This window comes from Plantactinospora sp. CNZ320 (assembly GCF_002846275.1).
This window is the reverse complement of sequence record NZ_PJMP01000001.1, coordinates 5,583,358-5,638,268: the sequence shown is the minus strand read 5'-3', so window position 1 is coordinate 5,638,268 and position 54,911 is coordinate 5,583,358. Positions and strand designations below refer to the sequence as shown.

Annotated in this window: 60 protein-coding genes and 1 tRNA gene (2 of these 61 only partly in view); 27 read left to right on the top strand and 34 right to left on the bottom strand. The window is 71.0% G+C overall.

Features of this window, described 5'->3' with window-relative positions; translation table 11 throughout:
- Window positions 1-1,890 carry the 3' portion of an AAA family ATPase gene (locus CLT71_RS25195; protein WP_101371759.1) on the top strand. The gene continues 405 nt to the left of window position 1, outside the view, so the window shows 1,890 of its 2,295 coding nt (coding positions 406-2,295); the start codon falls outside the window, past its left edge; the stop codon is at window positions 1,888-1,890.
- A 129-nt stretch (window positions 1,891-2,019) separates the two neighbouring features.
- On the opposite strand, the gene CLT71_RS25190 is transcribed toward CLT71_RS25195, so the two are convergent.
- Entirely contained in the window at window positions 2,020-2,427 is a 408-nt protein-coding gene (locus CLT71_RS25190; RefSeq protein WP_101369291.1) for a nuclear transport factor 2 family protein, read from the bottom strand.
- Window positions 2,428-2,516: 89 nt separating this feature from the next.
- Here CLT71_RS25190 and CLT71_RS25185 point away from each other — a divergent pair, with 89 nt between their 5' ends.
- Window positions 2,517-3,101: a TetR/AcrR family transcriptional regulator gene (locus CLT71_RS25185; protein ID WP_101369290.1), complete on the top strand. Its 585-nt coding sequence runs from the start codon at window positions 2,517-2,519 to the stop codon at window positions 3,099-3,101.
- 180 nt (window positions 3,102-3,281) lie between these two features.
- On the opposite strand, the gene CLT71_RS25180 is transcribed toward CLT71_RS25185, so the two are convergent.
- The 4 genes from CLT71_RS25180 to CLT71_RS25165 form a co-directional block, all read right to left on the bottom strand.
- The gene (locus CLT71_RS25180; RefSeq protein ID WP_101369289.1) at window positions 3,282-3,902 is read right to left on the bottom strand and encodes a TIR domain-containing protein; all 621 of its coding nucleotides are present in this window, start codon (window positions 3,900-3,902) and stop codon (window positions 3,282-3,284) included.
- A gap of 414 nt (window positions 3,903-4,316) precedes the next feature.
- A complete protein-coding gene (locus CLT71_RS25175; RefSeq protein WP_101369288.1) occupies window positions 4,317-4,835 on the bottom strand; it encodes a GNAT family N-acetyltransferase in 519 nt (172 codons plus the stop codon).
- Between the two features lie 190 nt (window positions 4,836-5,025).
- The gene (locus CLT71_RS25170; RefSeq protein ID WP_486483439.1) at window positions 5,026-5,298 is read right to left on the bottom strand and encodes a DUF4291 family protein; all 273 of its coding nucleotides are present in this window, start codon (window positions 5,296-5,298) and stop codon (window positions 5,026-5,028) included.
- A 48-nt stretch (window positions 5,299-5,346) separates the two neighbouring features.
- Window positions 5,347-6,195, bottom strand: a complete 849-nt coding sequence (locus tag CLT71_RS25165) for a hypothetical protein (RefSeq protein ID WP_486483438.1) — start codon at window positions 6,193-6,195, stop codon at window positions 5,347-5,349.
- Between the two features lie 189 nt (window positions 6,196-6,384).
- Between CLT71_RS25165 and CLT71_RS25160 the strand changes: the two genes are divergently transcribed.
- The gene (locus tag CLT71_RS25160; RefSeq protein ID WP_101369286.1) at window positions 6,385-6,597 is read left to right on the top strand and encodes a hypothetical protein; all 213 of its coding nucleotides are present in this window, start codon (window positions 6,385-6,387) and stop codon (window positions 6,595-6,597) included.
- Between the two features lie 14 nt (window positions 6,598-6,611).
- Here CLT71_RS25160 and CLT71_RS25155 read toward each other — a convergent pair whose 3' ends face one another.
- The 4 genes from CLT71_RS25155 to CLT71_RS25140 all read right to left on the bottom strand — a co-directional run bounded on the left by CLT71_RS25155 (window position 6,612) and on the right by CLT71_RS25140 (window position 10,195).
- Entirely contained in the window at window positions 6,612-7,001 is a 390-nt protein-coding gene (locus CLT71_RS25155; protein WP_101369285.1) for a DUF3263 domain-containing protein, read from the bottom strand.
- Between the two features lie 183 nt (window positions 7,002-7,184).
- Window positions 7,185-8,201, bottom strand: coding sequence for an ABC transporter permease subunit (locus tag CLT71_RS25150; protein WP_101369284.1), 1,017 nt, complete (start codon window positions 8,199-8,201; stop codon window positions 7,185-7,187).
- Window positions 8,198-9,211, bottom strand: a complete 1,014-nt coding sequence (locus tag CLT71_RS25145) for an ATP-binding cassette domain-containing protein (protein ID WP_101371757.1) — start codon at window positions 9,209-9,211, stop codon at window positions 8,198-8,200. Before CLT71_RS25145 ends, CLT71_RS25150 begins: the two co-directional genes overlap by 4 nt.
- 90 nt (window positions 9,212-9,301) lie before the next feature.
- Window positions 9,302-10,195 (bottom strand): hypothetical protein, encoded by an 894-nt coding sequence (locus CLT71_RS25140; protein WP_101369283.1) that lies wholly within the window; start codon window positions 10,193-10,195, stop codon window positions 9,302-9,304.
- Between the two features lie 153 nt (window positions 10,196-10,348).
- Between CLT71_RS25140 and CLT71_RS25135 the strand changes: the two genes are divergently transcribed.
- Together CLT71_RS25135 and CLT71_RS25130 are read left to right on the top strand one after the other, a co-directional pair.
- The gene (locus tag CLT71_RS25135) at window positions 10,349-11,485 is read left to right on the top strand and encodes a histidine kinase (RefSeq protein ID WP_158242307.1); all 1,137 of its coding nucleotides are present in this window, start codon (window positions 10,349-10,351) and stop codon (window positions 11,483-11,485) included.
- Window positions 11,482-12,132 carry a response regulator transcription factor gene (locus CLT71_RS25130; RefSeq protein ID WP_101369281.1) on the top strand — a complete coding sequence of 217 codons (651 nt, stop codon included), beginning with the start codon at window positions 11,482-11,484 and terminating at the stop codon, window positions 12,130-12,132. The genes CLT71_RS25135 and CLT71_RS25130 overlap by 4 nt, the downstream gene beginning before the upstream one ends.
- A 43-nt stretch (window positions 12,133-12,175) precedes the next feature.
- Here the strand turns inward: CLT71_RS25130 and CLT71_RS25125 are convergent, their stop codons facing one another.
- The 3 genes from CLT71_RS25125 to CLT71_RS25110 all read right to left on the bottom strand — a co-directional run bounded on the left by CLT71_RS25125 (window position 12,176) and on the right by CLT71_RS25110 (window position 14,469).
- A complete protein-coding gene (locus tag CLT71_RS25125; protein ID WP_158242306.1) occupies window positions 12,176-12,694 on the bottom strand; it encodes a hypothetical protein in 519 nt (172 codons plus the stop codon).
- A gap of 184 nt (window positions 12,695-12,878) precedes the next feature.
- Window positions 12,879-13,568, bottom strand: coding sequence for a hypothetical protein (locus tag CLT71_RS25115; protein ID WP_143743608.1), 690 nt, complete (start codon window positions 13,566-13,568; stop codon window positions 12,879-12,881).
- A gap of 115 nt (window positions 13,569-13,683) precedes the next feature.
- Window positions 13,684-14,469 carry a DeoR/GlpR family DNA-binding transcription regulator gene (locus tag CLT71_RS25110; protein WP_101369278.1) on the bottom strand — a complete coding sequence of 262 codons (786 nt, stop codon included), beginning with the start codon at window positions 14,467-14,469 and terminating at the stop codon, window positions 13,684-13,686.
- Window positions 14,470-14,693: 224 nt separating this feature from the next.
- Here CLT71_RS25110 and CLT71_RS25105 point away from each other — a divergent pair, with 224 nt between their 5' ends.
- From CLT71_RS25105 to nagA, 3 genes are read left to right on the top strand one after another with little or no spacing between them, the layout of a single operon-like run.
- On the top strand, window positions 14,694-15,623 hold the full coding sequence (locus tag CLT71_RS25105; RefSeq protein ID WP_101369277.1) for a sugar isomerase: 930 nt from the start codon (window positions 14,694-14,696) through the stop codon (window positions 15,621-15,623).
- Window positions 15,620-16,603 (top strand): ROK family protein, encoded by a 984-nt coding sequence (locus tag CLT71_RS25100; RefSeq protein ID WP_486483437.1) that lies wholly within the window; start codon window positions 15,620-15,622, stop codon window positions 16,601-16,603. The genes CLT71_RS25105 and CLT71_RS25100 overlap by 4 nt, the downstream gene beginning before the upstream one ends.
- Entirely contained in the window at window positions 16,600-17,721 is a 1,122-nt protein-coding gene (nagA, locus tag CLT71_RS25095) for an N-acetylglucosamine-6-phosphate deacetylase (protein WP_101369276.1), read from the top strand. Before CLT71_RS25100 ends, nagA begins: the two co-directional genes overlap by 4 nt.
- Before the next feature lie 217 nt (window positions 17,722-17,938).
- On the opposite strand, the gene CLT71_RS25090 is transcribed toward nagA, so the two are convergent.
- The 8 genes from CLT71_RS25090 to CLT71_RS25055 all read right to left on the bottom strand — a co-directional run bounded on the left by CLT71_RS25090 (window position 17,939) and on the right by CLT71_RS25055 (window position 25,592).
- The gene (locus CLT71_RS25090; protein WP_101369275.1) at window positions 17,939-19,132 is read right to left on the bottom strand and encodes an EI24 domain-containing protein; all 1,194 of its coding nucleotides are present in this window, start codon (window positions 19,130-19,132) and stop codon (window positions 17,939-17,941) included.
- A gap of 95 nt (window positions 19,133-19,227) precedes the next feature.
- Window positions 19,228-21,354 carry a tetratricopeptide repeat protein gene (locus tag CLT71_RS25085; protein ID WP_101369274.1) on the bottom strand — a complete coding sequence of 709 codons (2,127 nt, stop codon included), beginning with the start codon at window positions 21,352-21,354 and terminating at the stop codon, window positions 19,228-19,230.
- The gene (locus tag CLT71_RS25080; RefSeq protein WP_101369273.1) at window positions 21,351-23,240 is read right to left on the bottom strand and encodes an HSP90 family protein; all 1,890 of its coding nucleotides are present in this window, start codon (window positions 23,238-23,240) and stop codon (window positions 21,351-21,353) included. Before CLT71_RS25080 ends, CLT71_RS25085 begins: the two co-directional genes overlap by 4 nt.
- 94 nt (window positions 23,241-23,334) lie before the next feature.
- Window positions 23,335-23,709, bottom strand: coding sequence for a type II toxin-antitoxin system VapC family toxin (locus CLT71_RS25075; protein ID WP_101369272.1), 375 nt, complete (start codon window positions 23,707-23,709; stop codon window positions 23,335-23,337).
- A complete protein-coding gene (locus CLT71_RS25070) occupies window positions 23,706-23,960 on the bottom strand; it encodes a type II toxin-antitoxin system prevent-host-death family antitoxin (RefSeq protein ID WP_101369271.1) in 255 nt (84 codons plus the stop codon). The genes CLT71_RS25075 and CLT71_RS25070 overlap by 4 nt, the downstream gene beginning before the upstream one ends.
- 79 nt (window positions 23,961-24,039) lie before the next feature.
- Window positions 24,040-24,507: a hypothetical protein gene (locus CLT71_RS25065; protein WP_143743606.1), complete on the bottom strand. Its 468-nt coding sequence runs from the start codon at window positions 24,505-24,507 to the stop codon at window positions 24,040-24,042.
- A complete protein-coding gene (locus tag CLT71_RS25060; RefSeq protein WP_101369269.1) occupies window positions 24,504-24,770 on the bottom strand; it encodes a DivIVA domain-containing protein in 267 nt (88 codons plus the stop codon). The genes CLT71_RS25065 and CLT71_RS25060 overlap by 4 nt, the downstream gene beginning before the upstream one ends.
- Window positions 24,771-24,956: 186 nt before the next feature.
- Window positions 24,957-25,592, bottom strand: coding sequence for a hypothetical protein (locus tag CLT71_RS25055; protein ID WP_101369268.1), 636 nt, complete (start codon window positions 25,590-25,592; stop codon window positions 24,957-24,959).
- 135 nt (window positions 25,593-25,727) lie between these two features.
- Here CLT71_RS25055 and CLT71_RS25050 point away from each other — a divergent pair, with 135 nt between their 5' ends.
- From CLT71_RS25050 to CLT71_RS25025, 6 genes are all read left to right on the top strand, one after another.
- Window positions 25,728-25,931: a DNA-binding protein gene (locus CLT71_RS25050; RefSeq protein WP_101369267.1), complete on the top strand. Its 204-nt coding sequence runs from the start codon at window positions 25,728-25,730 to the stop codon at window positions 25,929-25,931.
- A 328-nt stretch (window positions 25,932-26,259) separates the two neighbouring features.
- A complete protein-coding gene (locus CLT71_RS25045; protein WP_101369266.1) occupies window positions 26,260-26,490 on the top strand; it encodes a winged helix-turn-helix domain-containing protein in 231 nt (76 codons plus the stop codon).
- A gap of 177 nt (window positions 26,491-26,667) precedes the next feature.
- On the top strand, window positions 26,668-27,804 hold the full coding sequence (locus CLT71_RS25040) for a type I restriction-modification enzyme R subunit C-terminal domain-containing protein (protein WP_143743605.1): 1,137 nt from the start codon (window positions 26,668-26,670) through the stop codon (window positions 27,802-27,804).
- Window positions 27,804-27,983, top strand: coding sequence for a hypothetical protein (locus CLT71_RS25035; protein ID WP_101369264.1), 180 nt, complete (start codon window positions 27,804-27,806; stop codon window positions 27,981-27,983). The genes CLT71_RS25040 and CLT71_RS25035 overlap by 1 nt, the downstream gene beginning before the upstream one ends.
- Window positions 27,984-28,155: 172 nt before the next feature.
- Window positions 28,156-29,466 carry an ATP-binding protein gene (locus tag CLT71_RS25030; RefSeq protein WP_101369263.1) on the top strand — a complete coding sequence of 437 codons (1,311 nt, stop codon included), beginning with the start codon at window positions 28,156-28,158 and terminating at the stop codon, window positions 29,464-29,466.
- Between the two features lie 82 nt (window positions 29,467-29,548).
- Window positions 29,549-30,103: an RloB family protein gene (locus CLT71_RS25025; protein ID WP_199187712.1), complete on the top strand. Its 555-nt coding sequence runs from the start codon at window positions 29,549-29,551 to the stop codon at window positions 30,101-30,103.
- Between the two features lie 64 nt (window positions 30,104-30,167).
- Here CLT71_RS25025 and CLT71_RS25020 read toward each other — a convergent pair whose 3' ends face one another.
- On the bottom strand, window positions 30,168-31,754 hold the full coding sequence (locus CLT71_RS25020) for a hypothetical protein (protein WP_143743603.1): 1,587 nt from the start codon (window positions 31,752-31,754) through the stop codon (window positions 30,168-30,170).
- A 305-nt stretch (window positions 31,755-32,059) separates the two neighbouring features.
- Here CLT71_RS25020 and CLT71_RS36625 point away from each other — a divergent pair, with 305 nt between their 5' ends.
- Window positions 32,060-33,043, top strand: a complete 984-nt coding sequence (locus CLT71_RS36625) for a DUF3105 domain-containing protein (RefSeq protein WP_143743601.1) — start codon at window positions 32,060-32,062, stop codon at window positions 33,041-33,043.
- 36 nt (window positions 33,044-33,079) lie between these two features.
- On the opposite strand, the gene CLT71_RS25010 is transcribed toward CLT71_RS36625, so the two are convergent.
- The gene (locus CLT71_RS25010) at window positions 33,080-34,297 is read right to left on the bottom strand and encodes a hypothetical protein (protein WP_101369260.1); all 1,218 of its coding nucleotides are present in this window, start codon (window positions 34,295-34,297) and stop codon (window positions 33,080-33,082) included.
- Window positions 34,298-34,396: 99 nt separating this feature from the next.
- Between CLT71_RS25010 and CLT71_RS25005 the strand changes: the two genes are divergently transcribed.
- The 3 genes from CLT71_RS25005 to CLT71_RS24995 are packed head-to-tail and all read left to right on the top strand — an operon-like array spanning window position 34,397 to window position 35,830.
- Window positions 34,397-34,747, top strand: a complete 351-nt coding sequence (locus tag CLT71_RS25005; protein WP_101369259.1) for a metalloregulator ArsR/SmtB family transcription factor — start codon at window positions 34,397-34,399, stop codon at window positions 34,745-34,747.
- Complete coding sequence (locus tag CLT71_RS25000) at window positions 34,728-35,207, top strand: SRPBCC family protein (protein WP_486483436.1); 480 nt, start codon at window positions 34,728-34,730, stop codon at window positions 35,205-35,207. Before CLT71_RS25005 ends, CLT71_RS25000 begins: the two co-directional genes overlap by 20 nt.
- The gene (locus CLT71_RS24995) at window positions 35,204-35,830 is read left to right on the top strand and encodes a dihydrofolate reductase family protein (protein WP_101369258.1); all 627 of its coding nucleotides are present in this window, start codon (window positions 35,204-35,206) and stop codon (window positions 35,828-35,830) included. Before CLT71_RS25000 ends, CLT71_RS24995 begins: the two co-directional genes overlap by 4 nt.
- Here the strand turns inward: CLT71_RS24995 and CLT71_RS24990 are convergent.
- The 3 genes from CLT71_RS24990 to CLT71_RS24980 all read right to left on the bottom strand — a co-directional run bounded on the left by CLT71_RS24990 (window position 35,827) and on the right by CLT71_RS24980 (window position 38,280).
- Window positions 35,827-36,132: a hypothetical protein gene (locus CLT71_RS24990; RefSeq protein ID WP_101369257.1), complete on the bottom strand. Its 306-nt coding sequence runs from the start codon at window positions 36,130-36,132 to the stop codon at window positions 35,827-35,829. The two genes, CLT71_RS24995 and CLT71_RS24990, sit on opposite strands and share 4 nt — an antisense overlap.
- 116 nt (window positions 36,133-36,248) lie before the next feature.
- Entirely contained in the window at window positions 36,249-37,517 is a 1,269-nt protein-coding gene (locus tag CLT71_RS24985) for an APC family permease (RefSeq protein WP_101369256.1), read from the bottom strand.
- Window positions 37,518-37,527: 10 nt separating this feature from the next.
- The gene (locus CLT71_RS24980) at window positions 37,528-38,280 is read right to left on the bottom strand and encodes a phosphatase PAP2 family protein (protein ID WP_101369255.1); all 753 of its coding nucleotides are present in this window, start codon (window positions 38,278-38,280) and stop codon (window positions 37,528-37,530) included.
- Window positions 38,281-38,457: 177 nt separating this feature from the next.
- Between CLT71_RS24980 and CLT71_RS24975 the strand changes: the two genes are divergently transcribed.
- Complete coding sequence (locus CLT71_RS24975; RefSeq protein ID WP_101369254.1) at window positions 38,458-39,660, top strand: DUF4032 domain-containing protein; 1,203 nt, start codon at window positions 38,458-38,460, stop codon at window positions 39,658-39,660.
- Here CLT71_RS24975 and CLT71_RS24970 read toward each other — a convergent pair.
- On the bottom strand, window positions 39,657-40,868 hold the full coding sequence (locus tag CLT71_RS24970) for a hypothetical protein (protein ID WP_101369253.1): 1,212 nt from the start codon (window positions 40,866-40,868) through the stop codon (window positions 39,657-39,659). The genes CLT71_RS24975 and CLT71_RS24970 overlap by 4 nt on opposite strands.
- Complete coding sequence (locus CLT71_RS24965; protein WP_101369252.1) at window positions 40,865-42,898, bottom strand: NAD-binding protein; 2,034 nt, start codon at window positions 42,896-42,898, stop codon at window positions 40,865-40,867. Before CLT71_RS24965 ends, CLT71_RS24970 begins: the two co-directional genes overlap by 4 nt.
- A gap of 116 nt (window positions 42,899-43,014) precedes the next feature.
- Between CLT71_RS24965 and CLT71_RS24960 the strand changes: the two genes are divergently transcribed.
- Entirely contained in the window at window positions 43,015-43,515 is a 501-nt protein-coding gene (locus tag CLT71_RS24960; protein ID WP_101369251.1) for an MSMEG_6728 family protein, read from the top strand.
- The gene (locus CLT71_RS24955) at window positions 43,515-45,014 is read left to right on the top strand and encodes an FAD-dependent oxidoreductase (protein WP_101369250.1); all 1,500 of its coding nucleotides are present in this window, start codon (window positions 43,515-43,517) and stop codon (window positions 45,012-45,014) included. The genes CLT71_RS24960 and CLT71_RS24955 overlap by 1 nt, the downstream gene beginning before the upstream one ends.
- A 49-nt stretch (window positions 45,015-45,063) precedes the next feature.
- On the opposite strand, the gene CLT71_RS24950 is transcribed toward CLT71_RS24955, so the two are convergent.
- Entirely contained in the window at window positions 45,064-45,300 is a 237-nt protein-coding gene (locus CLT71_RS24950) for a hypothetical protein (protein ID WP_101369249.1), read from the bottom strand.
- Between the two features lie 80 nt (window positions 45,301-45,380).
- Entirely contained in the window at window positions 45,381-46,589 is a 1,209-nt protein-coding gene (gene lhgO, locus CLT71_RS24945; RefSeq protein WP_101369248.1) for an L-2-hydroxyglutarate oxidase, read from the bottom strand.
- Window positions 46,590-46,797: 208 nt separating this feature from the next.
- Between lhgO and CLT71_RS24940 the strand changes: the two genes are divergently transcribed.
- The 4 genes from CLT71_RS24940 to CLT71_RS24925 all read left to right on the top strand — a co-directional run bounded on the left by CLT71_RS24940 (window position 46,798) and on the right by CLT71_RS24925 (window position 49,281).
- A complete protein-coding gene (locus CLT71_RS24940) occupies window positions 46,798-47,622 on the top strand; it encodes a hypothetical protein (RefSeq protein WP_101369247.1) in 825 nt (274 codons plus the stop codon).
- A 3-nt stretch (window positions 47,623-47,625) separates the two neighbouring features.
- Window positions 47,626-47,934, top strand: a complete 309-nt coding sequence (locus tag CLT71_RS24935; RefSeq protein WP_101369246.1) for a hypothetical protein — start codon at window positions 47,626-47,628, stop codon at window positions 47,932-47,934.
- Between the two features lie 70 nt (window positions 47,935-48,004).
- Window positions 48,005-48,613: a hypothetical protein gene (locus CLT71_RS24930; RefSeq protein ID WP_199187711.1), complete on the top strand. Its 609-nt coding sequence runs from the start codon at window positions 48,005-48,007 to the stop codon at window positions 48,611-48,613.
- Window positions 48,614-48,780: 167 nt separating this feature from the next.
- Window positions 48,781-49,281, top strand: coding sequence for a hypothetical protein (locus CLT71_RS24925; RefSeq protein ID WP_101369245.1), 501 nt, complete (start codon window positions 48,781-48,783; stop codon window positions 49,279-49,281).
- Between the two features lie 3 nt (window positions 49,282-49,284).
- Here CLT71_RS24925 and CLT71_RS24920 read toward each other — a convergent pair whose 3' ends face one another.
- From CLT71_RS24920 to CLT71_RS36620, 4 genes are all read right to left on the bottom strand, one after another.
- Window positions 49,285-51,105 (bottom strand): caspase, EACC1-associated type, encoded by a 1,821-nt coding sequence (locus tag CLT71_RS24920; protein WP_158242304.1) that lies wholly within the window; start codon window positions 51,103-51,105, stop codon window positions 49,285-49,287.
- A gap of 5 nt (window positions 51,106-51,110) precedes the next feature.
- Window positions 51,111-51,476 carry a hypothetical protein gene (locus CLT71_RS37150; RefSeq protein ID WP_158242303.1) on the bottom strand — a complete coding sequence of 122 codons (366 nt, stop codon included), beginning with the start codon at window positions 51,474-51,476 and terminating at the stop codon, window positions 51,111-51,113.
- Between the two features lie 114 nt (window positions 51,477-51,590).
- Window positions 51,591-51,863, bottom strand: coding sequence for a hypothetical protein (locus CLT71_RS24915; protein WP_101369243.1), 273 nt, complete (start codon window positions 51,861-51,863; stop codon window positions 51,591-51,593).
- A gap of 144 nt (window positions 51,864-52,007) precedes the next feature.
- Window positions 52,008-52,790 carry a hypothetical protein gene (locus CLT71_RS36620; protein ID WP_143743599.1) on the bottom strand — a complete coding sequence of 261 codons (783 nt, stop codon included), beginning with the start codon at window positions 52,788-52,790 and terminating at the stop codon, window positions 52,008-52,010.
- A gap of 573 nt (window positions 52,791-53,363) precedes the next feature.
- Here CLT71_RS36620 and CLT71_RS38200 point away from each other — a divergent pair.
- Window positions 53,364-53,678 (top strand): tyrosine-type recombinase/integrase, encoded by a 315-nt coding sequence (locus CLT71_RS38200; protein ID WP_486483435.1) that lies wholly within the window; start codon window positions 53,364-53,366, stop codon window positions 53,676-53,678.
- Window positions 53,679-53,751: 73 nt separating this feature from the next.
- On the opposite strand, the gene CLT71_RS24905 is transcribed toward CLT71_RS38200, so the two are convergent.
- Window positions 53,752-53,828: transfer RNA gene (locus CLT71_RS24905), tRNA-Thr, on the bottom strand.
- A gap of 319 nt (window positions 53,829-54,147) precedes the next feature.
- On the opposite strand from CLT71_RS24905, the gene CLT71_RS24900 reads away from it, so the two are divergent.
- Window positions 54,148-54,911, top strand: the 5' portion of a protein-coding gene (locus CLT71_RS24900; RefSeq protein ID WP_101369242.1) for a sn-glycerol-3-phosphate ABC transporter ATP-binding protein UgpC. Its footprint extends 328 nt past the window's final position; only the first 764 of its 1,092 coding nucleotides appear in the window; it begins with the start codon at window positions 54,148-54,150; its stop codon lies beyond the right edge, outside the window.

The window sequence follows — 54,911 nt, the reverse complement described above, 5'->3', positions numbered from 1 at the left end:
GTACTCCCCGACGCGGCGGTGCGGACCCTGGTCGAGGCGGCCCGGCGCAGCCTGGCGAACACCGTCGGCTACGCCTGGACCAGCACCCTGTTGACGGTGACGTCGGCGGAGTCGGCGAACGGCTCGACCGGGCCGTTCGACACCGCTGGCGGGGCCGATCCGAGGGTGGTGACCGATCCGGCACCGGTGACCGATTCGGTGCTGGTGACCATGGACAGTGTGGTCGGCTGGCAGGACGGCCACGCCACGCACGGCACGACCACGGCCGAGCCGAGGGTGGTCACCGGCCGGCCGACCCCGCAGGCGGCGACCGGGCCACTGCCGGAGGCGGCGCCCGGCCTGGACGAGCTGCCCGGGTTGCGTACCCAGGCCGAGGAGTTGACCGAGCTGCTGGACCTCGGCTTCCATCACCGTGAGGTGCTGGGCCGGCTGGGTACGACGGTCTCGCTCGGCGTACTCCTGACCGGCCCGGCCGGGTCCGGCAAGTCGGCGCTGGTCCGGGCGGTCTCCCGGTCGGTGGGGGCCCGGTTCGCCGCGATCTGGGCGCCGGAGGTCGCCGCGCTGACAAACGACGCCGCCGCCCGGCGGCTGCGCGAGGCCGCCGCCTCGGTCCGGGACGCGCCGCCCGCGGTGCTGCTGGTCGCCGACGTCGAGGCGCTGGCACCCCGCGACACGCCCGGTCCGGTGGGTACGGTCTTCCGGCAGTTGCTCGCCGAGACGGTACGCGCCGGTGCCGCCGTGGTCTGCACGACCAGCCGGCCCGAGTCGGTGGACCCGGCCCTGCGCGCGCCGGACCTGCTCTCGCTGGAGATCGCGATCCCGCTGCCGGACGCCGCGCTGCGCCGGGAACAGTTGACGGTGCTGACCCGGGGGATGCCGCTGGCCGAGGACGTCCGGCTGGACGAGGTAGCCGCCCGTACGCCCGGATTCGTCGCCGCCGACCTGGCCGCGTTGACCCGGGAGGCCGGGGTACGCGCCGCGCTGCGGCAGAAGGAGGCGACCGCCCCGACGGTGGCGATGGCGGACTTCTCGGCGGCGCTGGAGGTGGTCCGGCCGACCTCGATGGCCGAGTCGTCGGTGCTGGAATTGGCCGACGTGACCCTGGACGACGTCGGGGACATGGCCGAGGTCAAGGAGGTGTTGACCGAGTCGGTGCTCTGGCCGCTGAACTATCCGGACACCTTCGCCCGGCTCGGCGTGCAGCCGCCACGCGGGGTGCTCCTCTACGGCCCGCCGGGCTGCGGCAAGACGTTCCTGGTCACCGCGCTGGCGGGTACCGGTCGGGCGAACGTGCTGTCGGTGAAGGGCGCGGAGCTGCTCTCGAAGTGGGTGGGCGAGAGCGAGCGGGCAGTCCGGGAGCTGTTCCGCCGGGCCCGGGACGCGGCCCCGACGCTGGTCTTCCTCGACGAGGTCGACGCGCTGGCCCCGACCCGTGGCCAGGCCACCGACGGCGGCACCACCGACCGGGTGGTGGCGGCGCTGCTGACCGAGCTGGACGGGGTGGAGGCGCTGCGCAACGTGGTGGTGATCGGCGCGACGAACCGGCCAGATCTGGTGGATCCGGCGCTGCTGCGACCGGGCCGGTTGGAGCGGCTGGTCTACGTGCCGCCGCCGGACGCCGCCGCCCGGGCCGAGATCCTGAAGGCGGCGGCCCGGTCGGTGCCGCTGGCCGAGGAGGTGGAGCTGGCGGAGCTGGCCGAGGAGTTGGACGGCTTCTCCGCGGCGGACTGTGCGGCGCTGGTCCGGGAGGCGGCGTTGGCGGCGATGCGGGAGTCGTTGGAAGCGAGCACGGTGCACGCCGGGCATGTGGCGGCGGCCCGGGCGCGGGTCCGGCCGTCACTGGATCCGGGCCAGGTCGCCTGGCTGGCCGCGTACGCCGCGCAGCGGTGAGCCGGGTGCCGGTCCGGTTCCGGCCAGCGCGGCCAGCGGGTCAGACCTGGCCGGTGGCTCAGACCCGGCCCGTGGCTCGGACCTGGCTGGTGGCTCGGACCCGGCTGGTGGCTCGGACCTGGCCGTGGCTCAGGCTTGGCCGGTGGCCAGGGCCAGCGCGGCCGGATTCTGGTATTCCCGCCACTGCGCCACCCGACCGTCCCGGACCCGGAGCACCGCGATGAACGGGGCGGCGGCGGAGACACCGGTGGTGGTCACGGTCGCGGCAAGCTCGTACTCGACGACGATCACCTCCGGGTCGGTGGTCTCGTGGATCACCACGTTGCGACAGTCGTCGATCCGCAGCGGCAAGCCGGCCCGACCGGCGGCGGCGAATTCGAGGAACTCCCGCCGCCCCTCGATCCGGTTGGGCCGGCCAGGTGCGGCGAAGGGCATCTCCACCACGACGTCCTCGGCCAGTTGTTCCTCGGTGAAGCCGGTCGTGTTGGCCAGGAAGTTGGCGCGGATCCGGGCGAAGGCTTGGCTGGGCGTGCTCATCGGGACATCCCCTCCGAAATAAAGTGAGTGATGACTCGACTTAGAAACATAGTGAGCCTGGACTCACTTTGCAAGGAGGAAAGATCCGCATGACGCCCCGGACAGCCGAACCCGGCCGGCCGCTGCGCGCCGACGCCCAGCGCAACCGCGCCCGGATCCTGGCGGCCGCCGAGGAGGTGTTCGCCGAGTACGGCGTCGCGGCGTCCACCGAGGAGGTCGCCGCCCGCGCCGGGGTCGCCATCGGTACCGTCTTCCGGCACTTCCCGACCAAGAACGACCTGCTCGCCGCGATCATGAAGGGCGTACTCGCCGGGTTGGTCGACGAGGCCGCGACGCTGGGCGCCGACGACAGCTCCGGTACCGGGCTGTTCACCTTCTTCGCCCGTACCGTCGAGCAGGCCGCCACCAAGAAGGCCGTGGCCGACCTGCTCGCCAGCGGCGGTGTCGAGATTCCACTCCCCGAGGTGCTCGAGGTGCTCGGCGAGGCGGTGCACGGCCTGCTGCGCCAGGCCAGGGCCGCCGGCACGGTCGACCGGCAGGTGCAGCTCCCCGAGGTGATGGCGCTGCTCGCGGCGCTGACCCAGGGCGCCCTGCACGGCAACTGGGACGCCGGGCTGCGGCAGCGCACCCTGGCGGTCGTCTTCGCCGGCCTGCGCCCGGCCGCAGCGGACTGACCCGGCACCCTGCGCACCCCGGCCGGACGGGTACCCCGGTGCCCCGGCCAGAGCCGGTGACCGGCCGGACAAGGTGCCCCGGCGGCCCGGCGAGGCCCGGCGGCCGGCCTTCCTGGGTTGGCGCCCCGGACGCCTTGCCGGAGGCGTCCGGGGCCGTCTGTGAGGGCCGCGCGGGTCTGCTCAGCCCCTGCTGTCCACTCCGCCGATCGGTCCGTTGAGGACCGGGCCGTCCCCGGTGATGTGCGCGGCGCCGTGCCGGCCGTTGACCGGCGCCGCCGGAGCATCCCGGCCCGGTGCGGTGGTCGCGGTGCCTGGTTCGCCGTCCGGCCCCGAACCGGCGCGCGGCACCATCCTGCCCAGTTCGTCGACCAGCCGCTGGAGGTCGACCAGCAGGTCGCGGGTGCGCACCGGCAGGAACTGGCGACGGGCCAATCGAGCGATGTCGGGCGGCAACTCCTCCTCGGTCGGCATCCGTCCCCCGTCGAGCAGTACGCCGATGACGCGGATGTCCCGCTCGAACGCCCGGCGGATCTCCCGGCGTACGTAGTCCTTCGGATGGTCTATGCGGCGGTTTCCGGAGTCGTCGGTCAGGGTGAGCCATCGGGGACCGATAAGTGCGAGCAACACCGCACTGCGCTTGAGGTGGTACGAGATCTCGGGCGGGAATTCGAGACCTGATTCGAGGGTACGGGCATCCCGAAAAACGCGGTCGTCCCCAAATTCCCTGCGCAGCCTCTCGTCGATCACAGATGCGGCGAACGTTTCGTCACCGGTTCGATAGTTGATGAAGATCCCGGTCATCGGGTCGCCTTCCGGCAGAAGCGGTCGGGCACGTCGCGTCTATTATCGACGGATGCCACGCGAACTGTGCGTCGCCATACAATTGGCGGACCGACGCCGTCCGCCGCGAATCAGACTGGCAGCGCGGCATGCGAGTGGCAATATCCTGCGCTCACCCTTGCGGGCGGACAACGGCAAACGAGCGGAAGCCGATGTGACCGGGACGGCCCGGCCGCAGACCGGTCGGCAGCGATCACCAACTCCGGCGTATTACAGCCAGTGGCCCGAAGGTGGCTGAGTGTCGCTGCGAAGGGCGTCCAGCAACAGCGGCATGGCCTCCACGATCGACCTTCGGTACGCCATCGCCGCAACGTTCGGCGGAGGTACCGCAGGTCGTGCCGGACAGTCGTGGAGTCGACAGTCGACGTCCTCGGGTCACCAGACGCCTACCGCGTCCTCCCCGACGCCGAGCCGGATCTCGGCCCGTACCGCGCCGTCGTCCTGCCCCAGCACCGCGCCGCACCGCCGCAGCAGGTGCAACGCCGCCAGGTTGTCCGCCCGGGTCTCGGCCACCACCCGCCGGGCACCGGCCTCGATCGCCTCGGCGAGCAGCAGCCGCAGCGCGATCAGCCCGATCCCCTGCCCCCGGCTGGACTTGCCGAGCCACATCCCGGTCTCCAGGGTGCCCGGTTCGGCGTGCCGGGCCAGCCGAGCCATCCCGACCACGTCACCGTCCTGGACGATCGCGTACATCAGGTTGCCGGTCGGACCGTCCAGGCCGCCGAAACTCGCCCGGTGAAACTCCCGGAACGCGTCGCGCCGGACCTGCGACCAGCCGGCGGGCGCTTCGACCGGCGGCATCACCTCGTCCGGCTCCGTCTCGGCGACCGCCACCGACAGCAGCGGTTCGAGGTTCTGCTCGTCTACCGGCGTCAGCCGTATCTCACGGGTCACGATTCCGATGCTTCTCGCCGGGTCGCCGCCGCGTCCACTGGTTTAGCCAGACCCGCTCCATTCGGGCCACCCCGACCCGACCGGGCGACCCCCTCACCGACTGGCTGGTCGTTCCGTGCACGACGCCAGCCGGCCGATCCATGATATTTCAGACATCAGGGACGAAATCGGAGGGCCGGGCAATCTCCGGTCAGGAGGCGCCGACAACCGCCGCCACCGGCTCCGGCAGCGGGTACGGCCGCTCGGTCGGAAGCAGCCCGGCGGCCACGTCCCGCTCGCCGGCCCGCAGGTGTGCCCGGATCGCCCGCGCGGTCGCGGTGACTTCCCGCAGGCCGACGATCCACTCGTCGACGTACCGGGCGACGGCCGGGCCGCTCAGCCCGACCTGAAGGGACCGGTACGGCAGCGGTGCCAGCTCCAGGGAACGTCGCCGTACCCGAGGCTCGGCGCCACCCGGTTTCACCCCGGCACCCGGTTTCGCCCCGAGCCGGTGCCACACCCGCCCCGGCGCTCAGCCCTCGAACTCGCGGTCCACGAACTCGCAGAGTACGGCGGTCGCGTCGTCGTGCCGCTTGAAGCCGCTGCGGCGCTGGCCGTCCCCGGCCTCGACCAGCCGGACCCGGCGGATCAGCTCGGCCGGCCCGGACTCGCTGAGCAGGTCGAGCAGGCCACGCCAGTCGAAGAGCCCGAACTGCTCGACCGCGACCGAGGCACCGTCGGTGAGCAGCGCGGCCCGGCGTACCCGCTCCGGCCCGTGCAGCGGCAGGCTGCCGGCGACCGCGTGGTACGCCGCGTCCGGGTTGGCGGCGGCCACCCAGTAGCCGTGGGTCTGGTTCATCTGCTCCCGCTGCAACGCCACTGCCCGGCGGAACCGGGTCGCCGGGTCCGGCTCCCCGCCGACCCGGGCCAGTTCCGCCTTCTGCCGCAGGTCGGCCATTGCCGTCCGCAGCCGCTCATCGGAGATCACCTGGACCCGTTCACCGAGGTCGAGCACCAGCGGGCTGTCGCAGAGCACCAGGTAGTCGACGTGATCACCGCCGTACCGCAACAGGCAGACCGTCGCCGACGGGGTGCCGGGATGGTCGAGGTCGCAGATGCCGCCGTGGTCGGCGCGTACCGCCAGGATCGCGGCGGCGAGGTTGCCGGTCAGCGCGGCGGCGGGCCGGTCGGCGGTGGCGAGCCCGAGCCGCGCCGCGAGCCGCCGGACGTACCAGCCCGGTCCGTGTACGCAGCCGGTGTCGAAGCCGTCCGGCACCGTCGCCCCGTCGAGTACCCCGACCAGGTCCCCGTACCGGAAGACGTGGTCCTCGTTCTCCGGTCGCCCCGGTACGGGTGCGGTGGCCGACCGGACCAGCATCATCGGCACGGCTCCGGGTGGTCCCGGCGTGGCGGTGTCATCGGCGGCTCCCGGCGCTCGGAAGGTCTTCTCCCCCTCCTGTCTACCTGCTGTCGAGGGACCGGCTGGGGCACATCCGGGAACCTGCCAACCAGCGACGATTACCGACGGTAGCGTCGGTGGCAAGGGTTTGACCGGGAGGGGGAGCGCGCAATGTTGGAACACCTGCACCGGATGGGCCTGCGGGCCGAACACATGTACATGGCGGGCGCGGCGAGCATCGGGTTGTCGTTCCTGAGCTGGATGCTGTCGAAGCAGATGGAGAACGCCGGGATCGACCGGGCCGACCGCTGGGGCATCTTCATCGGCGAGTGGGCGCCGACCTTCATCGCGCTCGGCAACGGGCTGCGCACGTACGAGAAGTAACCGGATGGGGCGGCTCAGCGGCGGCGGTTGCGGCTGCGGGCCGCGCGCAGCCGCCGGAGCCGGGCGACGAGCATCGGCTCGGCCTCCAGCGCCGCCGGATTGTCCAGCAGCGCGTTGAGGATCTGGTAGTAACGGGTCGCGGAGAGGTCGAACGCGTCCCGGATCGCCTGCTCCTTGGCACCGGCGTGCTTCCACCAGCGCCGTTCGAAGGCCAGGATCTCGCGCTCCCGATCGGATAGTGCCGGGTCGGCCGGCGGCGCCGGGGCGGGAATTCCGGGTACCTCCGGCGACTCGGCACCGGGCGCGGAGCGTGGCTGCGGGACGTGGGCGACCTCGGCGTGCCCGGCCGCGTCGTCCGGCGCATCGTCGGCTGCGTCGTCGGCCGGAGCAGAGGCGTTCCGCATGGCGCTCCTCCGGGGTAGACACGGCACGACCTGGGGCTCACCAGCCTACCGACGCCCAGCCGGGACCGCACCGGTCGGCACGGGCGACAACCGTCACCCCCGGCGTCCCGGTCCGGGCGGGCCGTCGGGGGCGACGCCCCCCGGTCGCCGCCCCCGCCCCCCGTCACCCGCCGCCGGGCCCGGTCAGGTGATGTCCCGCCGCCGCATCGACCAGATCGCCCCGCCGAGCACCACCACCAGCCCGACGGCGAGCAGCACCGACGAGTTCTGCCAGGTGATGTCCTTGGTCAGCGGTTCACACTCGCCGCTGAACGACGCCTGGCAGGCGTCCCAGTTCTGCAGGGTGACCTTCTTGTCCATCCAGGCCAGCAGGTACGTCGGCAGCAGCCAGCTCTCGATGAACCTGACCTGGGCCATCGCGAGGACGATGCCGAGGCCGAACTGCCCGACCACCATCACCCCGAGCACCCCGCCGAGGGCCAGTGCGGTGTGCCGGCCGAGCGAGGCCAGGCCGAAGCCGAGCGCCCCGGCCACCAGGATCAGGGTGAGCCCGCGCAGCCCGGTCAGCCCGAACGACTGCCAGGCCCCAGAGGTCATGCCCGAGGTGCTGCCCCGGAGGCTGCCGGTCGCCCAGAACGCCGCCGTCCAGAGTGCACCGGCGAGCACCGTCACGCCGACCAGTGCGGAGAGCAGCGCGGCCAGCTTGGTGAGGAGTACCCGGATCCGCTGCGGTCGCCAGAGCAGCAGGTTCATCATTCCGCCGGTACTCCACTCGGCACCCACGAACGAGGCACCCCCGACGAACGCCACCAGGGCGAGTACGGCGGTGAACGTGGTGACGGTGGCGGCGAACTCCTTGCGGAACTCGAAGGTGGCCGGCAGGTGCCAGTCGCCCTGGAACGCCTCCCGGGGCGGCGGCTGGATCGCCGAGCAGTCCTCCGGGTAGCCCTCCTTGGCTGCGGAGCCGGCCACCTTCGCCTGCTCGCAGTCTTTCCGGTGCTGCTCGGTCATCGCGACGTTCTGCTGGTAGTCCCGGTCCGCCGCGCGTTCCGCCGCGGCGACCTGGGCCGGGCCGATCTTCTGGTTGGTGAAGAACATCCCGACCGCGACGGCGACCAGCACCAGCAGTCCGGCCAGGGTCAGGTAGCGGACGAACCGCCGCTTGGCGAGCCGGCGCAGTTCAGTGGTGTAGAGGTTCACACTCCCCACCCCCCGTTCGGCTTGGAGTTGGTCCCGGAGGTGCCGTCGACCACCACGGACTGGTCCACCTGGCGGTGCTGGCCCGGCACCGGCGCGGTGGCGGTCAGCTCCAGGAAGACGCTCTCCAGGTCGACGGTGATCGGGGCCAGCTCGCTGACGTAGAGGTTGGCGGCGGCGAGGGTACGGGTGACGGTGGCGGGCTTGTCCACCTCGTACACCAGCAGGTGGTCGTCGTGCGGGGTGACCCGGGCACCGGACCGGCGCAGCAGGTCGACGGCGAGCGGCAGGTCGGTCACCGCCTCCAGCCGGACCCGCAGCCCGCCGCCGGAGTGCTCGGCCAGCACCTCGGCGACCGGGCCGGCGGCGACCCGGCGGCCCAGCGAGATGATGGTGACGGAGTCGCAGATCAGCTGCACCTCGCCGAGGATGTGGCTGGAGACCACCACTGTCATGCCGGAGGCGGCGAGGTCGCGCATCAGGCTGCGCATCTCCCGGATGCCGCCCGGGTCGAGCCCGTTGGCCGGCTCGTCGAGAATCAGCAGCTTCGGGTTCTTGAGCAGGGCGGAGGCGACCGCGAGCCGCTGCTTCATGCCCAGCGAGTAGGTCTTGACCCGGTCCTTGGCCCGCTCCCGCAGCCCGACCAGCTCCAGCACCTCCATCACCCGGGTCTGTGGCACGCCGCCGGCTCCGGCCAGCAGCGAGAGGGTGTCCCGGGCGGAGAAGTGCGGGAAGAACTGCGGGCTCTCGACGATCGCGCCGACCTGGCCGGCGACCGAGGGCAGCGCCGCCGGCACCTCCTGGCCGAGGATCGCCATCCGGCCGCCGTTGGGCCGGATCAGGCCGAGCAGCGTACGCAGCGTGGTGGTCTTGCCCGAGCCGTTGGGGCCGAGGAACCCGTGCACCTGGCCGGCCTCGACCCGCATGTCGAAGCCGTCCAGCGCCTGCCGGGTGCCCCGGCGTCTGCTCCGGTAGGTCTTACGCAGACCTTCGATCTCCAGTACGGCAGCCATCTCGGCCTCTCTGGTCGTGTCGGGCATCCACTCATGCCCGATAACGACCGACACCGTACCATCGCTTTGCACGCTACCGCGCTATACACGCTACTTCGCTGACGAAAGTGCTCCCTCCCGGCGGGCCGCCCGCTCCCGGGCGTCGGCCGAGCGTCCCCACCTGGTCCGCGGCCACGGCTTCGCCACGGACAGGATGGTGGCGCCCCAGAGCGCGACGGTGAACCCGGCCAGGCAGGCTGTCAGGGCCACGCCTGTGGAACCCGGCTCGGCTGCCGGATCGACCGTACGCAGCGCCAGCTCGTCGGCGAGCGCACTCTCCACGGTCCCGGCGAGCAGCGGGATGCTCACCGAGATGGCGAACTTGACAAGCACCCACCAGTGCCGGACCAGTCCCCACTTCGTACCGAGCGAGAGCACCAGGCCGGTGATGATGGCGAGGAACATCGACGGGATCGCCGCCGCCAGGTCGACGACGTGCAACACCTCGTAGGCGCCGTGCCGGAGCGCGTGCGACTCGGCGGCGCTGCCGATGATCGCCAGTACGGTCATGGTGAGCGCCACCCCGAGCCAGCCGACGCTGAAGCCGACGTGCAGGATCAGCCAGATCTTCCGGGCCCGGGGCGACATCCGGGGAAACCTCGGGCGGCTCAGCGCCAGGATCGTCAGCGAGAGCGGGATGCCGAGCAGCGCGATCGTGGCCGGGATACTGAAGACGAACTGCATAAGCGCCATCACCAGGTGCAGCACGATGGTGATCTGGCGACCGCGCTCCGGCCCGCGCAGCGCGGCGACCACCGACAGCAGCATCGCCGCCGGATAGCCGACAAGTGCCGCGGTCCGGAGCACGGTGGCGCTGGAACCGTCGAGCAACAGCCCGACGGTCAGCGCGGCAAACCCGACGAAGACCCAGTGCAGCACGGTGACGAGGGCGGGACCGGACCGGCGGCTGACCGGCCTGACCTCGGGTCGGATATCGAGAGACATACCCTGACGCTAGGTTCGACCGACCCGGACGCCATCGGCCGAGCTGACCCGACCGCTGCGGCGATGGTCGCCCGTTGTCGGTGCCCGGCACTACTAACGGATGAATCCAACGGCCGAGGCGACGCCTCGCCGACCTGCATAGACTTCTCCGGCATGGGTCCCCGCCAGCGCCTTGCCGTGGACCTGCCGCTCGTTGCGGTCTGCGTGCTGGCCGGTGTGTGGGACGGGTTCCAGTCCGGGCTCTTCGAGGGTTCCCCGCTCGTCGGTCATCGCGCCCCGCTGGCCGTCGACGCCGTCCTCGGGGTGCTCACCGGGCTCGCCGTACTGGTCCGACGCGATCGGCCCCTGCTGCTGTACGGCACCGCGCTGCTGTGCTGGGCAGTCGTCGGGGCGTACCCCGGCACGATCATCGCGCAGTACTCCGTCGGCGCCCACCTGCGCTCGGCCCGGCTGCGGATCGCGCTCACCGTCGTGATGGTGGCCGCGGTGGCCCTGCCGATCTGGCGGTCCAACGGCGGCGACGCGGGCGCACCGCTGAGCATCGCCTTCTGCATCCTGCCGGTACTGGTCGGGCTCTACCTGTCGTCCCGCCGGGAGGTGCTGGCCAACCTGGAGGAACGCGCCCGGCGCAACGAGCGCGAGGAGCGGCTCCGGATCGACCAGGCCCGGGCCGAGGAGCGGGCCCAGATCGCCCGGGACATGCACGACGTGGTCACCCACCGGGTGGCGCTGATGGTGCTGCACGCCACCGCGCTGGAGTCGGCGCGGGGGCGGGACGCGGTGGCCATCGCCGGCCGGATCCAGGGCATCGGCCGGGAGGCGCTGACCGAGCTGCGTACCCTGGTCGGCGTGTTGCGGGACGGCGCCGACGCGCCGCTGCGGCCACAGCCCGGCCTCGACGACCTGACCGAGTTGGTGGCCGCGTCCCGGGCGCTCGGGCACGCCGTCGAACTCTCCGTCGAGGCCGGACTCTCCGCCCCGGCCCTGGTGCAGCACGCGGTCTACCGGGTGGTGCAGGAGGCGCTGACCAACATGCACAAGCACGCGTACGACGCCCGTACCACCGTGGCGGTCGGCTCGGACGGGGACGGACTGTGGTTGGTGGTCCGGGACGACGGCGGCGTCAGCGCACCTGCCGTGGCGCCGGGCGGCGGGCACGGCCTGCTCGGCATCGCCGAGCGCGTCCGGCTGGTCGGCGGCACCCTGGGTACCCGTCGACTGGCCGACGGCGGGTTCGAGGTCTCGGCCCGGTTCCCGCTGGTCGACCCGGAACTGGAGGTCCGTTCGTGATCCGGCTGCTGGTCGTGGACGACGAGTGGATGGCCCGGGCGATGCTCCGGACCATCATGGACGCCTACCACGACATCGAGGTGGTCGGCGAGGCCGGCGACGGGGACGAGGCGGTGCGCCAGGCGCGCGACCTGCGCCCCGACGTGGTGCTGATGGACATCCGGATGCCCCGTGCCGACGGGCTCGACGCGACGGCCGCGCTGGCCCGGCTCGCGGCGCCGCCGAAGGTGGTCGTGCTGACCACCTTCGACCTCGACGAGTACGTGGCGACGGCGCTCCGGCACGGGGCGGTCGGCTTCCTGCTCAAGGACGCCACCGCCGACCAGATGGCCGCGGCGGTGCGCAGCGCCGCTGCCGGGGACGCCATGCTGTCGCCGCAGGTCACCCGCAGGTTGCTGCACCGATTCACCGAGCCGGCCGACCCGCGCCGGCACGATGCCCTCCGCCGGCTCGACGTGCTGACCGACAAGGAGCGGGAAGTGCTGGTCGCGCTCGGCGAAGGGCTTACCAACAGCGACATCGGCCGGCGGCTCTATCTCAGCGAGGCCACCGTGAAGAGCCACGTCAGCCGGCTGCTCGCCAAGCTACAGCTCAGCAACCGGGTGCAGGCGGCGATCCTGGCGCACCGGGCAGGCCTGATCCGCTGAAAAGGTCGGCTGAGCAGGTCGGCCGGCCCGGTCCGTCGGATGCTCAGAAGGTGCTGATGTCGAACCGGGTGGCCCGGGCGCTCACCGGCCCCCGGCCGGTCTCGTTGCCGTCGATGTCGAGCCCTCGGTAGCTGCCCTGGCTGGTCAGCGTGTCGCCGCGTACCTCGGCGTGGTGCAGGGCCCGGACCTCGCCGTTGTAACGCAGCGGCATCCCCTTGAGGTCGTCCGGCAGCACCTGCCAGAGGGTGAACGTGACGGTACGCCGTCCGGTGGGCTCCCAGCGCCCGGTGGCGATGTGCATCCCCTGGGCGAAGGAGAGAAAGAAGCCGTCCGGCAGGAAGGTGAAGAGCGCCACCTCCTCCTCGTGCGGCAGCGTGACCACGCCACGCCAGGTGCCGACGACCGGGCTGTCCGGCCTCCGGGGGTCCGGTGGGGCCGCCTGGGCAGCCCCGCCCGTACCCGCCGCCATCCCGCTCGCGGTTACCGCCGCACCGATCGCCACCGCACCGGCACCGGCGGCACGCCGCAGGAACTGCCTCCGCTCGTCGTCGTGTCCGATCATCGGGAACACCTCGCCATCACTTGTCGTCGCTGGACGGGACGACCGTATGGGGATGCCCGGTTGGTCCACATCGCCCGTTGGTGGGCGCAGACGCCGCTGCGGCCCCGCCCTTCGGACGAATCCTTCGGCCGAGTTCGCCTGGCTGAGTTCGCCTGGCTGAGTTCGTCCGGCTGAGCCGCGCGGGCTACCGGTGGGCCTGCCGGGTCTGCGCTCCACTTCGCCACAGTTCCCAGGCCAGCCAGGCCGAGCCGATCCCGACGAGTACGCCGTGCGCGATCCGTACCCCGGCGGGGGTGAAGAACTGCGGCAGGAAGAGTGCGAAGCCCAGCGCGAACGGGATCCCGCTGTAGCGGCTCAGCCTTCCCGACCGCCGGACCGCCACCGCGGCCAGTACGGCGCCGACGCCGAGCGCCAGCAGTCCGACTATGAAGGTGGCGCTCGCGGCCGGACCGAAGCGTACGGCCTCGACCACGGCGAGCAGGTCGAACCGCTCCCCTTCGGCGGCCGCCCTGGCGAGGGCGTTCAGCCCGAAGTCCTCGGCGCCGTAGTACGGCAGGACGAGTCCGGCGCCGATCCACCCGGTCAGCAGCGCGGCGACGGCGGGCCGCTCGCCCGGGGTGCCGTCGACAGCCCTACGCAGCGCGAGAAGCCCGAGCGGCAGCAGGATGAACCCGATCATGGCGAAGAGGTGCGAGGCGACCCACGCGGTGGAACTCATCGACGCGATCGCCCCGGCCGGGGTGGATTCGTCGTGCCAGGGCCGGGTGGCCGGATAGAGCACGAAGAGCGCGCCGACGGCGGCGAGCAGCACGGCACCGGGGCGGGTGTGGTTGGTGGCCGGTCGCTGGGCCACGACGGTCTTAGTACTCTCCATAGCTCATTAGCTAATGTCATTAGCCATAGCGTGTCAAGCGGCCGGAAGGACGATCGGGTGATGCCGTACCGGACGACGGCCGGCGAGGCGCCGGGGTCGCCGGCCGGCGGACGGGTCAGGCGCAGACGACGTTGACGCCCGCGTCCCGGAACGCCTGGAGCGTTGCCGGGTCCGCGCCCGAGTCGGTGACCAGGGTCTCGACCCGCTCGATCGGGCAGATCCGGGCGAAGGCGTGCCCGCCCAGCTTGGACGAGTCGGCGATGATCACAACTCGCTTGGCCCTGGCCACCATCAGGTTGTTCATCGACGCCTCGCCCTCGTGGTGCGCCGCCGCACCGAGCTGCACGTCGATGGCGTCCACCCCGAGCAGCGCCACGTCCAGGGTGACCTCGCGGAGCAGGGCACCGCCGAGCGGGCCGACCAGCTCGAAGGACTGCGGCCGGACCACCCCGCCGGCCACCACGATCTTCATCCTCGACCGGACCAGCAGCTCGTTCGCGATGTTCAGCGCGTTGGTCACCACTGTCAACTGGGCACCGTCGGCACTGCTGTTCAGGTCGGGGCGTACGGCCAGCCCCCGGGCGACCTCGGTGGTGGTGGTACCGCCGTTGAGCCCGACCACCATCCCCGGGGCGACCAGGGCAGCGGCCGCGGCACCGATCCGCTGCTTCTCGGCCGAGTGCTTGGCGGTCTTGTAGCGCAGCGGCAGATCGTACGAGACGCCGTTGGCGACCGCGCCGCCCCGGGTACGCGTGATCATCTGCTGTTGGGCGAGCTGGTCGAAGTCACGCCGGATGGTCGCCTGCGACACGTCCAGCCGGGCGGCGGCGTCCTCCACGCTGACCCGACCGGTGTCGGTCAGAAGTTCGAGCAGCGCGTTCCATCTCGCATAGCGGTCCACCCCGGGCCTCCAGCTTCGTCGCGGAGATTCCGTGCACAATAGTGCGCGAAACGCGCAGCCGCAAAACTTTGTTCTGCGCAAAGCTGCGCGCGGTTGCCACGACCGAGGTTTTTCGCGCAGAATGACGCGCGAAAGATCGTCAAACCGAGCCGTATTGCGCAGGCCGGTCCGCCGTCACATGGCGCCGCCCCGCCGGTGCGGTCTCCCGCCCGCGAGGAGCTGCGATGGGCCACGTCGACGCGGAGATCGCCAGCCAACCCGAATGCTGGCGACAGGCCGCCACACTCGCCGCCGACTCGGCCGGCGCACTGCCCCGGCCCGGGGAACGGGTCGCCGTGGTCGGCTGCGGCACCTCCTGGTTCATGGCGATGGCGTACGCCAGCCTGCGCGAGCGCGCCGGGCACGGCGAGACCGACGCCTTCCAGGCCTCCGAGTTTCCGCTCGACCGCCGGTACGACCGGGTCGTGGCGATCACCCGGTCCGGCACCACCACCGAGGTGCTCGACGTCCTCTCCGCACTGCACCGGCGCCGGCCGAGCGTCGTGATCGTCGGAGCCCCCGACACACCTGCGGTGGAACTCGCCGAGCAGAGCATCGCGTTGCCCTTCGCCGACGAGCGCTCGGTGGTGCAGACCCGGTTCGCCACAAGCGTCCTCGCCCTGCTCCGGGCCCATCTCGGCACCGACGTCTCCATGCTGGCCGCCGATGCCGAGGTCGCGGTACGCGCCCCGCTGCCGTTCGACCCCGCCCGGGTCGAGCAGATCACCTTCCTCGGCAAGGCCTGGACGGTCGGGATCGCCCAGGAGGCGGCGCTCAAGTGCCGCGAGGCGGCCGGCGCCTGGGCCGAGGCGTACCCGGCGATGGACTACCGGCACGGCCCGATCTCGATCGCCGGACCGGGCCGGGTGGTCTGGGCCTTCGGCGAGGTCCCCGACGGGCTGGCCGAGGACATCGCGGCCACCGGGGCGGCGTTCGTGCACAGCCGGACCAGTGGCGTGCACGCCGTCATCGGCGGCTGGGCGGCGGGCCGGCCGCCGCTGGACCCGATGGCCGACCTGATCCTGGCGCAGCGCTTCGCCGTCGCCCTGGCCAAGGGGCGCGACCTCGACCCGGACGCGCCCCGGCACCTGCGCCGGTCCGTGGTGCTCGCGTGACCGACCCCGCCGTGCCGGCGACCGGCGCCGCCACCGGCGATGCCCCGCCCACGGACGTCGTCGTCGCGCTCGACGTCGGCGGGACCGGGATGAAGTGCGCCCTCGTCCGCACCGACGGCCGGGTCGTGCACACCGAACGGCACCACACCCTGGCCGAACGCGGCCCGGCGCGCGTGGTGGACCGGATCCTCGACATCGCCGAGGGGCTCGCCGGCAAGGCGCGGGCCGACGGGTTGACCCCGGTCGCCGTCGGACTCGCCGTGCCGGGAGTCGTCGACGAGACCACCGGCCGGGCGGTCTGGTCGGCCAACCTGGGCTTCCGGGACGTACCCCTGCGGGAGCTGGTCACCGCGCGGCTCGGCCTGCCCGCGGCGCTCGGCCACGACGTGCGCTCCGGCGGCCTCGCCGAGGCCAGACTCGGCGCCGGACGGGGCACCCGGCACGTGCTCTTCCTCGCCATCGGCACCGGGATCGCCGCCGCGCACGTGGTCGACGGCTCGGCCTTCGCGGGCGCGCACGGCGCCGCCGGCGAGCTGGGCCACGTCGTCGTACGCCCCGACGGGCCGCGCTGCGGCTGCGGCCGGGTCGGCTGCCTGGAGGCGGTCGCCTCGGCCGCCGCGGTCGGCCGGCGCTACACGGCGCTGACCGGTGTACCGGCGACCGCCGCCGAGGTGGTCACCCGGGCGGGCGGCGGCGAGGAGACCGCGACCCTGGTCTGGCGGGAGACGGTCGACGCCCTGGCCGACGGGCTCGCCATCGCCCAGGCGCTCTACGACACCGAGGTCGTCGTGCTCGGCGGCGGGCTGGCCGAGGCCGGCGCCGTCCTGCTCGACCCGCTCGGCGTGGCGCTGCGGCAACGGCTGACGTTCCAGACCGAGCCCCGGCTGCTCCGCGCGGCCCTCGGCGACGAGGCCGGCGCCCTCGGCGCCGCGCTGCTCGCCCTCGACACCCGCGACCAGCACACCGAGGAGATGACATGACCGTCCGGGTCAGTGGCAAGGTGGTAACCCCGACCGGCGTGATCCGGCAGGGCTGTGTGGAACTGGACGGCGAACGGATCTCGGCGGTCGCCGAATACCCGTCGGTCCGGGACGGGCACTGGATCGTGCCCGGCTTCGTGGACATGCACTGCCACGGGGGCGGCGGGCACACCTTCACCACCGGGGACGCCGACGAGGCCCGGGCCGCCGCCGCGTTCCACCTCTCGCACGGCACCACGAGCATCCTGGCCAGCCTGGTCAGCTCGCCATTTGAGCTGATGCGGGGCGCCACCGAGGCGTACGCGCCGCTGGTCAAGGAGGGCGTACTGGCCGGCGTGCACTACGAGGGGCCGTACCTGTCCGGGGTGCGCTGCGGGGCGCAGAACCCGAAGTTCCTCCGTGACCCCTCCGTGGACGAGCTGACCGAACTGCTCGCCCTCGGCGACGGTACGCTCCGGATGGTCACCATCGCCCCCGAGTTGCCCGGCGCGCTGGCCGCGATCGAACTGCTCGTCTCCCGCCGGGTCGTCGCGGCGATCGGGCACACCGACGCCAGCTACGAGCAGACCGGCGCCGGAGTGATCGCCGGCGCGACCGTGGCGACGCATCTCTTCAACGGCATGCCCAGCGCACACCACCGGGAGCCGGGACCGGTCTTCGCGCTGCTCGGCTCCCCGAACGTGGTCTGCGAACTGGTCGCCGACGGCGTACACCTGCACCAGGGCACCCTGGCGTTCGCCGCCGGGGTGGCCGGAGCGGACCGGGCCGCGCTGATCACCGACGCGATGGCGGCGGCCGGAATGCCGGACGGCGAGTACGAGCTGGGCGGCCAGCCGGTGGTGGTGGCCGACGGCACGGTACGGCTGGCCACCGGCGACTCCACCCCCGGGGCGATCGCCGGCAGCGTGCTGACCATGGACGCGGCGCTGCGCGCGGCGGTGGCGGCCGGGATCCCGATGGTGGACGCCTGCCGGATGGCCGCCACCACCCCGGCCCGGGCGATCGGGCTCGGCGACCGGGTCGGGGCGCTGCTGCCCGGCTGGCGGGCCGACCTGGTGGTACTGGACGACGATCTCAACGTGACCCGGGTGATGCGGGCCGGCGAGTGGATCGACTAGCCGGAATTCAGCACGGTTGCCGCCCTGAGGTGTCGACCGGACCGGGCCGGCACCTCAGGGCGCGCTGGTCGGACCGGTCGGTCTATCCGCCGGACTGCTGCTGCCGGCCAGGATCGGCCGGCGGCGGCGACGGACGAGACGGTAACCGCCGGGACCGACAGAATCCGCTCACCGGGCGAACGTCCCTGCCGGCCCTACCCCCTTGGGCCGGGGCGGCTCAGCGGGGCGGTAGTGCCGGTGGTTCCGGCCTCGGCGACGGTAGCGGCGCCGGGGTGACCGGCCCGAGCGCCGCCGCGTCGACCCGGCGCATCCGGCGGTGCAGCAGCACCGCGCCGGTGAAGACCATCGGCGCGACGACGGCCCGCAGCGGCGTGATCGGCACGCCGAGCAGCAGCCCGCTGGTGGCGCCGAACCCGACCACGCTGGCCCGGTGCGACCACACCGCCCGGAGCTGCCCGCGAAACGTCGACGTCCCGTGGTGGTGCAGTGGGATCGCCAGCATCAGCAATCCGACCAGGAACCCGTTGAGGACGGCGACCGCGCCGAGCGCCACGAACACGTTGAGCCCTGGCACGAGCAGCAGTGGCACCAGCAGCAGCCAGCCGAACTGGACCACCAGGGTGGCCAGGACGGCCTGCCGGATGGCGACCCCGGACGCCCGCCACAGTGCCGGTCCCCGCCGGGTGGCACCGGTCTCGGCGAAGGCGTCGGCGGACGGCTCGATCGGGGCGATCGGGCCGAGCCGGCGCTCCAACCGCCGGGCGAGCAGCACGTAGCACGGGGCGCCGAGCACGATGCTCAGCGGCAGCACGAGGTAGCCGAGGACGAAGTGCAGACCGATCCGTACGCCCCAGAGCAGGATCTCGCCGAGCGTGTCGTGGATCCACCGGGGCCAACTCTCGGTGAACCAACCGAACGCGGCGGCGACGCCGGCCTCGACGGTGTGCGCGATGCCGAACAGGACCGCCGCCAGCAGCACGAGTGGAGCCACGGCGTAGAGCCAGAGTGTCGGACTGCCGATGAACCGCCCGGCGCCCCGGAAGAAGTAGCCGATCCCGGCGCCGAAGTTGACGATCGGCCGGGTCCCCCGGTAGGCGGCGGTACGCGCCGTCTGCGCCGCGCCGGAGGCCACCGAGGCAGCCGTCTGGGCCGCGCCGGAGGCCACCGAGGCAGCCGTCTGCGCGGCGCTGCTGGCCACCGCCCGGCCGGACCGGAGTAGCGCCTCGGCGTCCGGAAGCTGGGGTGGCTTTCCGGGGGACCCCAGCGCGGTGGGGGTCGGTTCCACCGGGACGAGCATTGCCGCCTCGGCCGGGACGACCGGCTGGTGTACGAGGTCCGGGAACCCGGCGGCGGAGTCGTCGGCGCCGGCCAGCCGGGGTGGGACGGAAGGTTCGGGCTCAGGGGTACGCATGCCTCGACGACCTTTCGTTTCAAGTGGACCGACGGCCGAGGATCACGTTCCGCGTTGCGAGGCACCGCCCGACGCCTCGATCGCGCACACTGGCGTCAATCGTCGTAGGTCAGGTCGTCTTCGTCGAGGTGCTGCTCGGTCATGACCTTGGCGGCCTCGTCTTCCCTGCCCTGTGCCCGAAGCGCCTTGACCAGCAGGATCTGGCCCGTCCAGAAGTCGGGATCGACGAGTACCGCCGCCCGCGCGTCGGCCTCCGCCTCGGTCGGCCGGTCGGCCTGGAGCAGCAGGCGAGCCCGGCCGCTGTGGACCTCCGCCACCCGCACCGGCTCCGAGGTGTCGTCGAGCAGGGCCACCGCCTGGTCCAGCCGCGACACCGCCTCGTCGTACCGGCCAGCAGCTGCCAACACCGGTCCGGCCGCCTCGTGGACGGTGACAAGATCCTCCGGCGGAATTCCGGGTGCCGCACCGAGCAGCCCGTCGACCCGGGCCAGCACGGCGGGGCCGAGTTCGTCAGATGGCCGGTTCGACAACTGGACGAGCGCCTTGCGCAGCGTACGGAACTCTCCCGCGACCGGATCCCCGGCGTCGTCGGCCCGCTGCCCGACCTCGGGATCCGGCGGCTCGGCCGCGCCGCCGGCCTCCACAGAGGTCGGCGACGTCACTCCGGTGGCCCGGGTCCGGTACCGGTCGGCCGCCTCGACCAACCAGCGTACGGCCGCCGGGCCGGGACACTCGTCGGCAGCCTGCTCCAGCAGCACCTCCAGCGGCGGCACCTCGGCCGGAAGCCGCTCGGCGGCCACCAGTGCGGCAAGCTGGTCGTCGACCTCGGCACGGTACTGGTATGCCCGTGCGCGGTAGAGCTGCAACAGCAGATATCGGCAGCTCAGCACCAGCTCCGTCAGCCCGGCCCCGGCCAGCGACCGCAGCGCCTCCTCGGCCGCCTCCACCGCGTCCTGCCAGTCGCCCTCTTCCTCGTGCAGCGCCCGGGCAACCGCCAACCGGGTCCGGGCCGCTCCGGCGTCGTCACCTGCGGCGATCTCTCCAGAGAGCCGATCCAGCAGCCGGTCGAGGGTCTTCCGCAGCGGCTTACCCTCGGCGCCCACAGCCCGGCCGGCGAGCACGGTCAGCGGTAGCCGGTCGGTCACCGGCTCCGCCGCGATCCGCGCCTCGACCCGACTGCTCTGGTAGGTGTTCCCGTTGCGGGCATCGAACCGGGCGGCCAGTTCCCGCGCGTGCGCGACGAGTTCGTCGTGCAATGCGGCCACGCTCGAATCCTCGCGCCGGCCGTCGTCGAAGCGGCGTCGCACGGGCAGGTCGCCGTGCCCGGACGCCCGCAACCGGCCGAGCACCTGGACCGCCGCCGAGGCGAACTCCATTGCCGCGTACGGCGACGACGGCCGCTCCAGCCAACCCAGATGCCGCTCGACGATCTGCAACCCGTGTGTCTCGTTGCCGGTCAGCCCACAGAAGAGCAGGTACTGGCCGATGTTGTCGAGATGGTGCCGGTCGTTGCGGGCCGCCGCGTAGCCGCGCCGGAACGCGTCCAGCGCGTCGTCGAACCGGCCGGTGTGCAGCATCGCCGGCAGCAGTTCGGCGAGCATCCACTGTGGTTGCTCGGTGCAGCCGCCCCGCTTGTACGGCTCGCCCACCGTGATCGCCTCCTCGTACCGCCCGAGGGAGACCAGGTGACGGACCTGCCCGGAGGGTACGCACGCGGTGCAGTCGGAGAGACCGTCCCGTGGTGCGGTGAGCAGCCGCTCGTACCACTCCCCGGCGGCGGCGAGGTCGCCGACGTGGTGTGCCACCAGCCACCGGTGCTGGTAGACGGCGTGCAGGCTGTGCCCGCCCAGCCGGTAGCGGCGTTCCATGTCGTCGAGCACCGCCGCAGTGCGGTCCAGCGGGATCTCCGGAAACTGCGGCAGGGACCAGACGACCCACTTGAAGTTCCAGAGCAGCGAGCGGGCATCGTGCTGGTGGGCCACCTCGGGCCGCCGGTCGAAGGTCGCCAGACACCAGGAGAAGGCGAGGAAGAGCCGGGTCGGGTCGCCGCCGTGGTGGAAGCCGCTCATCGCGTTCATCCGGGCCCGGAAGGCGAACTCGACGTTTCCGGCGGCGTCGGCGTGCCGGAACACCGCGTCCAGCGCGGCGAACCGGGCCGGGCCGTCCGGCAGGCTCCACGCCTCGTGGAGCATCTTCTCCAGATCCTGGTCGGACGTTGTCACCGGCCCTCCCCCGACGGCTCGTTCGGCTCTCCGTCGACAGGGCCGGCGGTCTCGACGGAACCGGCTGGCCCGCCGGCGGTCTCGACGGAACCGGCTGGCCCGCCGGCGGCCATCGCCCGGCCGAGCAGGCCGAGGAAGGACTGGTTGAGCGCGGCCGTGTCGACCGGGCGCAACGGCTGATGGCCGAGGAGCAGCGCCTGGACGTAGAGCCCCTCGACGGCCAGCACCGTCAGTTGCTCGTCACCGAGGCCGACCGCCTGCCGGACCAGCGGATTTCGGTGGTTGAGGACGAGCCGTGGCCGGTCGTCGTGTCCGGTGGTGAGCGACCCGAGAATCGCCGTCCAGGTCTCGTCGGTCTCCTGCTGCCGCTGCCGCAGGTCCATCTGCAGCGCGGTGTCACCGTCGAGCAGATAGAGCGCGGGCAGGCTGATCGGGTCGAACGCGTTGATCTGGACCTCGACACCGAACCGGTCGAGAGCGCGCTGTGCGGTGGCCAGGAACGGGCGTACGGTCAGCGCGGTCGCCGGGTCCAGCGGCTCCAGCTCGGCGGCCAGATCGGTCGAGTTGAGCGCCTCGACCTGGATCGTCGGGTCGAGGTCGGGCAGCCGGGCCACCAGCTCGGCCTCGTAGACGTAGCCGGCGTTGACCACCGGAATCGACTGAGCGGCGGCGACCGAGGCGATCTGCCGGAACTCGTCCACCGACGGGGTGTAACGCACGACGCCGAACCGTTCCCGGAACTCGGCCAGGGTCAGCCGGCCCTGGTTGGTGTCGAACGGCCACCACTGGTCGACCAGGCGCAGCATCTCGTCGTCGTGCACCGCCAGCGCCTTGACCCCGAGATGGTGGATCCGGAGGAACTCGGCGAGTTGCGGTGACCGGCTGCGGCCCAGTTGGGTCAGCCAGCCGCGCAACTGGTCGCCGAGGGCCTCGCGCACCTGCTCCAGCAACGAGTCCTCGTAGAGCGCCTCGCGGCTGGCGGTCGGACGCAGTTCGCTGGTGTCGACCACGCAACGGACGAAGAACGCCCACTCCGGCAGTAGCCCTTCGATGCTCTCCGACAGCAGCATCCGCTTGAGATAGACGCGGTGCGCCACCCGGGTCGCCGGGTTCGCCGGGGCCGGCAGCACGAACGCGACACCCCGCAGCCCCGCCTCCGGCACCGTCAGATCGACTGTGGCGAACGGCGTGAACCCGAAAACCTCCTGGGCGTACGTCGCCAGCCGCATCCGCCGGGCGATGCCGCTCTCCGCCGGATCCGTCTCCCAGGGTGCGGGCCCGACGGTGACCGGCAGGTCGTCGACGCGTACCGGGATCGGCAGCATCGAGCCGTAGAGCGCGGCGAGCCGGTGCACCGTCTCGGCCGTCAGCCAGGGTTCCATGTCCCGCCGGGGCGCCAGGGTGACAGTGGTGCCCGGCTCGGGACGCTGACGGTCGGCTGGCGCGAGGTCGACCTCGTAGCGGCCGTCGGCGTAACCGGTCCACTCCACTGTCGGGGCGTCGCCCTGCCGGGTCCAGACCCGGATCTCGTCGGCGACCAGGAAACAGGAGAGCAGGCCGATGCCGAACTGACCGAGGAACTCCTGCCGGGCAAAGCCGAAATCGTCCCTTTTGGAGCTGCGGCCGATGGTGGCGAGCAGCTCGTGCACCTGCTCCTCGGTCAACCCGATGCCGGAGTCGTGGATCCGCAGCGTCCCGTCGCCGGTCGAGGCGGATGACTCGATCCAGACGTCGCCCTGGACGTCGGGCTCGCCGATCCGTCGGGCGGCGATCGCGTCCACGGCGTTCTGCATCAGCTCCCGCACATAGACCTGTGGACTGGCGTAGAGGTGATGGCTGAGTAGGTCGACGATGCCCCGCAGATCGACATGGAACGTGTATCCCACCCGTGCACCCTCCCCGTCCGCGCGCCAAGGCCAGTGCACATTACCGCCCCGCTCCGCCGGGCAGAACCGCTTTGCCGGGCGAGCAGCGGGCAAGTCAGGCGGAGAGGATTTGGACGTCGTACTTGCGGATCTCGGGGTCACGCGTGACCAGCGTCAATTGCTCGCAGCGTGCCTGGGCGGCCAGAATGCGATCGAATGGATCGCGATGTATCAGCGGCAGCCGACCCGCGACCATGGCGTGGTCGGAGGTGATGGGCAGTTCCCGGAAGCCGCTGCCCCGGATCCGCTCCGCGAGGTCGGTCGGCTCCTTGAACTTGCCGATCGACTGCTTGATGGCGACCTCCCACACGGTCGCGGCGCTGACGAACACGTCCGGGTCGTGGTCCAGTCGGTCCTTGATGTCGTCGGCCAGCGTCGGATCGTCGGCCAGCCACCAGATCACGACGTGGGTGTCCAGAAGCAGGCTCACCCGGTCATCCCGAAGTCGCGCGCGATGGCCTCGTTCACCTCGGGGGCGTCCCAGTCCTCGGTGGCGACAAGGCGATCCCGAAGGGAGCCACGGCCGGTACGGTTCACCCGGTTGGTCAGTGGAACCACCTTCGCGACCGGGGTGCCGGCTCGGCTGATCACGATCTCCTCGCCGCGTTCGACTCGATCGATGATCCGCGACAGGTTCGTTTTCGCATCGTGGATGTTGAACTGGGCGGCTTCGCTCGACATGTTCCCTCCTTAGCTAAGAGGTTAGCCCAGTCGGCGCCCGACCAGCCAACACACCTCGGATCCGCGCAGCCCACTCTCGCTACTGCGTTGCCCATCGGGTCGCCAGCAGGTCGACCTCGGCCAGAAATCGGGGCACCTCGTCGTCCGGCAGCGGCCGGAGCAGCTTCCAGAGCAGCAGCAACTCGGCCTCGATGACGACCTCGGGGTCGAGGCCGTCCAGGTCGTCGGGGCTGATCGTCGCGGCCCCGATGAGCCGTTCGGCAACTCTCGGGTCGACGTCGAAGCCGGTCCCCACCATCTCGGCCCGGGCACCGGCGACGTACCAGATGATCTCGACCTGGTCCGGAAACCCTCCGCCGCGCAGCCGGGCCGCGAGGAAGAAGGCGGCGCTGACCACCAGCTCCAGATCTGCCCAACCGGCCTCGTCCAGTTGCGCACGACGCTGGCGGTAGGTCGCCGGGTCACCCCGGACCACGTCCCGGATCAGTTCGAGATGGCCGCTCCAGGAACGGGACCGGTCGGCCGGGTCCAGGTCGGTCTGGCTCACCACGGCCCTCGGTTGGGCGTACGCCGGGACGGGTCGACGAACCAGCAACGGGCGTGCCGGCTCTGCCACTGTCGCAGCCCCTGCCGGATCCGTTCCGCCTCGGTGCGGGCCATGCTCTCCGCCCGTAGCAGTTGCTCCAGTTCGTCGGCGAGATGGCCGAGGTAGGCGTACACCTCTTCGGGATCGAGGCCGCGCCACCGCGAACCGAAGGTGGCGGCGCGGACCTGGAACGGTTGGACGCGCTGCCCGGCTCGATAGATCATCGCGGCCCCCGGACCGCTGCCGGCATGTCGGTCTGTTGCACGTCGATCCCTTCGTCGAGGGGCGGCGCCGAGGCGGGCGGGGTCGGCCGTCGGCTGCCCGGACACCCGACGGCCGGAGCCCGGCACCCGCCCCGGGCCCTTCTCCCGCTTCCGGCCGCCGCGCCCCCGCAGCGTCCGGAAGAGGCTCTAGCTGGTCGCGCCGGTCAGCCGATCGGTGTACGACGCCAGCGCGCCGGCCGCCTCGGTCAGGCTGGCCGTCATCAGGCCGAGTTGCTCGGCTGCCTGCGACCACTGCTCAGTCACGGTGTCGGTGGAACAGTCGGGGTCACCCGCGTCCCGGAGCCGCTGCCCGGCGCCGCGCAGCCGGTCGGGCAGCCCGGCGATCCGCTCGGCCGCCTCGGCGAACCCGGTCTGCGACACGGTCAGCATGCCGGCGACCTGTCCGATGCTTGTCACGTCGTCCCGGCCGAAGCGTTCGTGCACCCGCCGGATGCCGCTGCCGAGCAACTGCTCCGCGTGGTTGGCGAGGTCGAGTGCGTCCTCGGTGCAGCGGCGGGCCTGCCGCAGCTGCGGGTGTGCCGAGCCGGCACCGGTCCGTTCCAGCAGCGAGGCAGCCGCCGAGACGGTCAGGTACGCCTCCCGCAGCTCGCCCGCGACCTGCTCGGCCGCCCACGCCGCACTCGCCTCCGGGGTGTCCACCGGGATGTCCTTCGCCGACACCTCGGCCGGTGTCTTGGCTGGCGTCTCCGCCGGTAAGTCCTCCGTCGCCGCCGCTGAGGGGCGCGGCGGGATGGAGGTCGACTCCAAGTCAGCGCTGAACATGGCAACCCTTCCGTTGGCCGCTCGATCGATGTTTTCTACGTTGACTCGTGACTACAGTACTAGTCAAGAGCGTTCCGCATGTTGCTCTTTGACAAGTTGACTTGCGCCTCTTGACGGGCGCCTACGGTCGCGGTCATGCGACTGATGGGCGCACACGAGATCCGGATGCGACTGGGCGGGATCAGCCGACAGCGGGTGTACGCCATCACGTCCCACCGGGCGTTCCCGGCGCCGATCGCCGAACTGCAACAGGGCAAGGTCTGGCGCGCATCCGACGTCGAGAAGTGGATCGCGAAACACCGCCCCGAACTGGTCGGCGAGGGCGACGAGGAGCAGTAGCTCAGCCCTTTGTCGGGCTGATGCTGCAAAACAGCGGTTACCTCGGGGGTCAGCCCTCTCCGACGGGCCTCCTTCCGCTTGCTGCGACATCGGAGTGCCGGGGCAGCCCGGACCACCAGGTCAGGTTCGGGTCACCGCTCGGTGGCCCGATGGCCACCCCGACACGTCCCGGGCGTACGGGCCCGGTCAGGTTGCCCTGTTTGCCGACGAAGGCCACCCACAGACAACTTATGATGCCTAGTGTCTAAAGACAAGCCTTACGACACCAAGAACTTGATGTCATAAGAAAACGGTGATCAGATGATGGTGCCGACGAAGGAGCACCACCATGCCAGTCACACCGTTCTACGAGCGGATCGCCAGCGAGATCCGCGACCGAATCAAGTCCGGTGAGCTGAAGCCGGGCGACAAGCTGCCCTCTACATCCGAGTTGTGTACGCAGTACGGCGTGTCAACCCAGGTCATCCGGTCCGTCATGCTGACCCTGCGCGCAGAGGGCCTGGTCGAGGGGCACCAGGGGCGAGGCGTATACGTTCGCGACCCGAGCACAGCCAAGTAGCGCCAGGTGCGGCGGTCGGCTCTCAACGGCCCAGACGAACCCGGCGTCGCCACCGCCGGTTGTGCTGGCTACGCCTCCGCAGCCCACTGCTCCGAGAGCGAGTCGACCTCGGCCAGGAATTCGGCAGCCCTCACGCTGGTTTCAAGGCGGCGCACCAACCTCGTCTTCTTCAAGATCGTGCGGTCGAAGACGAAGTTCTGGCAGATGATCGGCCGAGGCACCCGGCTCCGGCCGGACCTCTTCGCTCCCGGAGTCGACAAGAGGGACTTCCTCGTATTCGACTTCTGCGGCAACTTCGAGTTTTTCGGCCAGAACCCGACCACCACCGAGGGCTCGGTCAGCCCCGCCCTGACCGAACGGATCTTCAAGGCCAAGGTCGAGCTGGTCAGCCAGCTCGACCAGCGCCTCACCGCCGAAGGCGGGCCAGCCGACGACACCGACGGCACGCACAGCGAAGCCGGCCTTCGCCGGGACCTGGCCAACGACCTGCACAGCCCGGTCCGCGCCATGCGGCTGGACAACATCGTCGTACGCCCACACCGCCGCGCGGTCGAATTCTTCTTCGACTTCGCCAACTGGCACCACCTCAGCACGGAGGCGGCCGAACAACTCACCCACGAGCTTGCCGGCCTGCCGAGCGAGGTGAAGGACGACGGCGAGGAGGCCAAGCGGTTCGACCTGACAATCCTGCGGCTCCAACACGACGTGATCACCGGATCCGCCCGGCACTTCGCCAAGCTCCGCGCCAACGTGCAGGAGATCGCGTCCGCGCTGCTGGAACAGACGACGATCCCGGCCATCCGCGCCGAGGTGCGGTTGCTCGACGACGTGGCCGGCGACGACTGGTGGCGGGACGTCACGTTGCCGATGCTGGAACTCGCCCGACGACGGCTCCGCAACCTCGTCCGGCTGGTGCCGAAGGCGAGGCGGACCATCGTCTACACCGACTTCGCCGACCAGCTCGACCGCGAGACCGAACTGGCGTTCGTCGGCGTGAGCGTCGGCACCGATTGGGAACGGTTCTGCGAGAAGGCACGGGTCTACCTGCTCGCCCACGAGGACCATGTCGCCCTGCGAAAGCTGCGACTCAACCGGCAGCTCGCCAGCACCGACCTCGCCGAACTGGAACGGATGCTCGCCGAGAGCGGGGTCGGCGACAAGCAGGACATCGACCAGGCACGGCGGGCCGCTCAGGGCCTCGGACTCTTCATCCGTGGCCTGGTCGGGCTCGACCGGGAAGCCGCCCAGGAGGCGTTCGGCGAGTTCCTCAACGGCCGTACCCTGAACGCCGCGCAGCTCGACTTCGTAACCTGATGATCGGTGACCTGACCGCGAACGGCGTGATGAAGCCCGAGCGCCTCTACGAGTCCCCGTTCACGGGTGTCGCGCCACGCGGCCCGGAGACCCTCTTCGGCTCGGACGAGGTCGACGCACTGATCACCATCGTCAACTCGGTGTGGGCGAGGGCCGTCCCGACAACCGAGGTCGCATAGCCCGGTACCGCTGGACCCGTCCGGAGCCGCCGCCGGCAGTGCCGTCGATGGGGTCAACCCACTGACAGCCTCCCGCTGACTGCGTCGTTCTAGCAGGATGACGGCGATTTTCGTCGGACTTTGACGAAGCAAGGGGCATGTCGACGCTCGCAGGGTGCGGTAACGTGGCCTCGTGCTGATCCGGTTCGAGGCCAACAACTACCGCTCGATCGCCGAGGGCGTCGAGCTGTCCATGGTGGCTGTGGACCGGGATCGAGAAGCAGCGCGGGAGGAGCCACACCTCGGCGAAAGCCTCCTGACGCTGGCCGCGGTCTACGGACCGAACGCTTCAGGCAAGTCGAACGTCGTGGGCGCGATCGCCTGGCTGCGCGACGCCGTGGGAGAATCGCTGCGCTTCTGGGAGGATGGCATCCCACTGGAGCCGTTCGCCTTCGGGGGCCGGCCTGCCGAGTGCAGCGAGTTCGTCATCGAGTGCACCATCGACGGCGTGCGCTTCGAGTACATTGTGGAACTCGACACGGACGAGGTGTTGTATGAAGCGCTATTTCATTATCCAGAAAAGAAGCGCCGCAGGGTTTTCGAACGTGAAGGTCTTGAGCTGAAGCTACAGCGCGGACTAGGGAGCCTGTCCGGCACTCGCGAACTGCTCACAAAGCGCACCTTGGCACTGTCCGTAGCACGACGCTTCGATGAGCCACTGGTGTCCAACTTCGCCAGAGAAATCCTGCGCGTCCAGGTGCTCGGCCGGGTGCCATGGCGGAGCCGACCTGGATCACCCTACGGCAGCAGTTGGCGACCGAGGCGAGGCTTCCCCAACACGACGACCCGCTGGTTCGACGGTCCCGACAATGACGAGTCTGAAATCTCCTCTCATGCCGGCGAGAAGGAGCGGTGGCACACCCTGAGCAGGCGTGGTCAGGCGTTGGCGTTGCTACGCCTTGCCGACCTGGGCATCGAAGATGTCGCCATAGACGAACAGGAAATCGTTTACTCGGGCTCCGGCGAGACGCGAACAGAGCGCCGGCTGCGCCTTGTCCACCGATCCGGAGACAACTCGGCGCCACTCGACTTCTCGAGCGAGTCAGAAGGCACGAGGACGTGGTTCGGACTTATCGGCCCCGTACTGACAGCGCTGCACTCCGGCTCGATCGTCGTCTTCGACGAGCTGGATGCCAGCCTGCATCCGACCCTGTCGGCGGAGCTGCTGCGCATCTTCCGCAGCCGGGTTACTAACCCGCACGGCGCGCAACTGATCTTCACGTCCCACGACACCAGCCTGCTCAACCATCTGAACCGGGACGAGGTGTGGCTCACCGAGAAGAGGCTCGACGGCTCCACCCGGCTCGGTGCGCTCGCCGAGTTCGCCGGCGAGCGGGTGCGCAAGTCACAGAACCTGGAGAACGCCTATCTGCATGGCCGGTTCGGGGCGCTGCCCCATGTCGATCAGGCAGAGTTTCTGCGAGCGCTCGGGTTGATCGGTTGACCAGACGATGAGACAGCGCCGACGCGAGGCGAAGCCCCTCAAGCGCCCAACCGCCCGCCGTTCTGAGCTCCGCACTGTAGTGGTGTTCTGCGAGGGCAAGAACTCCGAGCCCGGATACATCAACGGGTTGAAGAGGCTACCCGAGATAGCCGACAACACGGCTTTGAACCTTGAACTCCACCCCGAGCAAGGCGTTCCACTCACCCTGGTGAAGATGGCAGCCGACCGGCTGACTGACCCGGAGGTGGACGAATGCTGGTGCGTCTTTGACGTCGAGTGGCCAGACAACCATCCAAATCTGCTCGCCGCCAGGCAGCTTGCTCAGGCGAAAGGCATCGGGTTGGCGATCTCTAATCCTTGCTTCGAACTCTGGCTGCTCCTGCACCATTGCGAAGTCACGAAATTCGTCAACACCGCCGAGGCGGAAAGAGCAAGTCGCAAGCTCGACGGCCGGCCTGGGAAGAGTATCGACAGCAGCCTGTACATGCCGCTACGCAAGCAGGCAGCACGCCGCGCTGAGCTTCTGGAGCAGCGTCACGCACGAAACGGCACCACCTTCCCGGACGATAATCCGTCATCGGGCATGTACCACTTCCTGCGGGCGTTGGAACCGCGCCCGACCGCCGAGGTCACCTGATCGGCGTGCCGGCAGGAGGGCCGGGGCACCATCGGGCGGCCCGACCCTCCCACCGTGTTGAGTGCTACTGCTCCGGAGTCACCGTCACGATCCGGCGGCGCCGGGCCAGCAGGTAGAGCAGCACACCGAATCCGATCGCCGCAGCTCCCACCCCACCTACGAGGCCGGCCTTCAGACCGGTGATCGGAAGTTCACCGCCACCGCCACCGCCGCCCGACACGTCGATCGCCAACGGCGCCACGTCGTTGCTCGGTTCGGGGTCCTTCGACGCGCCACGGCTGGTGACCTTGATGGTGCCGTTGTCACCTGGTGTCGACGTGATCCGCACCTTGACGGCGCCGGTGACCGTACCCGATCCGGACGCCTTTGCCGGCCACATGCTCTCGATCCCGCAGGAGACCTCGGGCAGCTCGTCGGTCTGGTGGCCGTCCTCGTCGTGGAAGTAGCACCACTCGTCCCCGCCACGGACCAGTACGGTGCCGCTCGGCGCCACGATGTGCCAGCTGGCCGAACCGTCCGAAGGACCGTGGTTGACCAGGGTGTACGGCACCGTCACCACGTCGCCGACCGCACCGCTGACCGACTTCGCGGAGACGGCGAAGTCGTTGGTGTTCGCCTTGGTCCAGACCTTGTAGTAGGTGGCGTTGTCCTGGGTGTCGACCTCACGCGCGACGGCTGCCGCCGCCTGCTTGGTGCTGCGCAGACCGCTCAGCGCGTCGGCGAACGACTTCCCCTTGCCCTTGCGGGCGGTCACCCGCACCGCGTTCTCCTCCAGGTCCTCAAGCAGCCCGACCTCGAAGTAGCCGTCGTGCTCGGTCGGCCCTTCCAGGTTCTTGCCGAAGGTCGCGCTGAAAATCGTCTCGCCGGTCTCCGGGTCGAAGAGGAGAAAACCCTCGTCGGGTGCGAGCGTCAGGTCCGCTGTGCACAACACCTCGGAGGGGCCGTAGACGTATCCCTCGGGGTGCTCGCCGGGCCAGTAGTTGTAGTAGGTGCAGTCCTCGTACTCCTCGACCCAGCGGGCACCGGTCGGGACCTGGATGCGCACGTAGAAGCCCTCGGCAGGGGTGTCGCCCTCGTTGTAGAGGGCGGCCCGGAAGCGCCGCTTGTCGCCGGCGCCGACCCGGTCGTCCGGGCTGTTCAGGTTGTCTGCCTCGGCGACCAGGTCGGGGCCGGTCGGCACGATCGTGACGTCGAGGTCGCCGCCACCGCTGTGCGTGGTGCCGTCGGGTGCCACGCCCCGGATCGTCGCCTTCAGCGTGCCCGCCGGCCCGGGCTCAGCCCGCTGCTTGCTGGACAGCGTGAACGGGTAGACCGACTCGGCCTGACCGGGCGCGAGGTCGGGGTACTCGCAGGTCACCACGGCGCCCGCGAGCTTGCACTCCTCGGCGTACTCCCACGCCTTGATCGTGACGTCGCGCAACCCGCTGGCGTCGAAGGACACGGTCACGTCGGTCGCGGGAGCGTCGCCGTCGTTGTACAGGTAGACCGGGACGATCGTCTCGGTGTTGTCGATGTTCGCCTCTATCGAATACGACACGGAGAGGACGGGACTCGCCGCCGCTGCCGCCGACGGTGTGACGGTGCCAAGAGACAGGCCAGCGAGCAGGGCGGCGGCCACGACGGCCGCCGATCTGGTTATGCGTACGGACATGAGGCGGGACGCTATCGGAGTGCCACACCACCTCGCTGTCCTTTCTGACCAGTCGACGAACACGACAAATTGCTCCCGGCTCGGCTCGCGGTCGACGGATGGCTTGCGCACATGGTGGCCGCGTCAGCTCGACGATCCGCCCGCTGCCAGTCACGCCGAACCTGCCGTCGATAGAATCGTGCTTTCGAATGCCAGTCCGGAGGCGAGGCACGATGAGCAACCCCGAACCGCCCTCCCAGCAGCCTCCGGCCTCTCCACCGGGTCCGCTGCCGCCGGGGTTCGCCGCACCATCCGGCCCGCCGCCTGTGCCCGGAACTGCCTCGGCGCCACCGGGCTATCCCCCCATCCCGACGCAGCACGGTGCAGCCGCCGCGTCGCCGCAGCAGCCGGGTTACGGCAACCCGCCGCCACAGCAGCCGGGTTACGGCAACCCGCCGCCACAGCAGCCGGGTTACGGCAACCCGCCGCCACAGCAGCCGGGTTACGGCAACCCGCCGCCGCAGCAGCCGGGTTACGGCTACCCGCCGCCGCAGCAGCAGCAACCGGGCTACGGCCCACCCCAGCCCGGCTACCCGCCAGCTCCCGGCCACCCGCCGCAGCCCAACTACGCGCCGCAGCCCGGCTATCCGCCATCGTCCGGCCAGACGCCACCACCCGGCTACGGACAGCCGGGATATCCGTACCAGGACGGTCAGCCGGTGCCCCCCGCGAAGAAGTCGCGCACCGGGCTGATCATCGGGATCGTGGCCGGTGGGGTGGCACTGCTCCTGCTGCTCGTCTGCGGGGTGGCCGGGTTCCTCTGGTACCAGCAGCGCAACGAGGCAAGCGGCGGGGACCTCTCCAAGGTGATCAACTATCGGCAGACGAACCCCGGCGCGCTGTCGCCGGATCACGTCCAGGAGCCGGTCACCTATCCGATGACTCCGCCGGCCGGCGGGCCGCACTTCCAGCGGTGGCAGAACTGCAACGGCGACATCTACCTGGCGCCGATCGAGGACGGCAACGCCGTGCACAGCCTGGAACACGGCGCGGTGTGGATCACGTACCGGCCGGGCCTGCCGCCGTCCGAGTTGGGCAAGCTGCAGGATCGGGTACGCGGGCTGTCGCACATGATGATCAGCCCGTACCCGGGACAGTCGGCACCGATCTCGCTCCAGGCCTGGGGCTACCAGCTCACCGTCGAGGAGGCGGACGATCCGGCGATCCGCGCCTTCATCTCGGCGTACCGGGTGACCGCCGCGATCGAGGCCGGCGCGCCCTGCGGCGGCGGGATCACCACGACCCGGTAACGGACGGCCCCGGCCGTTCAGCGTCTCCGGGTGACGTCAGCGCGGGTCGGCGTCGCCGGCCAGTTCGGCCGGGAGTACCGGCTCGGTGAGCAGGCGGCGTACCCGGGCGGCCCGCTCGGGGTGGTCGAGCCAGCGCCGCAGCAGCCGCCAGCCGTGGTAGTAGCCGAGGACGTAGACGTTCATCCCGGGGGCACGGACGAAGTCCAGGGCCCATCGCGCCTCCGCCTCGGTGACAAGTGCCCACCGGGCCAGGTAGTCGGCGATCTCGGCGTCCGGTCGTCCCTCGGCGGCGAGGAACGCGGCGTTGCCCCAGGCACCCCAGAGCGCGTTCCGGGCGTCGTGGATCGCGGCGAAGTCGCTGCCGTCCGGCCCGATGTCGAGCGGGCCGAGGATGTTGTCGGTAAGCCACCGCTGCGCCTCGTCGCCGGGAAAGACGATCTCCTGGGCGTGCAGCCCCAGCCCTTCGCTGACCACGAAGGACGGCGAGATCATGAACCGGATCTGGTGCTCCGGCAGGCCAGCACCCTCCACCAGGTGGATCTCCTTGAGCATCGACTCCGCGATGTGTCCCGGGAACCCCTCGTGCGCGACGACGTAGAGCAGGTCGGCGAGGTTCACCGGGACGCTGTCGCAGACGTAGAGCGTCCCTCGCCGCCCGCCCTGGTAATGCCCGCGGTGTGGGCCCGGGTCCAGGACGCACTCGACGGCCGTGTCAGCGGGCAGCGACACGATGGCGTCGGTGCGGGTGCGGGTTTCGGCGACGGCCCGGTGGATCAGTTCCGGCAACCGGCCCGCGCGGTCCGGCGGCAGGATGTGCGCCCGCTGCCACCCGTGCAGGCGGGCCGCCAGCGGCCCACGGCCGGGCAGCGCGGTGTCGAGCCGGTCGTGTGCCGCCGCGAAGACCGACTCCGGCTGCCAGGTGGTCGCCACGCCCAGGCACTGGCTGGCGTACTCCGCAAGTGGCGGACCGGCGCCGTCCGTGCCGCCGGCCATCGCCCGCATCGCGCGGAGTTGACCGGAGAGGTGGGCTGCCCGGCTACCGGTGAAGGGCATCTCGCGGAGCAGGTGCGTGCACTCCTCGACCAGCTCGGCGGAGGGCTTCGGCTCCTCGTCCTCGACCTGGCAGCTCCACTCGGCGGGGCCACGGTAGATCAGCACGGTGCCGCCGGTTGACTCTGTCAACAATTTGTTGACGCGCAGTGCCAGTATCGCGTACTTCCGGAGCCACCTCTCCGGATCTAGTTGAGTCGACATGACTGAACTCTGCCCCGAGACGGCTGCCCACACAAGAGTCGACCGGCACCAAACACTTTGCTCTTGCGCTAACTGTTTCGGGAGGGAATACTTAGCCTCATGGCACAGTATTCGGCAGAGCTCGACGGCGTCTTCGTCGCCCTGGCCGACCCGACCCGGCGGGACGTCGTCCGACGCCTCGGCCGTGGTCCGACGAGCGTCGGCGACCTCGCCCGCGAGTTCCCGATGACCCTGCCCTCGTTCATGAAGCACGTGCGGACGCTCGAGGCGAACGGACTGATCCACACGGTCAAGTCCGGCCGGGTACGCACCTGCGTGCTCAACCGCGAACGCCTCGCCCTCCTCGACGACTGGCTGGCCGAACAGCGCCGGATCTGGGAGGAGCGCACCGACCGCCTCGAACGGCTGGTCACCGACCCGAAGGAAGAACATGTTGAACCCCGACCTTGACCTGTCCCTGAAGCGGGTCATCCGCGCTCCCCGGCCCGTCGTCTGGCGCGCCTGGACCGATCCGTCCCGCTTCGCCAAGTGGTGGCTTCCGGCGCCGACCCGGTGTCACGTCGAGCGCCTGGAGGTCCGGCCCGGCGGTGGACTCGTGACCCGGATGAGCGACGACGGAGCAGAGTTCGTCCCGCACATGGACGCGAGCTTCCTCGTCGTCGACGAACTGGAACGGATCGTGTTCACCAACACGATCGACAGCGAGTGGCGGCCCGCGCAGCCGGCCCCGGTCCCGATGACCGCCGAAATCACCCTGGCCGACCATCCGGACGGCACGGACTATCGGATCGTCGTCCGGCACGGCGATCCCGCCGCCCGTGCCCGCCACGAGGAACTCGGCCTCGTCGACGGCTGGGGATCGGTCACCGGACAACTCGCCGGACTCGCCGAGGGCGAGGCGGGCCGATGAAGATCACCCTCACCGAGTTCGTCACCCTGGACGGGGTCAGCCAGGGACCCGGCTCACCGACCGAGGACCCGACCGGCGGCTTCACCCGGGGCGGCTGGCTCGTACCGCACATGGACGAGTCGTTCGTGCGGCGTACCTCCGGATGGCTGGCCCGCGCCGACGGGCTGCTGCTCGGCCGGCGGACCTACCAGGCGTTCGCCCGCGACTGGCCGCAGATCACCGACCCGGACGACCCGTTCACGGAACGGATGAACTTCCTGCCGAAGTACGTCGTGACGAACACCCTCACCGAGGGAAACTGGCAGCCGACGACGGTGCTCCGGGGCGACCCGATCCAGACCGTAGGTGAACTGCGGACACGCCCCGGACGGGAACTCCAGATCCACGGCAGTGCCCGGCTGGGCAGCACCCTGCTCTCCGCCGGCCTCGTCGACACGCTCCGGCTCGTCATCGCCCCCACCGTCACCGGTGCCGGGCGGCGGTTGTTCGACCACCCGGGCGCGGCCGTCGGTTTCCGGCTCGCCCACTCCGAGGTGACGTCGACCGGCCTGCTGCTGCTCGAATACGAGGCGGTCGGCGCCGCACAGGTCGCGGAGTACGAGGGCGTGGCCGCCTTCGTCTAGTCGCGGCCCTGCCCGGGTGGGCCGGGGGCCGGGCGCACGCCGTCCTCCCCCGGCCCATCGACCGCTCCCACCGGCCCCGCCGCCCGGCGTCGCCACCACGATCGCGCGGCCAGCCCGAGCAGCACCGCGGAGACGACCCCGGGACCACAGTGGACCAACAGCACTCCGGCCAGGCTCGGCCCGCCCCAGTCCTGCCGGTACGTCGCTGGATCGGTCATGTCGATCACGAACGGCTCGGCGACCGCACGCACGACCAGATAGAGCCCGAACAGGATTCCGACAACGGCGAGAGCCTTCTTCACGCGCTCGACGATAAGCGCAGATCACTGTGCTCCGCGTCGCCCTGCGGTAGTACCGCCACGCTCGTACCCGGGTATGACCCGCCTGCGCGTCACCGCTACCCGCGTGGTCGCCGCCGCTACCCGCTGTTGCCGCCGGGACGCCCGACGAGCCGGCGTACGGCGTAGCCGAGCGCGCCGACGGCGAGTACGGCGAAGCCGGCCAGTACGCTGCCGACCGGCAGGGTGACCGCGAGCAGCAGGCAGCCGACCAGCCCCAGACCGGCCAGGAACCGGACCGGAAGCCTGCGTCCCGGTTCCCGGCCCAGGGTCAGCGCGGCGGCATTCGTGATCGCGTAGTAGACCAGCACCGTGCAACTGGAGAAGCCGATCGCGTCCCGGATGTCCCCGAGCGCCACCGCCAGGACCACCACCCCGGCGACGGCTAGTTCGGCCCGGTGCGGCACCCGGTACGTCGGATGCACGGCGGCCAGCGCACCCGGCAGATCGCGGCGGCGGGCCATCGCCAGCGTGGTCCGGCCGACCCCGGCGACCAGCGCCAGCAGCACCCCGAGTACCGCCACGGTCGCACCGGCCCGGACCAGCCAGCCCAGTGCGGGGAGCCCGGAGGCGTCCACCACCTCGGCGAGCGGTGCCGCCGAGTGCGCCAGCCGGGCCGGCCCGAGCACCGAGAGCGCCACCACGGCCAGCCCCAGATAGATCACCAGCACCATCCCGAGCGCCACCGGCACCGCCCGGGGAATGGTGCGCTCCGGGTCGCGTACCTCCTCGCCGAGGGTGGCGATCCGGGCGTAACCGGCGAAGGCGAAGAAGAGCAGCCCGGCGGCGGTGAGTACGCCGGCACCGGCCGGCCCGCCGACATCGTCACCGAGGCGTACCGGCCGGAACTCCCCACCGAGGAGTCCCACCAGCGCCACCAGGGTCAGTACGCCCAGCGTCACCGCCACCAGCCACCTGGTGACCCGGGCCGTCTTCCGCACCCCGCGCAGGTTCACAGCGGTCACCGCCAGCACGGCGGCCACCGCCACCGGCCGCGCGTACCCGGGCCACAGGTACGCCCCGATGGTCAGCGCCATCGCCGCGCAGCTCGCGGTCTTGCCCACCACGAAACCCCAACCGGCGAGAAACCCGGCAAACGGGCCGAGCCGCTCCCGGCCGTAGACGTAGCTGCCGCCGGACTCCGGATAGCGGGCGGCGAGCCGGGCCGAACTGGTGGCGTTGCAGTAGGCGACCAGGCCGGCGACGGCCAGCGCGCCGAGCAGGCCGAAGCCGCTGCCGGCGGCGGCGGTCGCCGGGGCGAAGACCACGAAGACCCCGGCCCCGAGCATCGACCCCAGGCCGATCACCACCGCATCGGGTACGCCCAGCCGGCGCTCCAGTTCCTGCACGATGGCGAATCTAGAGGTCGTCGGTGAACACCGCGCGTCGCTGCACCCCGCCCGGCAGGGCCGGCAGCGGAACGTCGTCCCACGGCACCCGTTCGAGCAGCCGGCCTAGGAAGAGCCCGAGCAGCAGCCCGGCGACCGAGTCGGTGATCCAGTGCCAGCCGAGGTAGGTGGTGGTGCAGAAGACGATGGCCGGGGGCGCCAGCCGGATCACGGCGTACAGGCTGGCCGGGGCGTCCGGCCGGCCGAGGGTACGCAGCAGCGCGGCGAGCACGATCGCGATCGCCGCGTACCAGACGATGGCGTTCGCCACGTGCCCGGACGGGTACGCCGTACCGCCCGCCGGGTCGCTGAACAGCCGCTCCGGGTGCGCCAACTCGAAGTTGTGCGGGTAGCCCCGATCCAGCCACAGCTTCATCGGGCCGATGGTGAACGAGGTCAATACGAACGCGCCGACCGGCACCAGCAGTGGCCGGATCGACCGGGTACGCCAGCCGACCAGTGCCGCCAGCCCGAACGCGATGGGCATCAGGAACCAGCCGCCCTGGCCCAGCGAGTTGAGGACCCGGGCCACCCAGTACGCCGGCCCCGGCCGGTGCGCGTCCACCCAGTCCCGTACCGCCAGGTCGAGCCCGAGCAGCTGGCCGGCGGCGAGCGCGGCGGTCAACGCGACAACCGCAGCGACAAGTACGCCGTCGAACCACCAACCGGCCGGGCGGACGGGGCGCAGCCGCAGCGGTCGGCGTACCGTCGTGGTCTCCCGCATTCCGCCCACGCTACCGGGCCGGGCGTGCGGAGCCGGCACAGGACGTCTGGCCGGCCGGTTCGGCGGGTCCGGGCCGGCGATGTGTGCCCGCACACGTGAGGCAGGGTGACGGCCGGCGATGTGTGCCTGCACACGTGAGGCGGCGCTGGGCGGCTCGGACCGGCATGCTTGATATCCGTGCGGATCACCTCGGCCCTTGTCGACCCGGCGCTGCTCGACCTTCCCTGGTCGACTCCGCTGGAGGAGTGGCCCGCCGACCAGTTGGTGGCGCTACCCCAGGGGATCTCCCGGCATATCGTGCGATTCGTCCGCCTCGCCGGCACCGTCTACGCGGTCAAGGAGACCGGCGAACGGGTGGCCGAACGGGAGTACGACCTGCTCCGGGCGTTGGAGCGGATCGACTTCCCGTCCGTGGAGGCGGTGGCGATCGTCGCCGACCGGCAGGACGAGCGGGGCGAGCCACTCGACCCGGTACTGATCACCCGGCACCTCCAGTTCTCCCTCCCGTACCGGGCGCTCTTCTCGCACACGCTGCGCCCCGAGACGCTGAACCGGCTGCTCGACGCGCTCGCCGCGCTGATCGTCCGGATGCACCTGACCGGTTTCTTCTGGGGCGACTGCTCGCTCTCCAACACCCTGTTCCGGCGGGATGCCGGCGCCTTCGCCGCCTATCTGGTCGACGCCGAGACCGGCGCGCTGCACGCCCGGCTCTCCAACGGGCAACGGGAGGAGGACCTGGAGATCGCCCGGGTCAACATCTTCGGCGAGGCGCTGGACCTGGAGGCCGCCGGACTGCTGCACCCCTCGATCGACCCGGAGGTGGTCTGCGAGGAGGTGGTGCTGCGCTACCAGCGACTCTGGCACGAGATCACCTACGAGCAGCAGGTCGAGCGGGAGGCCCGGCACGACATCGAGGGGCGGATCCGCCGGCTCAACGAACTCGGCTTCGACGTCGCCGAGGTGGCGATGTCCGTGGTGGACGGCGGGCGCTACCTGGTCCGACCCAAGGTGGTCGACGCCGGTTACCACAGCCGCCGGCTGCTCCGGCTCACCGGACTGGACACCGAGGAGAACCAGGCCCGTCGGCTCCTCAACGACCTGGACACGTACCGGGCGGAGAGCGACCTCACCGACGAGCAGCAGGCCGCGCACCGCTGGGTCACCGAGGTCTTCGAGCCGGTGGTCCGGGCGGTACCGGCGCACCTGCGCGGAAAGCTCGAACCCGCCGAACTCTTCGCCCAGGTCATCGAGCACCGCTGGCGGCTCTCCGAACGGGCCGGCCGGGACGTCGGGCTGGCCCCGGCCGTGCAGTCGTTCCTCGCCGACGAACTCGTGCACCGCCCCGACGAACAGGCCGTACTCGGCGTCGAGGTCAGCTAACCAGCAACCTCGCCGCTCGGGCCGACCAGCTCGGCGGCCTCGGCTTCCGCCTCCACCGCCTCGTCGATGCGGCCGAGCTGGCGCAGGCAGGCACCCGTGGTGAGCAGAGCGTCGCGAAGGTCGCGACCGGCCTGGATCGACATCTCCGTGGCGGCGTCGACGGCCCCGCTGCGCTGCTGGTGCAGGTGCCACCAGGCGTAACGATGGTCGCTGTCCCAATCCTCGTCTGCCAGCACCTCGCGGTGCCGTTGCCGGGCCAGTCGAACGCGTTCGCGGTAGCATCGCACCGCTTCCTGGCCGGCCGTCAGGGCTTCGCCCGGCAGGTCGAGCGCGAGCAGACGGCGGCTGAAGTTTTGCCAGGTGGCGGCCAACTCATCCCCGTCGGCATCAGTCCGGCGCCGGATCCGCCGCATCGCGTCGACGATGGCCACGCGTGCGTCCTCGGCCCGCCCGCTGCGGGCCAGCCGGTCGCTGAACAGGTCCGCCGTCCGGGCGAACCTGACCGTCGAGCGTGAACGCCTCCGCCAGTACGCCGCCACCTCAGCGGTCACGTCGGCCGCCTCAGCGACCCGGCCGGCGCCGTCGAGCTGAGCCGCGTACACCGTCAACGCCCCGACGAGTTCGAGGCTGACCCGGGCGGTCCCCTCCCGTGCGAGCCGCTCGCGGATCTCGCTCACCACCATAGAAGCGGACTCCACCGCCTCCTCCCAGCGGCCGAGCCTGGCCAGCAGCATCGTCCGCCACTGTCGAACGTCGGCGGCTGCCCGCTGCCCGACCGGACCGCTATCGCTGCGCCGCAACTGCTCGTCGACGACGGCCAGTGCCGCCTCGAAACGTCCAAGGCCCACAAGGGTCTCGCGCAGCGACCGCAGGACGCGGCCGATCTCGTCGGCGAACACCCCCGGCGGCCGAGTGGCCGCCAGCTCTCGGTACACCGCCAGCTCCTCACGACGGGCCAGGCAGGCGAGATCGTCCCACCCCAGTTCCGTCAGGAGTTCGCCGAGCTGCCGCAGCGCGTCAGGCAGGGCGAGCGGCGTGGGCCACTCGCCCGACGGCCGCCCGCGCAGGTCCTCGACCTCGGCCACCCGGGCCGCAGCCCACCGCGCCGTCTTGTCCGGCCGAGCCGTGCCGCGATAGCGAGTGGGATCCACCGGGCGCTGCAGCATACCGGCGTGCAGCAGCGCGTGATCCTGCTCCGTCGTCGTCACGCCTCGCCACCTGCCTCCTCGATCCGGTAGGGCGGATCGGCTCGCTGGGGGGCCGAACCCGGCTGACTCCGCCGGACCGCCCGGCCGGACTGTCCACGGGGTGCCACGGTCCGCCCCGACTGGCCGGGCTGCTCAGCGCTCCGCTCGCGATGCGCCGACCGGCCCGGCTGCCGGGGTACGGTCCGGCGGCTAGGCCGGCTCGGATCCGACGACCGGCCCGCCGGGTCTCTGGCTCGACCCGTCGACCCCGCCCCCGACTCCGACGGTGGTGGCGGTAGTGGGGTGCTCGCCTCCCTGAGCAGCCGGTTCAGCCCGGCCCGCCGGACCACCACCGTCAACACGTCCCCGGGGCGGAGCCGGTGCTCCGGTGCCGGCGACCATTCGGAGCGTCGCTGGCCGGCACCGGTCAACGCGAGCACCCGGACCCACTCCGCCTGGCTGACCACCCCGAGTTCCTGCCCGGCCAGTGCCGCGCCGGTAGCGATCGGCACCTCCGCGACCAGCAGGGCGTGCCGGGCGACCGGAATGGTGGCGATCACCGCCCGGTTGAGCAGGGCCGCCGAGAACGACGGCGCGGCCAGGTAGGAGACGCTGCGGGAGACGCCGATCCGGAACGTCTTCTGGATCCGCTGCGCGAAGTCGCCGTCGAAGAGCCGCAGCACCACCCGCAGGTCGGCGCGGAGCGCCCGGGCGTTCAGCGCCGCCTGGAGGTTGCTCACGTCGTCGGTGGAGACCACCACCAGGGCCTGGGCGGTACCGACCGAGGCGGTCTCCAGGGTCTCCTCGCGGGCGGCGTCCCCGACGATCAGCGGGATGTTCAGCCGCCGGGCGACCGCCGCGCCCCGGGCCTCCGGGTCCTTGTCGATGGCGACCACGTCGACGCCGAGGTCGTGCAGCTGCCACATCACCCGGGTACCGACGTTGCCCAGCCCGACCACCACGACGTGCCCGCTGCGGTCGCTCGGCAGCAGCCCGGCGTCCAGCGCCAGCCGCGCCTTGACGATGCCGTCCACCACCGCGGCGGTGATCAGCGGGATCAGCGCCAGTCCGGCCAGGTTCAGCACCACCTGGAGCACCTGGGCCGCCGCGCCCTTGTTGGTGTCCGGGTCGGCGCCGACGATCGTGGTCACCATGGTCAGGTATATCGCGTTGCCGATGCTGGTGTGCTCGGCGAAGGAGAGCAGGAAGCCGAGCACCACCACCACGATCAGCACCGCGATGGTGGCCATTCCGATCTTGCGGGTGGCGAACGAGCGGACCGCCCGGAGCAGCACCGAGGCCCGGCGCCGCCCCGACCGCTGGGTGCGCAGCAGCCGCCGCCGGGTGGCCTGCTCGGTGCCGACCTGGCCGACCGCCTCGGCGAGGACCAGGTCGGCCTCGGCCGGGTCGGCGGGCAGCACCACCGGGTGGTTCGGGTCCCGGGTGTCGGCCAGGCCGCAGACCACCTGCTCCGGCCGTACCTCGGCCCGGGGCGCGACGAAGAGGGTACGACCGCCGTGCCGGAAGTACGAGGGTGCGACCTCGCCGAGCGCCGCCGCGACGAACGCGGGCGCGGCCATCGAGGCGTCGGAGAGTACGGCGCTGTTCGGGAAGAGCTGCCGGATCCCGTGCCCGAGGCTCATGTTGAACATCCGCAGCACCACCCGGAGGTCCGGCTCGACCTCCTGCGCGCAGAGCGCCGCGTGGATGTTGCCCACGTCGTCCTGGTGCAGCAGCGCCAGTCCGGCCGCTCCGACCAGCCCGGCCGTCTTGAACGTCTCCTCGTCCAGCCGGTCCGACCGGATCACCCGGACGCCCCGGATCGACCTGATGTCCGGCCCGTCCGGCCGACGGCGGTACGGCACGATCACCGTCACGCGTACTCCGCTGCCCTGCGGGTCGTTGCCGAGCAGCTCGTTGACGAGGTGAACCGCGAGGGCGTCCTGGCCGCAGACCACGTAGTGCGGGCGGTGGTCCCCGTTGGTGCGCAACCCGTCCCGGAGTCGGGTCTCGAACGCGCGCCGGGCCCGGGTCCGCCAGAGATCCGCCATGCCCGGATGGTAGTCACTGTGATCAGTACGCGGGAGCCGTCCGGAAAGGGGACAGGCCAGTACAATCACCCAACGTGTGTATGCATGGAACCCTCGGTGACGGGTAGGACGAGCGGGTGCAGACCTTCCTGCCGTACCCGGACTTCGGGCGGACCGCCCGGAGCCTGGATCCGCTGCGGCTGGGCAAGCAGCGGGTCGAGGCGATCCAGGTGCTGCGCGGGCTGGTCCGCCCCGGCTACGGCTGGCGCCACCACCCGGCGGTGAAGATGTGGGCCGGGTACGAGGAGGCGCTGGTCCGGTACGGCCTGGACATCTGTGCCGAGTGGGTCTCGACCGGCCGGGCCGACACCTGCGCCGGCACCCTGGTCGCCGACCTCGCCGCCGGCTGCGGCCTGGATCGGGTACGCCGGCAGGACGAGCTGGCCGCCGTCGGTGAGCTGCCGCCCTGGCTCGGTCGGGAGGAACTGCACCTGAGCCACCGCTCGGCACTGCTGCGCAAGGATCCGGTGCACTACGGGCCGATCTTCGGTGACGTGCCGGAGGTGCCGTACGTCTGGCCCTCCTCGGACCGCCCACCGACCTGCGGGCAACCGGCCGTCCCACCTGGACAGTCCTGATGGGACGGTCGCCGGATCCGGTGGGATCGTCGCCGGCACGGGTACGCCGCGACACCGACGCGCTGGTCGTCGGCGGCGGCGTCGCCGGGATCTCGGCGGCGGTCGTGCTCGCCGAGCGGGGTGTCCGGGTCACCGTGCTGGAGGCCCGTCCCCGGCTCGGCGGCCGGCTCGACACCCGCCCCGAGACGCTCACCGACGGCACCGTCGCGCCGGTCGACCACGGCTTCCACGCCTTCTTCCGGCAATACCACAACCTGCGGTCGATCCTGCGCCGGATCGACCCGGCGCTCGGCCTGCTCCGGCCGGTACCCGGTTATCCGGTGCTGCACGCCGACTGGCCGGCCGAGGACTTCGGCCGGTTGCCGGCGAGACCGCCGTGGAACCTGCTGGCGCTGCTGGCCCGCAGTCCCAGCCTGCGCCTGCGTGACCTGCGCCGGATGGACGGCCGGGCCGCCCTGCCGCTGCTGGCCTACCACCCCCGGCACACGTACGCCGAACTCGACCACACCACCGCCGAGGAGCTGCTCGACGGGCTGCGGTTGCCGGACCGGGCCCGGGCGATGCTCTTCGAGGTCTTCTCGCACTCGTTCTTCAACCACGAGGCCGACCTCTCCGCCGCCGAGCTGGTCGCCAACTTCCACTTCTATTTCCTCGGCAACCCGGAAGGGCTCGGCTTCGACGCGCCGGACCGGGACTACGAGGCGGCGATCTGGCAGCCGCTCGCCGCACACCTGCGCCGGCACGGTGCCCGGATCCTGCTCGGGCAGCCGGTGACGGCGGTGGCGCCCGACGGCGACGGCTGGCGGCTGGAGACCGGCACCGGTGAGCGGCACCGGGCCGGCAACCTGGTGCTCGCCGTGGACCCGCCGGCCCTGACCGCGCTGCTGGCCGGCTCGCCGGAGCTGGCCGCCCGGGCACCCGTACTCGCCGGACGGGTGGCCCGGTTCGACCCCGGCCCGCCGTACGCGATCGCCCGGTACTGGCTGGCCGGCGACGTGGCCCCGGAGCGGGCGGTCTTCAGCGGGGTGTCCCGGCAACCCACAGTGGACTCGGTGACCCTCTACCACCGGCTGGAGGCGGGTTCCCGGCACTGGGCCGAGCGCGCCGGCGGTGCGGTGGTGGAACTGCACGCGTACGCCTGCCCGGAGGGCGTACCCGCGCCGGAGCTGGCCCGGCGGATGCACGCCGAGCTGGCCGGGCTCTGGCCGGAGGTCGCCGACCTGCCGGTGCGGGACCTGCGCTGCCGGGTCGAGCGGCGGGCCCCGGCGTTCCGGCCGGGCTGCTCGGCCGACCGGCCCGGCGTGCTCACCGACGCGGACCGACTCTATCTGGCCGGCGACGGGATCGGCACCGAGCTGCCCAGCGCGCTGCTGGAGCGGGCCGCCCTGACCGGGATGCTCGCCGCAAACCACATCCTGCGGCGGGCCGGCGCCGGCACCGAACCGATCCGCACCATCCCCCGACTCGGCCTGCTGGCCGGCCGCGCCCGCCGAGCGTGACCGCGCGTCGGGGCCTTTCGTCGGCGGCGGCCATCGCAGGCGACCGGTGTCAGGGCTTTCCGTCGGCGGCGGCCCAGCCGACGGCGACCAGGCAGATCAGCAGCACGATGCCGCCACGGCTGGTAGCGATCCGGGTCACCGTCCACGCCGTCTTCCGGAGCCCGGGAAGGCTCGCCCTGGCCTTGCGGTAGTCCACCCAGGCCCGCCGGGCCACCGCGTACGCGGTGCCCGCGAAGAGGCCGAACGCCACCCCGACCAGCAGGATGGCGACACCGGGACGGCTCACCCGGCCAGTGTCGCCGGCATCGGTCGACGATCGCCATCACCCGATCCGGTGACAGAGAGTGATGATCGAGCGGGTGGCCGTCAATTGTCGACGGGAAGCCGGTCGACGATGTGCCGGGCGATCTCGAAGGAACTCGTCGCGGCCGGCGACGGCGCGTTCAGCACGTGCACCTGCCGCTCCGCCTCGACGATCAGGAAGTCGTCCACCAGACCGCCGTCCGGGCGTACGGCCTGGGCGCGTACGCCGGCTCCGGCGGGGACGATGTCGGCCTCGGTCAACTCCGGCACCAGCCGGGCGAGGCTGGCCGCGAAGCGTTTCCGGGACAGCGACCGGGTCACCTCGGTCAGCCCGTACCGGTAGTGCCGGCGGGCCAGTGCCCACAGTCCGGAGTAGCCGACCTGCTCCCAGACGTCGCGCCTGTCGAACCGGCGCCACGAGTAGCCCTCCCGGGCGGTGGCGAGTACCGCGTTCGGCCCGGCGTGCACCGTACCGTCGATCATGCGGGTCAGGTGTACGCCGAGGAACGGGAACTGCGGGTCGGGTACCGGATAGATGAGTCCCCGCACCAGTTTGCGGCGCTGCGGAACCAGCTCGTGGTACTCGCCCCGGAACGGCACGATCCGGGCCGGCGGGTCGATGCCGGCGAGCGCGGCGACCCGGTCGGCGTGCAGGCCGGCACAGTTCACGAGTACGTCGCCGGTCACCTCGCCGGTACTCGTCTCCAGCACGACCCCGCCGGCCCGCCCGTTGCTTCCGGCGATCCCGCGGATCCCGGTGACCCTGGTGTCACGGCGCAGCTCGGCACCGCTTGCGGCGAGGAGTTCGGCGAGCCGCCGGCAGACCGCGCCGAAGTCGACAATCCCGGTGGAGGCGACCCGGAGCGCGGCGACGGCGGCGACGTGCGGCTCGTGTTCGGCCGCCTCGATCGCGTTGAGCAGGGTGACCGGCAGCCCGTTGGCGAGCGCCCGCTCGTGCAGCGCGTGCAGCCGGGGCAGTTCGGTCGCCTCGGCCGCGACGATCAGCTTGCCGCAGACCTCGTACGGCAGCTCCTGCTCGGCGCAGAACCGCACCATCGAGGCGCTGCCGGCCCGGCACAGCGTCGCCTTGAGGCTCCCCGGTCGGTAGTAGACCCCGGCGTGGATCACGCCCGAGTTGTGGCCGGTCTGGTGGGCGGCCCAGTCGGACTCCTTCTCCAGCACCGTCACCGCGTCCCGGGGCCGGTCGGTACGCAGCCGGTGCGCCACCGCGAGCCCGAGGATTCCGCCGCCCACGATCACGTACCTGGTCATCCGCGCTCCCCGGCCGCTGGCATCGAAGCCGATGGTATGCGGCCGGCCTGCGCCCGGTCGGCCGTCCCGTCGGCACCGTTGCGGGCGTGTTCCGATACGACACTGTCGGGTTGATGACTGTTTCTTCCACAACCTGGTGACTCACGGCAAATATCGACACTAAGTCGGAGCGCCCTAATTGGAGAACTATTCACAACGAGTAGGTGCGATGCCGACCTATGCGCAATTACAGGCTGAATCATGGTGGGGTCGGGAGATCGTCACCCCGGAACTGGACTGGCTCGGCGACGAACTGTGCCGGCGCACCAAACGCCCCCGGGCCGCATTCGGGGTCAGGGGCGACAACAACCACCTGCGGGGTGCGCACCGCTCCCAAGAGTGGATCCTCAACTCCCGGTACTGCACCTCCCGGACGTACACCGTGCAGTCGGGGCTGACCGCCGTCCAACAGCGACACGTCGCCGGAGTCGACTTCACGCCGGGCTCGGCCGGCCAGATGGTCGCGCAGTGCAAACGGCTCTACGCCGCCCTGCGCGCCGGCCAACTCGAAGAGGTACGCGAGTTCTACGGCAACGTCGACGGCGACAAGGTCGTCGACGGCTGGGACAACGTACGGAACCGGGTGGCCAGCAGCGATTCCAGCCACCTGTGGCACTGGCACCTGACCCTCGACCGGCGCCGCTGCGCCGACCGACGCCTGATGGAGCGGATCCTCGCGATCGCGCTCGGTGACCCGACGGAGGAAGACGTGGACGACGCGACGATCGACAAGATCGCAATCCGTACCAAGGCGAAGGTGCTGTCCGACGGCGGGATCCAGCAGTTGCTGGCCCGGGTCCAGCAGTTGACCGTCAGCCAGGCGGCCCTGCTCGACGCCGTCGGCCGGGACACCACCGACGAGCAGGCGATCGTCGACGGCGTACTGGCCGGGCTCGGGCAGCGCGACATCGACAGCGTCGCGGCGGCCCTGAAGTCCGCGTTCGGCGACCGGACGGCGGAACTGGCGGCGAAGTTGGGCACCCCGGCGAGCTGACGTGTGGGTGAACTGGCAAATCTCCTTCCGACCGGCGGCTTCGGTGCCGTCGGCGTCGGAGGGCTGCTCGTGACGATCGTGGCGTACCTGCTCAACGCCAACCGGGCCGATCGCAAGGAGTACCAGGAGGCGATCGACCGCGCCGAGAAACGCGCGGACGACGCCGCCCGCCGGACCGACGCCGCCGAACAGCGCGCGGAGGGGCTGCAACAGGCCATCGACGAGGCCCGCCGCGCGCGACGGGCCGCCGAGGACGCCCTCGCGCTCGTCGAACGCGAGTTGCACCGCTACCGCCCGAACGGTCCGGGATGACCGCCGGGCTCGACGCCGCTGCGGCACGGGCCGGGCTGGTCGGCAGACCGGATCGCCGCGAGGAGGCGCCATGACCGAGGAGACGGAGATCTTTCGCCGCCGGATGGACCGACGCATCCGGCGTCGGGTCATCATCGTGGTGGTGGCGACCGCGCTGGTCGCCGCGGCCGGCGGCTGGGCCTGGGCGCAGCTCGGCCGGCAGGCCGCCGTCGAACAGCGCCGGGCGGCAACCGCCGTCTCCGGCGCCGAACAGCTCTGCCAGCAGGTACGCCAGCTCGGCGGCGAGTGCGTCGTCGACCCCGCCAACCTGCGCGGCGCGCAGGGCCCGGCCGGGCCGGAGGGTCCACCAGGGCCGCCTGGGTTACCCGGCCGGGACGGTCCACCGGGTGACCCTGGCCCGCCAGGAGATCCCGGTCCACCGGGCGAACAGGGTCCGGCCGGTGTTCCGGGTCCGCCGGGCGTGAGCGGCGGTCCGGGTGCCGCCGGCCCGAGCGGCCCGGAGGGTCCTGCCGGCCCGCCGGGACCCACCGGTCCGACGGGTGAACCCGGTCCGCCCGGCCCGATCTGCCCCAGCGGTACGGCCCTGGTGACGCTGCCCGTGATGACACCCGACGGGCCACGGCAGATCGCCGCCTGCGTCGTCGAGCCGACCCCGCAGGCCAGCCCCAGCCCTGGTTAGCCATCGGCCGGTACCGGCTGGGACGGCACCAGCCCGTGGCCCCCCCGATTCCCCGCAGGGGTCGAACGAAGGGCTCCGTCCGGGCCGCCGCCGCTCGGTAGACTCCAGGAGTCTCGATCCGCCGCCGGCAGAGAGGGGCCGGAGTGATCCGGAATCCTTCGACATGGGTGCGGGTGCTCCGACACACCGCCTGGGCCGCTTTGCTGGTCGCGATCTTCACCGCCGCGTTCGGAGTCAGTGCGGAACAACGCCCCGTACTGTTCGCCGCTGCGGTCCCGCTGGCGCTCAGCACGGCCTGCGCGGCCGGCGCCTTCCTGCGCGCGCGGGCCCCGCTGCGTGGAACGGCCCGGGTGCAGAAGGTGCTCCAACCGGAACGGCGGGCGGCGAACGGCGAACACCGACGGACGATCCAGGTGGTCGTGGACGTACCCGGCTATCCCCTGACCGAGACGACGTTGCGAAATTTGACGGTACCGGCGGACGTCCTGCTCCAGACCGGAGGCGAGCTGCCGATCGAGATCCGGAGGGGTGGATATCCGGCGACGGTACGGGTGCGTTGGGACCGGATTCCGCCGACCCCGAAGTTCACCGACGAGGACCTCAACCTGGCAGCGGACCTCAACCTGGCAGCGGACCTCGCCGAGCCTCCCCCGTGGGCGGGGCGCTGAGAGTCACCGCCCTTCGTCGTCCTCGTCCCGGCGGTCGTACCGCGCCGCGGCGGCGTTCGGCTCGTACCGCTCCTCCACGAAGTACAGCCAGACCAGATCGATGCTGGCCAGCCGACGGATGCGATGGGTACGCCAGCTTCCGGTGCGGAGTCGCAGCGTCCCATAGCCCAGCAGCCGGCCCAGCGGGGACTGGGACATCCCGATGCTGGTGATCCGGTCCACGGGGATCGTCGAGATCCGCCGCCAGAGCAGCCCGCGTAGCACCATGATCTGCCGATTGCTCAGCGAAACCCGCCATGCCGGCCAGGACGATGCGCGGAGACCGGCCAGCACCGCCACCAGGATCAGTACCCAACGCGCCAACTCGGTGGTGGATACGTTGCCGAGGGTGGCCGGCAGGAACGTCAGCCGAACCGGGTCGGCGAGCGACGCACGACCGGCCGCGAGACCCGCGACGGCCGCTGCCACGGTCGCGTCGATCCAGTGCCGACTCCACTCACCCCGGTACCGTTCCGTCGGGAAGAGCCACCTGGCGACCCTCGCGCTCGGCTCCGGCCCGGCATGAGAGTACGGAAGCCGGTGGAAGACGCCGAGCGGATCCGTGCTCGGCAGGAGTTCCTCGAATTCCGGGTCGGTCGGCAGGAGGAACCCGTCGTCGGCGTCCAGTGGGTCGACGAAATCCAGGTCGTCTTCCTCCGCCCAGGGCGCGGCGGTCGGTGCCGTACCGGTGACGACGACGTTCTCCGGCGGGTCTGGGCGCGACGGCGGTCGCCGGGGGCGGGGACTCGGCCGTCGGCGGGAGTCGGGCTCGCCCGTCACCCCTTCCACCGTCAACAGGCGGCGCGCCAGCGGCGCCAGCACCTCGTCGTCGGTGGCGACGATCCGCTGCAGATGCTGCCGAGCCAGTACGACCTTGGCCGCGTTCTCGTCGCGGAGCAGGGCACCGAGTTCCTCGACGCTCTTCCACCGGGTATCGGCGTCCGGGCTCGCCAGCCCTGCCAACGGCTCGAAAACACCCTGAGAGTGGGCCCTCCTGCCGAGGGGATTGCGGGCCAGCGGGATCGAGTCGCCCTCACCGGAGCGCATGTGGAACTGCGGATGCTGATGCTTGTTCCGCTCGGTGACCGCTGCCCACGCGTACCGGTAGGCGTCCTCAACGCTGATCTGCCCACTGTCGCGGATGTCGGCCCGTCCGGTGCGGATGCCCTCCACCAGCGCGACGGTGAGCACCGACCCGAACACCTGACCGTCCGGTCGCCGGCTCTGGAAGGAGTACTCCCCGCCGCGCGACGAGGTGATGACGTAGCGCCCCCGAGTGACCTCGCCCGCCCGGAGATCGGGAGCCAGCAGGTCGACCAGCCCGGCGGTCTTGGCGTCGTAGGCGCCGCTGAAGCAGCAGTCCAGGATGATGATCTGCCCGGCGGCCGCTGAGGCTTCCGAGCAGTCGAGCAGGAAACGCGACGAGACGGATGTCGCCTTCAACGTCTCGTGAACGGTGTCGGTGGCGGTCAGATGCAGCCGGCCGGTGTCGTCCTTGACACCGTGCCCGGAGAAGTAGACCAGTACGAGATCGTCGCGGCCGCGCGCATTGAAGGTGCGCTCGATCGCGTGCCGGATCTCTGCGTGGGAGCGGTTGACCAGCGTCTCGACCTGGAAACCGCAGATCTCGGGATCGCCGAGCAACTCGGACATCAACTGGGCGTCCTGTCGCGCGGCGGCCAGGTCGCCGTACTCCTGATCCGAGTACGTGGAGGTCGCGACGACCAACGCGTACCGGCCGCCCCGGGGCAGGAGCGGCGCGGCGATGGTCCTCCCGCCGGCCACGGTGCTCAGTCGCGGTGTCGGTCGAAGAACTCGTCGATGATTCTGTCCTGCTGACTGTCGCTGACGGAACTCAGCAACAGTTCGTCCTCGCCGATGCGGACCCGGACAGACCGTCGCGACCGAGCGGCCCAATCCTGTGCGAGTCGCACCACGTTGACCAGGGCCGGCCCGGCGGTCACCACGATTTCGACCCACTCGATCGGGGTCAGCCCTGACTTGGGATCGTCGGGATGGGGTGCGGCCCGTTCGAGACGGACCTCGCCGACGTCGAGATCCCTGGCGTCGCCGGCAAGCCGCCGGGTCAGTTCCTCGTCCTGCTCCAGGTCGTCGGTCGAGGCGAAGCGGAGCAGCACAGCAACGTCGTCAGCCACGACGGCAGTATCCCGTCTCTGTCCCAACAGGACAACAAGAGCCGGACCGGAACCGACGGCCACTCGCTGCACAGGGCTCCGGACGCTTCGTCGATCCCGTCACATACTCAGAAATCAACGGGGCTCGTGAAACCTGATCAGCTCACAATCGTCCGGGTCGCCGACGTATCGGTACAGCCAGGGCTCCTCCCGATCGCCGGATATCCACATCTGGGTGCGCCCGAGCCTCATGTCCTCGGTGCCTGGCGAATCGAGGTCGAGAGTCCACGTGCCCTCTCCCGAGGGACCCGCACCCTCCGGCATATTGCTCGCGATGTAGCGTCCGTCCTCGCTCAGCTCGATCCGCCCGCCCTCAACGCTGGTGTAGACGCCCGACAGGTCGGACATGGTGATGTCGCCGCGGACGTCTGATGGAGTTGGAGCCCGCTGTGCGCTCCGTTCAGCGGCGCCTATCCCCTGTTCGTGACCTCGGGCGTCCGTCCACCACCTACGGCACCCCTCATGACAGCACGGCGGATGTCAACCGACCCCTTAGCGAGGCGCTTGATCATTCCGCGTACGTTCCGGATCTTGTCGGCTATTCCCAAAGCCAACTGCCTCTCCGACGAGTTCGTGCGTCGAGATGCGAAGTCTGTCGACGTTCTTGATAAGCAGGCGGTTTGGTGGCTGGAGCATCTGCCACAGAGGCAGCCGAAAGGCTGCGACGGGCCCGTGGACGCCCCGACGGTCGCCGAGGTCGTGAAAATACCCCGTCCAGAGGTCTCGCTCGCCGTGACTACCGCGAGATCTTGACGTCAGTTGAATATGTCCTTGATATTGGGAGGGCAGCGGTTCACGAGTCACACCTTGTGCGATCATCGTAAAGATCAACGACAGCCGTCGGCCACCCGTCCAGACCGTTTCACTACTCCATTCCCCACGAAACACCATCTTTGATCCATCTACGTAGTACGCCAAAGCCTCGTTGACCTTGATCTCGTCGGGTGTGTGATGGATGCGAAACCAGCCCGCGACAGGAATATCTCCTCGATCGGTGCGAGCAAGGAGAAAGTAGACCCAGAGGCCTCGACGACACTCGGACTTCGGCGAGAGGGGCCACATCAGGCGATGGAACAGAAAGATCGATAGCCAAGTTAAGCCCACCACCGCAACTGGCACGCTCAAACCCAGCAATATCTTCCGGCCTACTGAATCAGGCGCGAGGCCCAGGTAGTCAGCCGCCCTGCCGACGTACGCGTTGAAGTCGATGTTGAAGCCGACCACCACAGCCAGGGTGGCAAACATCAACTCAACCGGCCGCCTACTTCCGCTCATGCAGCCAATGTAGAATCAACAATCCACGTCCGGCGATACATCGATTTTTGCTCGGCGGTCGGGGTAAGGGCACAACCCGGTCCACACGGACGGCCCACGAGGGCTCCGTGCCCGAGGGCCTGCTCCCCACCATCACCCTCGCAAGAGCAGGTCCTCGCCTACCCTGCGATCTCCGTCCTATGGCGATCGGCATGGCCCTGCGGTGGTCGCCGACACCACCCACGCCTTCGGCCCCACTGAGGCCATGGCCCTACCCCGGCCGTCCTGGAGCCGGGCCTCCTTCGGGGCCGGCAGGACCCTCCGGGCCGGTCAGGCCGGCGGCACCACGTCTGGCCATTGGTTGCACGAGCTCTACGTCGTCGCTGCCACACGATGGGCCTGCGGCGAGGTGAGCTGCTTGGGCTCCGCGGGTCAGACGTCGACCTGGACGAAGGCACGCTACGGGTCCAGCAAACGGTTCAGCGGGTCTCGCCGGGCATCTCGACGTCCTGAGCGCCACGACCGAGGACTCCGAAGCGGTGCTCCCGCTACCCGAGCTGACCTGGCTCGCCCTGCTGGAGGAGCGCCAGCAAATTGAGCGGGCCACCCTGGTCGAGGTCTGGGAGGAACGGCCTCGTCTTCCCCTCCCAGCGGGGTACCCCGATCGAACCGAGCAACCTGAGCCACGCGTTCGCCCGGCTCCGGGAGACCGCCAACCTGCCCGGCGTCCGCCTGCATGACCTACGACACACCGTCGTCTCGCTGCTGATGGAACTGGGCGTCCCGCCGCACGTCGTGCAGGCCATCGCCCGGCATGCCGACGTGAAGATCACTCTCAAGGTCTACGCTCACGCCAACCTTGACGCCATGCGTCAGGCGCTCGGCAAGCTCGACGGGCGGCTGTCATGACCGGCGTTGCTGTCAGCGTTGCTGTCGACCCGGCCGACCGGACGGGCTCCCGTCGCGGAACGCCTGGTGTAGTTGGAGCCCCCGGTCGGACTCGAACCGACGACCACTCGCTTACAAGGCGAGTGCTCTGGCCAACTGAGCTACAGGGGCGCGATGTTCGTGGTCAGCATAGCGACAGATGCCCTCCTACCATGGGCGGCACCGATTCCGATACCCGACACCGGTCGCCCTCCGGAGCGCTTGGTGGCGGACCGTGCCCGGATGCCCGAAATGTTCGTCAGGTACATCCCAGAAACGCCGCCCCACCTTGGCATGTGAGAAAAACCCGTTTACCGTGGCGTGACGCGGATGACACCCGACGCTGCCCTGGCCGCCCGGGTGCCGTCCACGGGACCGGTGCGGTAGCGCCGGTCGTTCTTTCACTCGGATCGTCCGGCACGTTCCTGCCGGTGGAAGGAAGCGCTGCACCATGGCTACGGTCACCTACTCGAAGGCCACCCGGATCTACCCGGGTACCGAGCGCCCAGCGGTCGACCACCTCGACCTGGAGATCGGCGACGGCGAGTTCCTCGTCCTGGTCGGTCCCTCCGGCTGCGGCAAGTCCACCAGCCTCCGCATGCTCGCGGGGCTGGAAGACGTCGACGACGGCTCGATCTACATCGACACCCGGGACGTCACCCACCTGCCGCCGAAGGCCCGCGACATCGCGATGGTCTTCCAGAACTACGCGCTCTACCCGCACATGACGGTCTACGAGAACATGGCGTTCGCGCTGAAGCTCCGCAAGACCTCGAAGTCGGAGATCGACCGGCGGGTCAAGGAAGCGGCCGCCCTGCTCCAGCTGGAGGACTACCTCAGCCGCAAGCCCAAGGCGCTCTCCGGCGGTCAGCGCCAGCGGGTCGCGATGGGCCGGGCGATCGTCCGCGAGCCCCAGGTCTTCCTGATGGACGAGCCGCTGTCGAACCTCGACGCCAAGCTCCGGGTGCAGACGCGTACCCAGATCGCGACGCTCCAGGCCAAGCTCGGCGTCACCACCGTCTACGTCACGCACGACCAGGTCGAGGCGATGACCATGGGCCACCGGGTGGCGGTCATGCTGGACGGCGTACTCCAGCAGGTCGACACCCCGCGTGAGCTCTACGACACCCCGGCCAACGTCTTCGTCGCCGGCTTCATGGGCTCCCCCGCCATGAACATCAAGACGGTGCCGCTGACCGAGGGCGGCGCGACGTT

What these genes read in the sequence shown, in the direction of transcription:
- lhgO (WP_101369248.1), bottom strand. Translation starts at nt 46,589, where the DNA reads ATGACCAGGTACGTGATCGTGGGCGGCGGAATCCTCGGGCTCGCGGTG.
- CLT71_RS25185 (WP_101369290.1), top strand. Translation starts at nt 2,517, where the DNA reads ATGACGCCCCGGACAGCCGAACCCGGCCGGCCGCTGCGCGCCGACGCC.
- CLT71_RS25140 (WP_101369283.1), bottom strand. Translation starts at nt 10,195, where the DNA reads ATGTCTCTCGATATCCGACCCGAGGTCAGGCCGGTCAGCCGCCGGTCC.
- CLT71_RS25190 (WP_101369291.1), bottom strand. Translation starts at nt 2,427, where the DNA reads ATGAGCACGCCCAGCCAAGCCTTCGCCCGGATCCGCGCCAACTTCCTG.
- CLT71_RS25160 (WP_101369286.1), top strand. Translation starts at nt 6,385, where the DNA reads ATGTTGGAACACCTGCACCGGATGGGCCTGCGGGCCGAACACATGTAC.
- CLT71_RS25055 (WP_101369268.1), bottom strand. Translation starts at nt 25,592, where the DNA reads ATGTTCAGCGCTGACTTGGAGTCGACCTCCATCCCGCCGCGCCCCTCA.
- CLT71_RS25145 (WP_101371757.1), bottom strand. Translation starts at nt 9,211, where the DNA reads ATGGCTGCCGTACTGGAGATCGAAGGTCTGCGTAAGACCTACCGGAGC.
- CLT71_RS25165 (WP_486483438.1), bottom strand. Translation starts at nt 6,195, where the DNA reads ATGATGCTGGTCCGGTCGGCCACCGCACCCGTACCGGGGCGACCGGAG.
- CLT71_RS25035 (WP_101369264.1), top strand. Translation starts at nt 27,804, where the DNA reads ATGATCGGTGACCTGACCGCGAACGGCGTGATGAAGCCCGAGCGCCTC.
- CLT71_RS25155 (WP_101369285.1), bottom strand. Translation starts at nt 7,001, where the DNA reads ATGCGGAACGCCTCTGCTCCGGCCGACGACGCAGCCGACGATGCGCCG.
- CLT71_RS36620 (WP_143743599.1), bottom strand. Translation starts at nt 52,790, where the DNA reads ATGAGCGGAAGTAGGCGGCCGGTTGAGTTGATGTTTGCCACCCTGGCT.
- CLT71_RS25090 (WP_101369275.1), bottom strand. Translation starts at nt 19,132, where the DNA reads ATGCGTACCCCTGAGCCCGAACCTTCCGTCCCACCCCGGCTGGCCGGC.
- CLT71_RS24930 (WP_199187711.1), top strand. Translation starts at nt 48,005, where the DNA reads ATGACCGAGGAGACGGAGATCTTTCGCCGCCGGATGGACCGACGCATC.
- CLT71_RS25135 (WP_158242307.1), top strand. Translation starts at nt 10,349, where the DNA reads ATGGGTCCCCGCCAGCGCCTTGCCGTGGACCTGCCGCTCGTTGCGGTC.
- CLT71_RS25105 (WP_101369277.1), top strand. Translation starts at nt 14,694, where the DNA reads ATGGGCCACGTCGACGCGGAGATCGCCAGCCAACCCGAATGCTGGCGA.
- CLT71_RS24995 (WP_101369258.1), top strand. Translation starts at nt 35,204, where the DNA reads ATGAAGATCACCCTCACCGAGTTCGTCACCCTGGACGGGGTCAGCCAG.
- CLT71_RS25070 (WP_101369271.1), bottom strand. Translation starts at nt 23,960, where the DNA reads ATGTCGAGCGAAGCCGCCCAGTTCAACATCCACGATGCGAAAACGAAC.
- CLT71_RS24915 (WP_101369243.1), bottom strand. Translation starts at nt 51,863, where the DNA reads ATGTCCGACCTGTCGGGCGTCTACACCAGCGTTGAGGGCGGGCGGATC.
- CLT71_RS24980 (WP_101369255.1), bottom strand. Translation starts at nt 38,280, where the DNA reads ATGCGGGAGACCACGACGGTACGCCGACCGCTGCGGCTGCGCCCCGTC.
- CLT71_RS25060 (WP_101369269.1), bottom strand. Translation starts at nt 24,770, where the DNA reads ATGATCTATCGAGCCGGGCAGCGCGTCCAACCGTTCCAGGTCCGCGCC.
- CLT71_RS24965 (WP_101369252.1), bottom strand. Translation starts at nt 42,898, where the DNA reads ATGGCGGATCTCTGGCGGACCCGGGCCCGGCGCGCGTTCGAGACCCGA.
- CLT71_RS25180 (WP_101369289.1), bottom strand. Translation starts at nt 3,902, where the DNA reads ATGACCGGGATCTTCATCAACTATCGAACCGGTGACGAAACGTTCGCC.
- CLT71_RS25010 (WP_101369260.1), bottom strand. Translation starts at nt 34,297, where the DNA reads ATGTCGACTCAACTAGATCCGGAGAGGTGGCTCCGGAAGTACGCGATA.
- CLT71_RS24940 (WP_101369247.1), top strand. Translation starts at nt 46,798, where the DNA reads ATGCCGACCTATGCGCAATTACAGGCTGAATCATGGTGGGGTCGGGAG.
- CLT71_RS25045 (WP_101369266.1), top strand. Translation starts at nt 26,260, where the DNA reads ATGCCAGTCACACCGTTCTACGAGCGGATCGCCAGCGAGATCCGCGAC.
- CLT71_RS25115 (WP_143743608.1), bottom strand. Translation starts at nt 13,568, where the DNA reads ATGGAGAGTACTAAGACCGTCGTGGCCCAGCGACCGGCCACCAACCAC.
- CLT71_RS25000 (WP_486483436.1), top strand. Translation starts at nt 34,728, where the DNA reads ATGTTGAACCCCGACCTTGACCTGTCCCTGAAGCGGGTCATCCGCGCT.
- CLT71_RS25005 (WP_101369259.1), top strand. Translation starts at nt 34,397, where the DNA reads ATGGCACAGTATTCGGCAGAGCTCGACGGCGTCTTCGTCGCCCTGGCC.
- CLT71_RS25125 (WP_158242306.1), bottom strand. Translation starts at nt 12,694, where the DNA reads ATGATCGGACACGACGACGAGCGGAGGCAGTTCCTGCGGCGTGCCGCC.
- CLT71_RS24955 (WP_101369250.1), top strand. Translation starts at nt 43,515, where the DNA reads ATGGGACGGTCGCCGGATCCGGTGGGATCGTCGCCGGCACGGGTACGC.
- nagA (WP_101369276.1), top strand. Translation starts at nt 16,600, where the DNA reads ATGACCGTCCGGGTCAGTGGCAAGGTGGTAACCCCGACCGGCGTGATC.
- CLT71_RS25050 (WP_101369267.1), top strand. Translation starts at nt 25,728, where the DNA reads ATGCGACTGATGGGCGCACACGAGATCCGGATGCGACTGGGCGGGATC.
- CLT71_RS25020 (WP_143743603.1), bottom strand. Translation starts at nt 31,754, where the DNA reads ATGTCCGTACGCATAACCAGATCGGCGGCCGTCGTGGCCGCCGCCCTG.